Annotated in this window: 53 protein-coding genes (2 of these 53 cut by a window edge); 21 read left to right on the forward strand and 32 right to left on the reverse strand. The window is 73.4% G+C overall.

Annotated features, from left to right (window positions below):
• Nucleotides 1-834 carry the 3' portion of a type III PLP-dependent enzyme gene (locus ADK86_RS00510; protein WP_053694701.1) on the forward strand. The gene continues 447 nt to the left of window position 1, outside the view, so only the last 834 of its 1,281 coding nucleotides appear in the window; its start codon lies off the left edge, out of view; its stop codon occupies nt 832-834.
• Nucleotides 835-839: 5 nt separating this feature from the next.
• Here the strand turns inward: ADK86_RS00510 and ADK86_RS00515 are convergent, their stop codons facing one another.
• The 5 genes from ADK86_RS00515 to ADK86_RS00535 all read right to left on the reverse strand — a co-directional run bounded on the left by ADK86_RS00515 (nt 840) and on the right by ADK86_RS00535 (nt 4,048).
• Nucleotides 840-1,214 carry a hypothetical protein gene (locus ADK86_RS00515; RefSeq protein ID WP_053694702.1) on the reverse strand — a complete coding sequence of 125 codons (375 nt, stop codon included), beginning with the start codon at nt 1,212-1,214 and terminating at the stop codon, nt 840-842.
• A gap of 55 nt (nt 1,215-1,269) precedes the next feature.
• Entirely contained in the window at nt 1,270-1,662 is a 393-nt protein-coding gene (locus tag ADK86_RS00520; RefSeq protein WP_003986006.1) for a roadblock/LC7 domain-containing protein, read from the reverse strand.
• A gap of 76 nt (nt 1,663-1,738) precedes the next feature.
• A complete protein-coding gene (locus ADK86_RS00525; protein WP_234345615.1) occupies nt 1,739-2,536 on the reverse strand; it encodes a transcriptional regulator in 798 nt (265 codons plus the stop codon).
• Complete coding sequence (locus tag ADK86_RS00530; protein WP_053694703.1) at nt 2,533-2,922, reverse strand: hypothetical protein; 390 nt, start codon at nt 2,920-2,922, stop codon at nt 2,533-2,535. Before ADK86_RS00530 ends, ADK86_RS00525 begins: the two co-directional genes overlap by 4 nt.
• A 202-nt stretch (nt 2,923-3,124) precedes the next feature.
• Nucleotides 3,125-4,048, reverse strand: a complete 924-nt coding sequence (locus ADK86_RS00535) for a GNAT family N-acetyltransferase (RefSeq protein WP_053694768.1) — start codon at nt 4,046-4,048, stop codon at nt 3,125-3,127.
• A 221-nt stretch (nt 4,049-4,269) separates the two neighbouring features.
• Here ADK86_RS00535 and ADK86_RS00540 point away from each other — a divergent pair, with 221 nt between their 5' ends.
• The 3 genes from ADK86_RS00540 to ddaH are packed head-to-tail and all read left to right on the forward strand — an operon-like array spanning nt 4,270 to nt 5,866.
• Complete coding sequence (locus ADK86_RS00540; protein WP_053694704.1) at nt 4,270-4,668, forward strand: GntR family transcriptional regulator; 399 nt, start codon at nt 4,270-4,272, stop codon at nt 4,666-4,668.
• Nucleotides 4,665-5,093: a VOC family protein gene (locus ADK86_RS00545; protein ID WP_053694705.1), complete on the forward strand. Its 429-nt coding sequence runs from the start codon at nt 4,665-4,667 to the stop codon at nt 5,091-5,093. Before ADK86_RS00540 ends, ADK86_RS00545 begins: the two co-directional genes overlap by 4 nt.
• A complete protein-coding gene (ddaH, locus tag ADK86_RS00550) occupies nt 5,090-5,866 on the forward strand; it encodes a dimethylargininase (RefSeq protein WP_053694706.1) in 777 nt (258 codons plus the stop codon). The genes ADK86_RS00545 and ddaH overlap by 4 nt, the downstream gene beginning before the upstream one ends.
• Nucleotides 5,867-5,881: 15 nt before the next feature.
• Here ddaH and ADK86_RS00555 read toward each other — a convergent pair whose 3' ends face one another.
• The gene (locus ADK86_RS00555) at nt 5,882-6,994 is read right to left on the reverse strand and encodes a DUF5925 domain-containing protein (RefSeq protein ID WP_033021464.1); all 1,113 of its coding nucleotides are present in this window, start codon (nt 6,992-6,994) and stop codon (nt 5,882-5,884) included.
• A 325-nt stretch (nt 6,995-7,319) separates the two neighbouring features.
• Between ADK86_RS00555 and ADK86_RS00560 the strand changes: the two genes are divergently transcribed.
• On the forward strand, nt 7,320-8,600 hold the full coding sequence (locus ADK86_RS00560; RefSeq protein ID WP_420718816.1) for a GH39 family glycosyl hydrolase: 1,281 nt from the start codon (nt 7,320-7,322) through the stop codon (nt 8,598-8,600).
• Between the two features lie 33 nt (nt 8,601-8,633).
• Here the strand turns inward: ADK86_RS00560 and ADK86_RS00565 are convergent, their stop codons facing one another.
• The 6 genes from ADK86_RS00565 to ADK86_RS42895 all read right to left on the reverse strand — a co-directional run bounded on the left by ADK86_RS00565 (nt 8,634) and on the right by ADK86_RS42895 (nt 17,255).
• On the reverse strand, nt 8,634-12,506 hold the full coding sequence (locus ADK86_RS00565) for a lipopolysaccharide biosynthesis protein (RefSeq protein WP_053694707.1): 3,873 nt from the start codon (nt 12,504-12,506) through the stop codon (nt 8,634-8,636).
• Nucleotides 12,499-13,311, reverse strand: coding sequence for a polysaccharide deacetylase family protein (locus ADK86_RS00570; RefSeq protein ID WP_053694708.1), 813 nt, complete (start codon nt 13,309-13,311; stop codon nt 12,499-12,501). The genes ADK86_RS00565 and ADK86_RS00570 overlap by 8 nt, the downstream gene beginning before the upstream one ends.
• Nucleotides 13,308-14,465, reverse strand: a complete 1,158-nt coding sequence (locus ADK86_RS00575) for a glycosyltransferase family 2 protein (RefSeq protein WP_078951658.1) — start codon at nt 14,463-14,465, stop codon at nt 13,308-13,310. The genes ADK86_RS00570 and ADK86_RS00575 overlap by 4 nt, the downstream gene beginning before the upstream one ends.
• The gene (locus ADK86_RS00580) at nt 14,462-15,277 is read right to left on the reverse strand and encodes a glycosyltransferase family 2 protein (protein ID WP_053694709.1); all 816 of its coding nucleotides are present in this window, start codon (nt 15,275-15,277) and stop codon (nt 14,462-14,464) included. Before ADK86_RS00580 ends, ADK86_RS00575 begins: the two co-directional genes overlap by 4 nt.
• Nucleotides 15,278-15,664: 387 nt before the next feature.
• On the reverse strand, nt 15,665-16,759 hold the full coding sequence (locus ADK86_RS00585; RefSeq protein ID WP_053694710.1) for a GNAT family N-acetyltransferase: 1,095 nt from the start codon (nt 16,757-16,759) through the stop codon (nt 15,665-15,667).
• Nucleotide 16,760: 1 nt separating this feature from the next.
• Nucleotides 16,761-17,255 carry a hypothetical protein gene (locus tag ADK86_RS42895; RefSeq protein WP_234345616.1) on the reverse strand — a complete coding sequence of 165 codons (495 nt, stop codon included), beginning with the start codon at nt 17,253-17,255 and terminating at the stop codon, nt 16,761-16,763.
• Between the two features lie 447 nt (nt 17,256-17,702).
• On the opposite strand from ADK86_RS42895, the gene ADK86_RS00595 reads away from it, so the two are divergent.
• Entirely contained in the window at nt 17,703-18,509 is an 807-nt protein-coding gene (locus tag ADK86_RS00595; protein ID WP_053694711.1) for an SGNH/GDSL hydrolase family protein, read from the forward strand.
• 8 nt (nt 18,510-18,517) lie between these two features.
• Here the strand turns inward: ADK86_RS00595 and ADK86_RS00600 are convergent, their stop codons facing one another.
• From ADK86_RS00600 to ADK86_RS00615, 4 genes are read right to left on the reverse strand one after another with little or no spacing between them, the layout of a single operon-like run.
• On the reverse strand, nt 18,518-20,053 hold the full coding sequence (locus tag ADK86_RS00600; protein WP_053694712.1) for a serine/threonine-protein kinase: 1,536 nt from the start codon (nt 20,051-20,053) through the stop codon (nt 18,518-18,520).
• Nucleotides 20,054-20,097: 44 nt separating this feature from the next.
• Nucleotides 20,098-21,636 (reverse strand): nickel transporter, encoded by a 1,539-nt coding sequence (locus tag ADK86_RS00605; protein ID WP_078951659.1) that lies wholly within the window; start codon nt 21,634-21,636, stop codon nt 20,098-20,100.
• A complete protein-coding gene (locus ADK86_RS00610) occupies nt 21,633-22,985 on the reverse strand; it encodes a tetratricopeptide repeat protein (RefSeq protein ID WP_063788902.1) in 1,353 nt (450 codons plus the stop codon). Before ADK86_RS00610 ends, ADK86_RS00605 begins: the two co-directional genes overlap by 4 nt.
• Nucleotides 22,985-24,580, reverse strand: coding sequence for a DUF4331 domain-containing protein (locus ADK86_RS00615; RefSeq protein ID WP_053694713.1), 1,596 nt, complete (start codon nt 24,578-24,580; stop codon nt 22,985-22,987). Before ADK86_RS00615 ends, ADK86_RS00610 begins: the two co-directional genes overlap by 1 nt.
• A gap of 217 nt (nt 24,581-24,797) precedes the next feature.
• Here ADK86_RS00615 and sigK point away from each other — a divergent pair, with 217 nt between their 5' ends.
• The 3 genes from sigK (at nt 24,798) to ADK86_RS00630 (ending at nt 26,602) form a co-directional block, all read left to right on the forward strand.
• Nucleotides 24,798-25,364 carry an ECF RNA polymerase sigma factor SigK gene (gene sigK, locus ADK86_RS00620; RefSeq protein ID WP_030370961.1) on the forward strand — a complete coding sequence of 189 codons (567 nt, stop codon included), beginning with the start codon at nt 24,798-24,800 and terminating at the stop codon, nt 25,362-25,364.
• Complete coding sequence (locus tag ADK86_RS00625) at nt 25,361-26,203, forward strand: anti-sigma factor (RefSeq protein WP_053694714.1); 843 nt, start codon at nt 25,361-25,363, stop codon at nt 26,201-26,203. The genes sigK and ADK86_RS00625 overlap by 4 nt, the downstream gene beginning before the upstream one ends.
• A 135-nt stretch (nt 26,204-26,338) precedes the next feature.
• Nucleotides 26,339-26,602: a hypothetical protein gene (locus ADK86_RS00630; RefSeq protein ID WP_030370963.1), complete on the forward strand. Its 264-nt coding sequence runs from the start codon at nt 26,339-26,341 to the stop codon at nt 26,600-26,602.
• Between the two features lie 24 nt (nt 26,603-26,626).
• On the opposite strand, the gene ADK86_RS00635 is transcribed toward ADK86_RS00630, so the two are convergent.
• The gene (locus ADK86_RS00635; protein ID WP_053694715.1) at nt 26,627-27,856 is read right to left on the reverse strand and encodes a CaiB/BaiF CoA transferase family protein; all 1,230 of its coding nucleotides are present in this window, start codon (nt 27,854-27,856) and stop codon (nt 26,627-26,629) included.
• 73 nt (nt 27,857-27,929) lie between these two features.
• On the reverse strand, nt 27,930-29,204 hold the full coding sequence (locus ADK86_RS00640) for a type ISP restriction/modification enzyme (RefSeq protein WP_420718815.1): 1,275 nt from the start codon (nt 29,202-29,204) through the stop codon (nt 27,930-27,932).
• 168 nt (nt 29,205-29,372) lie between these two features.
• Between ADK86_RS00640 and ADK86_RS00645 the strand changes: the two genes are divergently transcribed.
• Nucleotides 29,373-30,734, forward strand: coding sequence for an MFS transporter (locus tag ADK86_RS00645; RefSeq protein ID WP_053694716.1), 1,362 nt, complete (start codon nt 29,373-29,375; stop codon nt 30,732-30,734).
• A 77-nt stretch (nt 30,735-30,811) separates the two neighbouring features.
• Nucleotides 30,812-31,684, forward strand: coding sequence for a poly-gamma-glutamate hydrolase family protein (locus ADK86_RS00650; RefSeq protein WP_053694717.1), 873 nt, complete (start codon nt 30,812-30,814; stop codon nt 31,682-31,684).
• Between the two features lie 33 nt (nt 31,685-31,717).
• On the opposite strand, the gene ADK86_RS00655 is transcribed toward ADK86_RS00650, so the two are convergent.
• The gene (locus ADK86_RS00655) at nt 31,718-32,467 is read right to left on the reverse strand and encodes a GntR family transcriptional regulator (protein ID WP_030591065.1); all 750 of its coding nucleotides are present in this window, start codon (nt 32,465-32,467) and stop codon (nt 31,718-31,720) included.
• A gap of 78 nt (nt 32,468-32,545) precedes the next feature.
• Nucleotides 32,546-33,871, reverse strand: coding sequence for a homogentisate 1,2-dioxygenase (hmgA, locus tag ADK86_RS00660; RefSeq protein WP_053694718.1), 1,326 nt, complete (start codon nt 33,869-33,871; stop codon nt 32,546-32,548).
• Between the two features lie 256 nt (nt 33,872-34,127).
• Between hmgA and ADK86_RS00665 the strand changes: the two genes are divergently transcribed.
• From ADK86_RS00665 to ADK86_RS00680, 4 genes are all read left to right on the forward strand, one after another.
• On the forward strand, nt 34,128-35,624 hold the full coding sequence (locus ADK86_RS00665) for a CitMHS family transporter (RefSeq protein WP_053694719.1): 1,497 nt from the start codon (nt 34,128-34,130) through the stop codon (nt 35,622-35,624).
• 3 nt (nt 35,625-35,627) lie between these two features.
• The gene (locus ADK86_RS00670) at nt 35,628-36,950 is read left to right on the forward strand and encodes an MFS transporter (RefSeq protein ID WP_053694720.1); all 1,323 of its coding nucleotides are present in this window, start codon (nt 35,628-35,630) and stop codon (nt 36,948-36,950) included.
• Nucleotides 36,951-36,981: 31 nt separating this feature from the next.
• On the forward strand, nt 36,982-37,752 hold the full coding sequence (locus ADK86_RS00675) for a class I SAM-dependent methyltransferase (protein WP_053694721.1): 771 nt from the start codon (nt 36,982-36,984) through the stop codon (nt 37,750-37,752).
• Between the two features lie 137 nt (nt 37,753-37,889).
• On the forward strand, nt 37,890-38,801 hold the full coding sequence (locus tag ADK86_RS00680) for an NAD(P)-dependent oxidoreductase (protein WP_053694722.1): 912 nt from the start codon (nt 37,890-37,892) through the stop codon (nt 38,799-38,801).
• Between the two features lies 1 nt (nt 38,802).
• On the opposite strand, the gene ADK86_RS00685 is transcribed toward ADK86_RS00680, so the two are convergent.
• On the reverse strand, nt 38,803-39,357 hold the full coding sequence (locus ADK86_RS00685) for a hypothetical protein (RefSeq protein ID WP_053694723.1): 555 nt from the start codon (nt 39,355-39,357) through the stop codon (nt 38,803-38,805).
• A gap of 192 nt (nt 39,358-39,549) precedes the next feature.
• On the opposite strand from ADK86_RS00685, the gene ADK86_RS00690 reads away from it, so the two are divergent.
• On the forward strand, nt 39,550-40,968 hold the full coding sequence (locus ADK86_RS00690) for an aldehyde dehydrogenase family protein (protein WP_053694774.1): 1,419 nt from the start codon (nt 39,550-39,552) through the stop codon (nt 40,966-40,968).
• Between the two features lie 73 nt (nt 40,969-41,041).
• A complete protein-coding gene (locus tag ADK86_RS00695; RefSeq protein ID WP_053694724.1) occupies nt 41,042-42,124 on the forward strand; it encodes a Zn-dependent alcohol dehydrogenase in 1,083 nt (360 codons plus the stop codon).
• 466 nt (nt 42,125-42,590) lie between these two features.
• Here the strand turns inward: ADK86_RS00695 and ADK86_RS00705 are convergent, their stop codons facing one another.
• From ADK86_RS00705 to ADK86_RS00730, 6 genes are all read right to left on the reverse strand, one after another.
• Nucleotides 42,591-43,313, reverse strand: a complete 723-nt coding sequence (locus ADK86_RS00705; RefSeq protein ID WP_053694726.1) for a hypothetical protein — start codon at nt 43,311-43,313, stop codon at nt 42,591-42,593.
• Nucleotides 43,313-44,620: a putative T7SS-secreted protein gene (locus tag ADK86_RS00710; RefSeq protein ID WP_053694727.1), complete on the reverse strand. Its 1,308-nt coding sequence runs from the start codon at nt 44,618-44,620 to the stop codon at nt 43,313-43,315. Before ADK86_RS00710 ends, ADK86_RS00705 begins: the two co-directional genes overlap by 1 nt.
• Entirely contained in the window at nt 44,617-44,916 is a 300-nt protein-coding gene (locus ADK86_RS00715) for a hypothetical protein (protein WP_003985108.1), read from the reverse strand. Before ADK86_RS00715 ends, ADK86_RS00710 begins: the two co-directional genes overlap by 4 nt.
• Nucleotides 44,917-44,924: 8 nt before the next feature.
• A complete protein-coding gene (locus ADK86_RS00720) occupies nt 44,925-45,875 on the reverse strand; it encodes a hypothetical protein (RefSeq protein ID WP_159393738.1) in 951 nt (316 codons plus the stop codon).
• A gap of 27 nt (nt 45,876-45,902) precedes the next feature.
• Complete coding sequence (locus tag ADK86_RS00725) at nt 45,903-46,880, reverse strand: urea transporter (RefSeq protein WP_199834322.1); 978 nt, start codon at nt 46,878-46,880, stop codon at nt 45,903-45,905.
• An 84-nt stretch (nt 46,881-46,964) separates the two neighbouring features.
• Nucleotides 46,965-47,615, reverse strand: a complete 651-nt coding sequence (locus ADK86_RS00730; protein WP_053694729.1) for a TetR/AcrR family transcriptional regulator — start codon at nt 47,613-47,615, stop codon at nt 46,965-46,967.
• A gap of 106 nt (nt 47,616-47,721) precedes the next feature.
• Between ADK86_RS00730 and ADK86_RS00735 the strand changes: the two genes are divergently transcribed.
• From ADK86_RS00735 to soxR, 4 genes are all read left to right on the forward strand, one after another.
• On the forward strand, nt 47,722-48,873 hold the full coding sequence (locus tag ADK86_RS00735; RefSeq protein ID WP_053694730.1) for an acyl-CoA dehydrogenase family protein: 1,152 nt from the start codon (nt 47,722-47,724) through the stop codon (nt 48,871-48,873).
• 129 nt (nt 48,874-49,002) lie between these two features.
• The gene (locus ADK86_RS00740; protein ID WP_030370981.1) at nt 49,003-49,632 is read left to right on the forward strand and encodes a TetR/AcrR family transcriptional regulator; all 630 of its coding nucleotides are present in this window, start codon (nt 49,003-49,005) and stop codon (nt 49,630-49,632) included.
• 111 nt (nt 49,633-49,743) lie between these two features.
• On the forward strand, nt 49,744-50,205 hold the full coding sequence (locus ADK86_RS00745) for a MaoC family dehydratase (RefSeq protein WP_030591095.1): 462 nt from the start codon (nt 49,744-49,746) through the stop codon (nt 50,203-50,205).
• An 85-nt stretch (nt 50,206-50,290) separates the two neighbouring features.
• Nucleotides 50,291-50,821 (forward strand): redox-sensitive transcriptional activator SoxR, encoded by a 531-nt coding sequence (gene soxR / locus ADK86_RS00750; RefSeq protein ID WP_053694731.1) that lies wholly within the window; start codon nt 50,291-50,293, stop codon nt 50,819-50,821.
• Between the two features lie 4 nt (nt 50,822-50,825).
• On the opposite strand, the gene ADK86_RS00755 is transcribed toward soxR, so the two are convergent.
• The 5 genes from ADK86_RS00755 to ADK86_RS00770 all read right to left on the reverse strand — a co-directional run.
• On the reverse strand, nt 50,826-52,268 hold the full coding sequence (locus ADK86_RS00755) for an amidase (protein WP_053694732.1): 1,443 nt from the start codon (nt 52,266-52,268) through the stop codon (nt 50,826-50,828).
• Nucleotides 52,269-52,332: 64 nt separating this feature from the next.
• Complete coding sequence (locus ADK86_RS45570) at nt 52,333-52,446, reverse strand: MFS transporter small subunit (protein WP_003982118.1); 114 nt, start codon at nt 52,444-52,446, stop codon at nt 52,333-52,335.
• Nucleotides 52,443-53,864, reverse strand: coding sequence for an OFA family MFS transporter (locus ADK86_RS00760; RefSeq protein ID WP_053694733.1), 1,422 nt, complete (start codon nt 53,862-53,864; stop codon nt 52,443-52,445). The genes ADK86_RS45570 and ADK86_RS00760 overlap by 4 nt, the downstream gene beginning before the upstream one ends.
• 106 nt (nt 53,865-53,970) lie before the next feature.
• Nucleotides 53,971-54,588: a hypothetical protein gene (locus tag ADK86_RS00765; RefSeq protein ID WP_053694734.1), complete on the reverse strand. Its 618-nt coding sequence runs from the start codon at nt 54,586-54,588 to the stop codon at nt 53,971-53,973.
• Between the two features lie 353 nt (nt 54,589-54,941).
• A protein-coding gene (locus tag ADK86_RS00770; RefSeq protein WP_053694776.1) for a hypothetical protein crosses the window boundary here: on the reverse strand, nt 54,942-55,622 show its 3' portion. Its footprint extends 636 nt past the window's final position; only the last 681 of its 1,317 coding nucleotides appear in the window; its start codon lies beyond the right edge, outside the window — the gene reads right to left on this strand; its stop codon occupies nt 54,942-54,944.

The following is a 55,622-nucleotide window of genomic DNA, read 5'->3' on the forward strand; positions in this document are numbered from 1 at the left end:
AACCTGCCGCTGGGCGCCGGGGCCACGGCCGGCGCGGCCCTTGCGATGGGCGGCCGGGCTACGCCGTTCGGCCTCGATCCCGCGCGCGCCGAGCACTGCCTGCCGCTGCTCTGCAACGGCCCGCTGCGGCTGCGCGGCATCCACGCCCACCTGGCCAGCGGCCTCGACGCGCCCGCCCAACTGGCCATCGCCGCGCGGATCACCGACTGGGCCCGGCACTTCGCCGCCCGGCACGGCCACTCCCTGTGCGAGATCGGCCTCGGCGGCGGCATGGCGGTCGACTACGGACGCCCGGAAATCCGCTTCGACTGGGCGGAGTACGGCACCGGGCTCGCCGGACTGGCCGACCGCTACCCCGAGTTCACGCTGCGCATCGAGCCGGGCCGGGCGCTGACCGCGTACTGCGGCTGGTACGTGACCGAGGTGCTGGACGTGAAGCACAGCCACGGCGAGGCGTTCGCCGTCCTGCGCGGCGGCACCCACCACCTGCGCACCCCGGCGGCCAAGGGCCACGACCACCCCTTCGTCGTGCTCCCCGTCGAGGAGTGGACCCGCCCCTGGCCCCGTCCGGGCGCCCACCACCAGGAGGTCACGCTCGCGGGCCAGCTGTGCACCCCGAAGGACGTGCTGGCCCGCCGGGCACCCGTCGCCCACCTGCGCGCGGGCGACCGGGTGGCCTTCGCCCTGGCCGGCGCGTACGCGTGGAACATCTCGCACCACGACTTCCTGATGCACCCGCCGCCGGGCTTCCACTACGTGGGCGGCCCGGAGGCGGCGGCCGTGCCCGCGGGCATGCGGAACGGCGCCGCGCTCCGTGCGCGGCGCCGCTCCTGACCGGGTCAGATGTCCAGTTCGGCTTCGATGCGCCGGAGCTGGTGCCGGGCCATGGCGAGGTTGGACCGGTCCTTGTCGAGCGCCAGGTAGAGGAACAGGCCGCTGCTGTTGCGGGACTTCAGCAGCCGGATGAGGTGGTACTGCGTGCCGAGGGTGATCAGGATGTCCTCGATCTCGTCCTTGAGGCCGAGCATGTCCATGGTGCGGACCTTGGCGCGCACCACGTCGGTGTTGCCGGCGGTGGCGACGGACAGGTCGAGGTCCTTGCCGCCGCCCAGCGTGCCGAGCGCCATGCCGCTGCCGTAGTCGACCAGGGCCGCGCCCAGGGAGCCCTCGATGCCGGTCATCGCTTCTTTGAGTGCTGTCTCGGTGTTGATCATGGGAGTCGCGCTTGCCTTTCGTCCTTGCGGGGAGCGGGGGGTGGTCCGGTTCATGTCAGGGGTTCTCCTGTTGTTCCGGCGCGCCGTCGAGCAGCGCGCTGATGCGGGTGCTGGACCGGCGCGCTTCCAGGCGCACCCGGCCGACGTTGGCCTGCGGCGCCGTCACCAGGGCCAGCGAGGCCGAGCGGCCCGCGGTGTAGGCACCCACCCAGCCGTGGTCCGCCCGGACCAGGAGTTCGTGGGCGGTGCCGTGCCCGGCCGCGGCGGCCAGGCGCAGGGCGGCCCGCAGCGCCTCCGCGGTGCGGGGCCCCAGGTGCTGCGGGTGCTCGCCGGATACGTCTCTGGCCAGCACCCGGCCGTCGTCGCTCACGATCAGTGCCCCGGTGACCTGGGTGACACAGGCCCGCAGCCGCTCCAGTTCACTGGTGAGTTCGGCCTCTGTCGCCATGACGTGTTTCCTTCCGAACAGGCGACGCGATACACGCTTCACGGCGGTGCTCCGCCGGCGACGGAGCGGGGTGACTTCACAGACGGGCCTCCAGTGCGTCACGGACGCGCCGCAGCAGGGCGACATCGGGCGGCTCCGGAGGGCCCGCGGCCCGTGGCGCGCCGCCCGGGAAGCCGCCGGGCGGCGGATGCGACAGGCGGGGGACGAGCAGGCCGGCGACGGCGAGGCGCCGCACCTCCAGGAGTACGTGGAAGGCGGGCCGGCCCAGTTCCCGGGCGATGGCGCCCGGAGTGCGCGTCCCGTCGGCAAGCTCCAGCACGGCTTCCAGGCGTGCCGGAACCCGCAGGCCCGCGGCGGGACGGCGCACGACGGGCGCGTCGGCGATGTCCGGTCCCGGCCACCGGGTGTCCAGCAGCTGCCTGCGCCGCCGCGTCTCCCGCAGTACCCGCTCCGCCGCGACGGAGCGCGGATGGCCGCCGCCCTCCCGTACGAAGCCGTGCTGGAAGCGCGTCGGGCGGTGGTGCGGGGCCAGTACGAAGAACGCCGCGTCGAAGAGAGCGGTCAGCCACCACACCTCGGCCTGGCCCACGGACAGGAAACCCTCCTTGACCAGGCGGCCGGGCACGTGGTCGGGGACCCCCGCCCGTTCGAGCGCCTCGTCCCACACGGCCTGCGGCACCCGTCCGCCCGCGGTGAGCAGGACCTCCAGCCCGGGGGCCGCCGGACTTTCGGCGTGTACGACCCGCCCGCCCACCAGGTAGAGCGTGCCGGGCCCGCACTGGAGGGCGCCGGTGGCCTGCTCGGCGGCCAGGCGCGACAGCATCGAGGGGCGCGGTGGCAGGGCCGGCGGCGCCATGGACGGTGCGGTGCTCATGCCAACGCCAGCTGTCCTGCCACACCCTCCATACGGAGGCGGGCCAGCGCGAGGTTGCCGGACGTCCGGTCCAGCCACAGGTGCAGGAGCACGCTCGGCTCCGCGGCGGGGTCCACGAAGCGCACCAGGTGGTACCCGCTGCGGGTGGTGACGATCAGGTCCTCGACCGGCGGGGCGGGCACCGGGACCGGCCCCTCGGCGAACATCGAGGCGCCTGTCACCAGCCGGGCCAGTTCGGCCGCTTCGGCGGCCGTCGCCTCCGGCCCGCCCAGTGCCTGCTCACCGGCCGACTCCAGTGCGAAACCGCACGTCCAGTCCACCAGCGCGGCGCCCCGTGCGCCGGGCACGTTCATGGCCTCCAGCAGGCTCACATCGATACCGGGCACCCGAACTCCCTCTACTGACACGCTGGTCGGCGCTCCCCGCTTTTCTGGTGACGAGGAGGCTACGCAGCCGGGCCGTGCCCACCGGGTGAACTGGCGCATTCCCTCGGAACTTGTCCCGCGTCAACAGGAGTACGCCCGGACTTGTTCGGTTCCTGACAGGTTCAGGACCCGGAGGACGCCGTTCCCCGCCGGCGCCCGGCCCCTACGCGCCTGTCAGCTCCCTGACGCTGTGCCACTCCACGCGGAAAGGGCGGTAGCCGAACGCCGTGTTGATGGCGAGCATCGGCCCGTTCTCCGCGTCATTGCCCGTGAACGCCTCCGTACAGCCCGCGTCGCGGGCCCGGTGCAGGGAAGCGGTCTTGGCGAGCTTGGCCAGGCCCCGGCCCCGGTGGGGGCGGCGGGTGCCGGTCATCGCCGAGCCGTAACGGCCCCGGCCGTCCGTACCGGCCAGGCAGAACGACGCGACCTCGCCGCCGACCGTCACCACCGTCGTCAGATCCAGATCGATGTCCGGGTGCTCCCAGGTGTGCACGATCCAGTCCTCGTACGTCATCGCGTCCACCGTCAGATCGTCCGGCTCGTCCACCATCACCTCGGCGTCCGCCTCGTACAGCGGCCGGGGATCGGCGCCGAAGTCGGCGGCGGTGCGCAGCTCCGTCCCGGGCGGCAGGCTCGCGGGCAGCGGCGGCAGGGCGGCGCGGACGAGATCGAGGCGGAGGTAACGGGCCGTGCGCAGGGGCCGGTAGCCGCGGCGTCCGGCGAAGGACATCGAGCGGGGGTCGTCCTGGGGATAGGCGTGGAGGTGGGTGGCGCCGAGCCCGGCCAGGTGTTCCTCCGCCACGGCGAGCAGGGCGCTGCCCGCGCCGCGCTCCCGGTACCCGGGGTCGACCAGCGGCATGACGACACCCTGCCCCGGCGTGCTGCTGTCGTGCCGGACCGAGGACTTCACCACGCCGACGACACGGCCGCCCGTTTCGGCGACCCACACCCGCAGTTGCTTGGCGGCCGGTGCCGCGGCGACACCCCAGGCGACCGACTGCGGAGTGGAGACCTCGTACGGCAGCACCCGGTGCCGGAGGTCGCAGACGTCCCGGGCATCGGCGGGACGGAACGGACGCACGGTGATGGTCACCAGCGGGACGGTACGCCGGCCGGGCGCGCGACGCCCGCGAATATCGCCCGGGCCGGGCCGCCTCCGGCCGGGCCGATCCCCCCGGCGCTGCCGGGCGGCCCTCGGTGCCGCGGCACGACATGGGCTGACCTGCGGACACGGCGGGCACCGCTGACGCACAATGGGGGCGACCCACCCCCTGCGTCCCATGCAACCCCCGTACCAGGAGCGCCACCGTGGCCGTCCAGCAAGCGCCGCCCCTGCGGCTGACCATCGACCCGGACGCGGCGGAGGCGCCGTTCGAACAGGTCCGGTCCCAGATCGCCGGGCAGGCCCGCGAGGGCGGGCTGCCGGTCGGCCGCAAACTGCCCACCGTACGCGGCCTCGCCGAACAGCTCGGGCTGGCCGCCAACACCGTCGCCAAGGCGTACCGCGCCCTGGAGACGGACGGAGTGATCGAGACGCGGGGACGCAACGGCACCTTCATCGCCGCGGCCGGCGAGGCGGCCGACAAGGAGGCGGCCGCTGCCGCCGCCTCCTACGCCCGGCGCGCCCGCCGCCTCGGCCTGGACCACGCCGCCGCCCGCGCGGCCGTCCTGGAAGCCCTGCGCGCCACCTACGGAGAGGACGTATGACCGCACTCGCCCGCGTCCAGTGCACCGCCCTGGACTGTCCCGACCCCCTGCTCCTCGCCCGCTTCTACGCGGAACTGCTCGGCGGCGAGATCAACCGCCCCGACTCCCGCTGGACCGCCGACGGCGACTGGGTCACCCTGCACACCGCCACCGGCACGCTCCTGGCCTTCCAGCGCGTCCCCGACCACCGCCCGCCCCGCTGGCCGGACCCGGCGTACCCCCAGCAGTCCCACCTCGACTTCGGCGTGGACGACCTGGAGGCCGCACACCAGCGGGTGCTGGAGGCGGGCGGCACCCTGCTGGACACCTCCCACGACGCCAAGCCCCGCGGCTTCCGGGTCTACGCGGACCCCGCGGGCCACCCGTTCTGCCTCGTCAGGGAACTCCCCGAAGACCGGCAGCACTACCCCGAGGGCACGGCGTGACCAGCAAGGAGGCGCTCATACGCCGCCCCGGGCCGCGCCTCGCGGAAGGGCTGACGACGCACATCGAGCGGCGGCCGGTGGACCCGGACCGCGCGTTGGCCCAGTGGGAGGAGTACGTCGGCGCGCTGCGGGCGCACGGCTGGCGGACCACGGAGGTGGCACCCGCGGACGACTGCCCCGACGCGGTGTTCGTCGAGGACACCATGGTCGTCTTCCGCAACGTCGCGCTGATGTCCCGGCCCGGGGCCGGGTCCCGCCGCCCGGAAGTGGCCGCCGCCGAGGAGGCGGCGGCCGCGCTCGGCTGTTCGCTGGGCCGCATCCGCGCGCCCGGCACGCTCGACGGCGGTGACGTCCTGAAGATGGGCGACACGGTGTACGTCGGGCGCGGCGGCCGCACCAACGCGGAGGGGGTGCGCCAACTCCGGGCCGCGTTCGAACCGTTGGGCGCCCGGGTGACGGCCGTACCGGTCGAAAAGGTGCTGCACCTGAAGTCCGCGGTCACCGCCCTGCCCGACGGCACCGTCATCGGCTATCCGCCCCTGGTCGACGACCCCGCCCTCTTCCCCCGCTTCCGCGCGGTGCCGGAGGAGGCCGGGGCCCATGTCGTCCTGCTCGGCGGCGGACGGCTGCTGATGAGCGCGAGCGCGCCCCGCAGCGCCGAACTGTTCGCCGGTCTCGGCTATGAACCGGTGGTGGTGGACATCGGGGAGTTCGAGAAGCTGGAAGGCTGCGTGACGTGCCTTTCGGTACGGCTGCGGGAGCTGTATGCGTAAGCCGCAGCCGTACGCCTACAGATACAGCCCCGCATCCGCCCCCGCGTCCTGCGCCGGTACCGACGCGGGGCCGATGCCGCGGCGCAGCGCGTACAGCTCGGCGAGGGTCGCGCCGTCGCGGCCGACGCCGTCCTCCCTGCCGAGCCAGCGCACCGCCTCCTGGCGGCTGAGCGGGCCCACCTCGATACGGGCCAGGCAGCGGCCGGGGCGGACCACGGCCGGGTGCATCCGCTCCAGGTCCTCGTTGGTCGTCACGCCGACGAGGACGTTGCGGCCCTGGCCCAGCAGCCCGTCCGTCAGGTTCAGCAGCCGGGACAGCGCCTGCCCCGCCGTGTGCCGGGCCTCGCCGCGGATCAGCTCGTCGCAGTCCTCCAGCAGGAGCAGCCGCCAGCGGCCCTTGCCCGCCGCGTCGTCCTCGCCGATGGCGATGTCCATCAGGTAGCCGATGTCGTTGAAGAGGCGCTCCGGGTCCAGCACGCAGTCGACCTGGCACCAGTCGCGCCAGGAGCGGGCGAGGGTGCGCAGCGCAGAGGTCTTGCCCGTACCGGGCGGGCCGTGCAGCAACAGCAGCCGCCCGGCGATCTCCTCCGGCGCCACCCCCATCAGCCGGTCCAGCGCCTCGGCCACCGGGGCGGTGTAGTTGGGGCGGATCTCCTCCCACGTACCGGCGGAGATCTGGCGGGTCGTACGGTACGGGCCGCGCCGCGGGGAGAGGTACCAGAACCCCATCGACACATCCTCCGGCTGCGGCTCCGGCTCGTCCTCCGCGCCGTCGGCCGACTGGCCGAGCACCTTCACGGCCAGCTCGTCGGAGGTGGCCGTCACGGTCACGTCCGCGCCGCGGTTCCACCGCGACACCAGCAGCGTGAAGCCGTCGCCCTCGGCGAGGGTCGCGCTGCGGTCCTCGTCGCGCGCGGAGCGCAGCACCTTGGCGCCGGGCGGCAGCAGCGTCAGACCGGCCTTGACCCGGTCCACCGAGCGGCTGCGCGCGTACGGCTGCTCGCCGCTGGCGAACCGCCCCAGGAACAGGGCGTCGACGACATCGGACGGCGAATCGCTGTCGTCCATGGTCAAGCGGATCGGGAGGGACTCCTCGGCGGCGGACGGTCGGACGTGGTCGGCACACATGCCCACCATGATCCGGCACCGCGGGCCACGGCGTACATGGATTTTCCCTTGTCGCCCTGGACTTTCACCGCGACCGGACGGCCCGGTGAACGGTCCTCAACACTTAGTGCGAAACCGGCCGAACGGCCCCCGAAGCTGGCTAGGCTGGCCCGTCGTGGGACGTTATGGGGAACGTCACGGTGGGGAACGGCACGGCGGCACGGACACCGGGGGGCGCCCGCGCCCGCCGGATGTGCCGGCGGCCGCGGGATCCGGGCCGGGCCGCAGGCTGCGCAACCGGCCCCGGGCCACCGCACTGCTCGCGATCGGCGTGGCGGCGCTGGCCATGGCCCTGGCGATGTGCGGCTTCCCGCCGGAGAGCGGGAGCAGCGGCGCGGGTTCCGGCGCCTCGCCCGCCGCCCAGGTGGGCTGGGGGTTCACGCACACCGAGTACAGCGCGGACCGCGGCAACGACGCCGCCACGCACAGCGCGTCCGAGCTGCTGTCCGCCGAGCCGATGCCGCAGAACCAGCACATCATGGGCTGGGGCGCGCAGAACCCCGAACCGAGCCCGGGAAAGTACGACTTCAAGGAGCTGGACAGCCGCGTCGACCTGATCCGCCGGACCGGCGGCACGCCGGTCCTCACGCTGTGCTGCGCCCCGGACTGGATGAAGGGCGGCAAGGCCGGCGAGACGGACTGGGGCGCGCTGGAGAAGGCGCCGGACCCGGAGCACTACGCGGACTTCGCCCAGCTGGTCGGCACCATCGCCCGCCGCTATCCGGACATCCGCCACTTCATCGTCTGGAACGAGCTCAAGGGCTTCTACGACGAGGCCCGCAACCGCTGGGACTACGAGGGCTACACCCGCCTGTACAACCTCGTCTACAAGGAACTGAAGAAGATCGACAAGAACAACCAGGTGGGCGGTCCGTACGCGGTCATGGACAGCCACCCGCCCGACGACGACGCGCAGGCGTCCGACGTCAAGGGCCTCTGGGGCAGCCTCGACCAGCGCACCGTCGACGCCGTCGAGTACTGGAACGCGCACAAGGCGGGCGCGGACTTCGTCGTCGTGGACGGCTCCAGCTACACCAAGGACGGCCGGTACGTCCCCGACGCGTTCGCCGCCACCCGTAAATTCGCCGACATCGGGCGCTGGCTGCGCGCGACGACCGGGCTGCCGCTGTGGTGGGCGGAGTGGTACGTCGAGGTCGCGGACGAGAACGACGACCGCAACGGCTGGAGCGAGCCGCGCCGTACCGCCGCCCAGGCGAGCGCGCTGATCTCCATGACCGAGGGCGGCGCCACCAGCGGCTTCTACTGGAACCCGGAGAACGAGGGCGCCGGCTGCCCCGGCTGCCTGTGGCGCAGCACCCAGCTGCGGGGCGGCGGCGGTGAACTGCCCATGATGGACCTGCTGTCCCGGTTCTCCCGCGCCTTTCCGCCCGGCACGTCCTTCGTGCCGGTGGACGTGGCCGCGGGCGACCGGGCCAACCTCCGCGTCCTGGCCGACCGCCGGACCCTCATGGTGGTCAACACCCTCGATCGGCCCGTCCGCACGACGGTGGACGGCCGGAGCCTGACCCTCAAGCCGTACGAGATCCGCTGGGAGAAGCGGTCCTGAGAACCGGGCGCCCGGCCGTCGCCGGGCGCCCGCTCACGACATCGTCACGAACCGCTGCACGAGGGCCACCAGGAAGACGAACAGCAGCGGCAGCGCGAACCAGAACGAACTCTGCAGCCAGCGGAGCTTGCGCACGCTCGGCGGCAGGGCCACCCGCACCACCTCGCGCGCCGCGAGCAGCACGATCAGGGCTCCGGCCGCGAGCGCGCCGACGACCGACCACGTCGTCCAGGTGATGCGCGGCCCGACCGGCCCTGGGTCCGGCTCGTCCACCGGCCCCGGCGGCTGCTGCCGCAGCTCGTACAGCGCCGCGTCCTTGTTGCTCAGGACGCGGCGCAGCTCGGGGCGCTGGTCCAGGGCCGTACGCAGCCGCTGCTCCCAGCCGGCGGAGTAGCCCGCGCCCAGGCGCAGCGATTCCGCCTGGGCGCGGTTGAGCATGAAGTACGAGCGCGGTCCGGCGTCGCGCAGCGCGTTGACGAGCGAGTCGGTCAGGACCGGATCGCGCGGGGCCTGTACGGGCTTGTACTGCACCCGTTCCATGTCCTTCGCGCCCCACGGTATGTCCGGTGTCACGTCGTTGACCGTGTCGTTGGTCGGCCACAGCAGCCGCGCCGTGGGCCGGTCGTGCGCGTAGACGTAGTCCATCGCGGCCACCTCGCCCGGCCGGACGCGCTCGAACGGCTCGTTGCCCCAGCGGGCCACCAGGAACCCGGTGATCAGCACCACGCCCGTCAGCAGGGCGGCGAACGGGCCCAGGCCGCGGCGGGCGCCCGCGGCGCGCGGGAAGAGCGCGAGCGCGCCGAGGACGCAGGCGCCGGGCAGCGCGAACATGAACACCCGCAGCGCCATCTCGCCGCCGTAGGACTGCATGCCGAAGGCGAGGAACGGGACGAAGGTCAGCACCAGCAGCGAGCGTTCGGAGAAGCCCGCGGCGCGCCGCCGCAGCACGCCCCAGCAGGCCAGCGCCAGCACCCCGCCGGCCAGCGCCACCCGTGCGTACAGCACCAGTTTGTGGACGCTGTCGCCGTCGCCGATCCGGCCGGCGACCGATGACGAGACGTTTCCGCCGATGCCGCCCAGCCCGCCGAACAGCTCGTCGAAGTGGCCCGACCAGTACGGCTCGGCGAGGTACCCGACCCACACCACGACCACCACGCCGAACAGCAGCGGCAGCCCGTACAGGGACGTACGCCGGACCAGGACCAGGAACGTCAGCACGCCCAGCATCACGAACGGCGTGAGCTGGTGGCCCGCGACGGACGCCAGGAACAGCAGGCCCAGCACGGCCAGCAGCGCCACCCGCTGCCCCCGCCCGGCAGGCAGGACCTCCGCCTCGCCGGGCCAGCGCCTGCCGCGCAGCACCCGCGGGTCGCGGAACCACACCAGCAGGATCGCGGCGAAGACCAGATAGAGCAGATACGTGAAGCCCTGCGGCGAGAAGTAGTCCTGGCCGACCCAGCCGCACAGCGCGAACAGCCACACCGCGCTCCACTTCGCGCGCCAGCCCGCCCGTACGGACCTCACCAGCAGGCACACCGGGGCCAGATACAGCAGCTGGATGGTCAGCGGCCACCAGCGCAGCACCTCGGTGAAGTCCGTGACACCGCACGCCTCGGCGACGAACTGGGCCGCCGCGAAGAAGCCCGGCCAGCTCCAGCGCGCGTCCAGGTCGGGCACCGCGGAGCCGGTCCGGTCGATGTGGTCCAGGAAGCCCAGATGCTGCCAGGCGGTGGCGAAGCGCGGTTCGGCCTCCAGGACGGCGGGCAGCGCGTGCAGGGCCACCACGGTCAGGACCAGGACGGCCGCCAGCAGGACGCGCCGCGGCCGGGACAGCCACAGCGCCGACGCGAAGGCCAGCACCAGCAGGACGGCGCCCAGCAGCGTCGCCGCGGGCAGCACGCTGATCAGGCCGAGCCCGCCCATCCGGTCCAGGTCGGCGTCGCCCATGCCGCGCAGCGGCAGCCAGAAGAGCGCGAGCGCGGCGACCAGCAGCGCCCAGATGCCGATGTCGGGGCGCCCGCCCAGCCGGGCGGCGAGCCGCGGTCCGAAGGGGAGGGCCGCCGCGATCCGTGGCCCGGACGGGACGGCTGCCGCGATCCGGGCCTTGAGGGGGACGGAGGGGGCGCCGGCGGTGTCCGGGGCCGGGCCGGAGCGGTCCGGCGGGGACCCGTCCGTCCGCGGTTCCGCGACCCGCTCCGTCACCGGCTCGGCCCGGAACACCTTCGCGGAGACCGGCGGCACCGTCTGCTCCGCGGCCCCGTCGCCGTCCCCCTGCGCCCAGGACGGCGCGGGCCGTACGTCCGGCCTGCGCTCCATGTGGTCGAAGTCCACGTGCAGCCCGAGCGGCATCGTGTCCACGTCGCGCAGCGCCCGCTGCGCCCAGCCGGGCCGGTGCGGCACCGCGCCGTCCCCCTCGCCCGCCGCCTCCTGCGCGCGGTCCGGCTCCGGCGGCAGGACGGCGGCGGGTGCCCGCGCATCCCCGAGGTCGCCGTTGACGGCCAGGTCCGCCAGGTCGCCGTCCGGCGCGAGCCCGTCGGCGGGCGCGCGCGTCAGCGGCGCGGCGGGGCGGCCCTTGAGGACGCGGTACAGCTTGACGGAGGCGATGGAGACGATCACCGCCAGGCTGGAGATCTCCGCGACCCCCGCGCCGGTCAGCCCCATCCGCGGCAGCAGCAGCATCGTCAGGCCCAGGACCAGGACACACAGCAGGCCCTGCATGTACGCCAGTCCGGACGTCCGGCTCTGCGCCCGCAGCACCGCGAAGTAGACCTCCATCACGACACGCAGCGCGGCGCCCACCGCGAACCAGCGCAGCAGCGGCGTGGCGGCGTCCGCGTACCCCTTGCCGAAGACGGCGAGGATGTACGGCGCGCAGACGAACAGGAAGAGACAGACCGGGATCATGATCCGGGCCATCCGGCGCAGCGCGGCCCGGGTGTTGTCGGCCAGCCGCGCCGGGTCGTGCGAGCCCTCGACGGTCAGCGAGGCGCCCATGTTGATCGCGAGCAGGTTGACCGTGCCGCCGATCGTGGTGGTGATGTAGAAGTACGCGTTGTCGGCCGAGCTGACCTGCGAGGCGACCAGCACCGGCACCAGGTAGACGACGGCCAGCGAGAACAGCGAGCCCGTGTAGTCCCCGGCCAGGAAGCGGCCCATCTCGCGCAGCGACGGCGGCCGGGCGCCGCGTTCGGTGGCCCGGATGTGCCGGGGCACCAGCCGCCGGAACACCAGCCACCCCAGCGGCAGCACGGACACCGCGATGGCCGCGACCCACGAGACGAACACGCCCGCCGTCGGGATCGCCGCGGCGAACGCCACCAGCAGCACCAGCTTGACCGTCGAGAAGACGAAGTTGCCGACCGGCACCCACATCGCGCTGCGCAGCCCGGTCAGCACCCCGTCCTGGAGGGTCAGCAGCGACCAGGCGACGACGGCGACGATGAACCCGATCCCGTGGACGGGCCCGTGCAGGAAGCCGTACGACGGCCCCCAGAAGTCCAGGGTCAGCAGGAAGACCGCCGCGGCCAGCGCGACGATCAGCGAACTGCCCAGGTAGGTACGGCGGACCAGCCGCCCTGTGGTGCGCCCCGCGATGGGGATGTAACGGGCCAGCGCCCCGGTCAGCGTCAGCGAGGTCAGCCCCGCCAGCAGCTTCATCGCGGCGATGGCCGCCGAGCCCTGGCCGACCGCGGACTCCGTGTAGTACCGGGCCGCGACCAGCCAGAACCCCAGACCGAGCAGCCCGGAGATGCCGGTGTTCAGCATCAGCGCATAGGCGTTGCGGAACAGCGGGCTGCCCCCGCCGCCCTTCCCGCCGGCGCCCCGGCCGCCGAACAGGCGTCGCCGCCCGCCCCCGGCCGGGCTCCGGTCCGCACGCTCCTCGGTCCGGGTGGTCGTGTCAGACACGGCTTCCGCGCACCTTCCCCACTGCCTCGACTGCCTGACGGGTCCTGCGGACCACGGCGTATCCCTTGGTGAGCGCCCGGTCCCGGGCGAAGAACCGCCCGATGCCCCGGCCCGCCACCAGCCGTGCGAACTCCTCCGTACCGGTACTGCGCCGCACCGTCATCCGCGCCAGCGCGTACGGCCCCTGGCGCGGCGCGGCGAGCGCGTTGCCCACCGCCAGCGCCTGCCGGAAGCCCGCCCCGCGCACCGCCCGCCGCACCCGGCGGCTGGAATAGCCGTACGGGTAGGCGAACGACACCGGCGGCGCGCCCAGTTCGTCGGCGACGATCTGCTTGCAGCGTGTGATCTCGAACCACAGGCGGTCGTCCGAGAGCTGGTCCAGCTGCGGGTGGGTGTGACTGTGCCCGCCGATCTCCACCCCGGCGGCGGCCAGTTGGCGGGCCTGGTCCCAGTCGAGCATGGTGTCCAGGCCGCCTCCGGTGTCGTACGGGCCGCGCAGCCAGCCCGTCGAGACGAAGAGGGTGGCCGCGAAGCCGTGCTTGGCCAGGGCGGGCAGGGCGTGCCGGTGCACGCCCTCGTAACCGTCGTCGAAGGTGATCAGCACCGGACGTGCGGGCAGCGGACCGCCGCGCCGCCAGGCCGCCGCCAGATCGGCGGTGGTCAGCGGCGTGAATCCGCTGTCGTCCAGTACCGCCATCTGCTCGGCGAACGCCTCCGGGGTCACGGACAGGTCCAGGGTGGCCCGCGCGGGCGCGTGCGCGACCGCGTGGTACATCAGGATCGGTACGACGCGCGGCTCGGTCATGCCACCGCCCCCTCACTCCCCGAGGACGAAGACTCGCCGCGGGCCGGGGGAGTTGCGGGGGCGGGCACCTTGGCCGGTTCGGGCGGTCCGGCCGGTTCCCGGCCAGTACCGCCCGTCCCGTCCGTACCGCCCGCCCCGCCCCGCACGGGCACCACCACGAAGCCGCTGCCCACCGTCCGCCGGTCGCGGCGCGCCCGCAGACTGCCGAGCGCGTACCCGAACGCGGCGGACGACACGCCCGCCACGATCGCGCCCGCCCGCCCGGCACCGCCCGGCCGCCGCAGCAGCGCGTCGCGCACGCCGCGCGCCACCCCCGCCGGCAGCACCCGGGTGGTGTACCGCCGCTCCGCCGACAGCCCGTCCCGCGTGCCCACGCTGCGCGTCACCAGCGCCTTGGACAGGCCCTCCGCGTACGTACGGGACCGGAAGTACGCGAAGCGCTCGCGGTCCCCCGGCACCCGGTGGTGGATCACCGACCGGTCGTCGACCAGCAGCACCGCGTCCGGCACCGCGCGCGCCAGCCGGATGCACAGCTCCGTCTCCTCGCAGCCCAGCGGCCGCTTCCCGGCGTCCCGGCCGATGCCGGTGGCGAACCCGCCGGCGATCTCGAACGCCTCCCGCCGGAAGGAGGCGTTGCCGCCCAGGACGTTGCGCACGCGGACCGTGTGCGGCCCGCCGGGGCCGTCGTCCCCGGGGAACAGCCCCCGGTACGCGCAGCCCACCACCCAGTCGAACTCCTCCGGGAACCAGGGCGGCCGGCGCCCCGAGGCCCACACCGGCTCGGTCCGGCCGCCGACCGCCAGCACCCGCGGATCGGCGTAGCCCTCGGCGAAGTGCAGCAGCCAGCCGCGCTCGGCCACCGCGTCGTCGTCCAGGAAGGCGATCACCTCCCCGGTGGACTCCGCGATGCCGGTGTTGCGCCCGGCGGACAGGCCGCGCGGCCCGGCGTTGGCCAGGACGCGCACCGGACCGCTGCGGCCCGCTGACGCGAAATGAGCGCTCAGCCGCTCCTGCAGCACCGGATTGTGGTCGACCACGAGCAGCGTCTCGTGAGCCGGCAGGGACTGGTCGTGCACCGAGGCCGCCGCGGCGAGAATGTCGCCCCAGCGGTCCTCGGTGTACGCGCAGATCACCACGGAGACGCGGACGCTCAAGACGCCTCTCCCGTGATCACGGCCGGGCGGGCGGGGCGCTTGTGGCGGGTGCTGCGCTCGCGCAGTATCACCTTCAGCACCCGGAACCCGTCCCGCACGGCGCGCAGATTGCTCACGCCGTGGATGCGGTTGTACTCGTGGCTGGGGATCTCCTGGACCTTCAGACCGGCCTTGACCACGCGGATGTTCATCAGCGTCTCGACCTCGAACCCGTTGCAGTCCAGGGCGATCTGGTCCAGGCAGTGCCGCCAGAAGGCGTTGTATCCGTAGCACAGATCCGTGTAACGGGCGCCGAACTTGGCGTTGACCACGGTGGTCAGCACCCGGTTGCCGAGCTTGCGCACCGGTGTCATGTCGTCGGTGCCGCCGCCGTTGGCGAACCGCGAGCCCTTGGCGAAGTCCGCGCCCCCCACCAGCGCGGAGACATAGCTGACGATCTCGGCGCCGTCCGCCGAGCCGTCCGCGTCGACCATCACGATGATGTCGCCCGTGCAGGCCGCGAACCCGCTGATCAGGGCATCTCCCTTGCCCTTGCCGCGCTGTTCGACGACCTTGACGTCCGGCCGCAGTTCGCGGGCCACCGCCACCGTGTCGTCGGTGGAATTCCCGTCCACCAGGACTACTTCATGTATCCACTCCGGAAGTGTCTTGAAGACGTACGGCAGATTCTCCGCCTCGTTCATCGCGGGTATCACGACGCTGACCGGCGGAGCTATGGCCAGGTGCGAGGAAACGGGACGGTATTGCCCCTCGGCGCTCACCGGCGGCAACGGCTTCTGATCCGTTTCCGCGGAGCGGAGGAATGAACTCATGAGTGTGTTTCCCTCTCGTCCGGTGGGCCGCCCACCCCCGGGCGGCCCGGATGGGTATCCGGTTCGAAAGGGGGGTTCACACCCCGCTCAGGACGGCATGGATCTTTTCGCCGGGAGAACAGGGTGAGCTGGCATGCGTGTTTCCGGCCGCGCGGCTCGTGTTCCGATGATCGACGCGGTTCTCGTCATGTGAAGATCGGACACGGCACCCCCCTACCGCGCCCCGCCCCGGGCCCTGTCGCGGCGCTTGAGCCCTCCCCTTGAGCCGCCTTGCATGACGGGCCGGTGCGGGTGGTGTACGACGGTATTGATGACTGGGACTCTATGGCAATACCTCGACCTCGCATCCCGTTTTGCGTCATTGGCGTATATGGAGCGGTGTCTTCCTCAACGTCCCGACCGGATTCGGCCCATCCGTTTGAGAAGTCGATCAGCCGGCTCGAACAATTCCGGCCGGGCCAGCACCGTGTTGCGCAATGCCCGTACCGGTGCCCGGTGTGCCCTATGGGCCAGCGCGACCGGATGACGCCGGGACACCCACCCCTCGGACACCGAGAGTTCCCGGGTCTTCAGGGAGTTCTTGTATTCCTTTTCACCCCGCCCCAGGTCGAGATAGGCCAGCCCGTCGGCGGCCGCCCCCTCGGCCATGCGCAGATGCAGCACCAGGCCGGGGGAGAACTTCGCGTACGCCGTGTCGTACGCGGGGAACCAGCAGCCGAGCACCCGCTCGGAGCGCAGGCCGAAGTGCGCGGCGATCGGCCGATCGCCCGCGTAGAGCACCGACAGCAGCCCGGCGAAGGTCGGCGTACGGGTGTGGAAGAGCTGCTCCACCAGCTGGAGGATCCACGGGTGGGCGAAGCGGTCGCTGCGGCCCGTACGGCGGTACTGTGCCGACTTCCAGTCGATCAGCCGGCGCAGCGCGGCCGGGTCCCGCTCGTCGTGGACGTAGCGCACCGGACCCACGTCCCGGCCGAGCTTGCGCTCCTTGGCCAGCGTCGTGCGGGTGAACTTCGGCGCCTGGCCGCGCAGCCGCTCCAGATACGCCTCGTACCCCTGGTCCACGTCGATGACGGGGGAGGGGTGGCTGCGCAGCGGCGCGGTCTCGAAGGGCTTCTGGCCCTCCACCAGGTGGTCGAACTCCAGCACCGACAGGCCGCAGGCGTGCAGCAGCTCACGGGAGTCCCACTGGAAGCCGGGGCGGTGCACCAGCCCCTGGGCGTCCGAGACCCCCAGCCCGACCGCCCGCCCGACGCCCAGCGGCGAGCGCTGGAAGGGCAGGAAGGCGGCCGGTTCCCCGTCCTCCCGGATCACCGCGATCCGCACCCCGCGCCGGCAGCGGCCGACGGCGAGCGCGAACTCGGGTGCGAGAAAAGGATTCGCCAGCTGGGGTGTGCCCAGCAGGTGCGCCTGGGACTGCACGGTGCTCCACGCCGTCCGTTCGGTGCCGCTGAGCTCACCCGGGCGGTACACGCTGATGTCCACGTCAGTTCGTCCGACTTCCCCGTCCACGGGCGCCGGATCGCCGGCGCCGTACGCTGACCGCTAGAAATACGCCGCCGCTGAGCACGGCGACGGCCACCACCCCGCCCCGCGCCGACCACAGGTGCAGGGCGAGCATCGCCTGCGCGACGAGCAGGTCCAGGGCGACCGCCCCGGCGCCCGCGACGACGGTCCGGCTGAGCGGGTCCAGCCGGCCCAGGGCGGCGGCGAGCGCCGCGGCGGGCGCCAGCACCAGGAAGAAGAGGGTGCACGGGGCGCGCACCGGCGAGGCGATGTCGGCGAGCGCCAGGAAGGCGCCCACGCCGCCGACCGCCACCGCCGCACCGGCCAGTACGGGTGCCGAGTCCGCGCGCCACCGCCCGGCCGTGCCGGTATCCGGGCCGCCCGGCCCGCCGTCCCCGGGGCCGCCGGGCACCGGCCCGTCGCGGTCCGGTCTGCCGCCGTCCGGCGCGTTGCCGTTGATGGTCTTGGTCTGCATTGGCAGCTTTGCCCCCCATAAGCGCCTGATGCCGGGCTTCAATGTCGCGCAGCGGGCGCGGGCCCGTCAAGACGCGAAGAAGGCGTGAACGGGCCATGTCCAACGCGTGATCGGGGCGCGGAACCACCGGTTCACGACGGCGTCGTGGACGGCCCGAAAACGACCTTCGGGTGCTTGCCGGACGCTCCGGACGGCGCTTTGGACATCACGGGCGCCGCTGTCCCCGGCGAGGGTCGCTTTTCGCCCGGCGGGCCCTGGCTCGATCACTGCGGTCGGCAATCCAGGGCGGTGGTACGGCACCTGGTGACCCGTCATGTCATCGTCACGGCAATGTCATGACACCGCCATCGGGGTCACCCGTGATCGCGAGAACGGGTGACAAGGCTTCCCGTGACGGAAGGGTCCTGCTACATCAGAAATGGCAGAGATCCTGCTCAGGGAGGTTCCATGAGACTGTCCCGACGCGCGGCCACGGCGTCCGCGCTCCTCCTCACCCCGGCGCTCGCGCTCTTCGGTGCGGGCGCCGCCGTGTCCGCGCCGCGCATCCAGGCCACGGACTACGTGGCCCTCGGCGACTCCTACTCCTCGGGGGTCGGCGCGGGCAGCTACGACAGCAGCAGCGGCTCCTGCAAGCGCAGCACCAGGTCGTATCCGGCCCTGTGGGCCGCCTCGCACACCGGCACGCGGTTCAACTTCACCGCCTGTTCGGGCGCCCGCACGGGAGACGTGCTGGCCAAGCAGCTGACCCCGGTCAACTCCGGCACTGACCTGGTCAGCATCACCATCGGCGGCAACGACGCGGGCTTCGCCGACACCATGACCACCTGCAACCTCCAGGGCGAGAGCGCGTGCCTGGCCCGGATCGCCAAGGCACGCGCCTACATCCAGCAGACGCTGCCCGCCCAGCTGGACCAGGTCTACGACGCCATCGACAGCCGGGCCCCCGCAGCCCAGGTCGTCGTCCTGGGCTACCCGCGCTTCTACAAGCTGGGCGGCAGCTGCGCCGTCGGCCTCTCGGAGAAGTCCCGCGCGGCCATCAACGCCGCCGCCGACGACATCAACGCCGTCACCGCCAAGCGCGCCGCCGACCACGGCTTCGCTTTCGGGGACGTCAACACGACCTTCGCCGGGCACGAGCTGTGCTCCGGCGCCCCCTGGCTGCACAGCGTCACCCTTCCCGTGGAGAACTCCTACCACCCCACGGCCAACGGACAGTCCAAGGGCTACCTGCCCGTCCTGAACTCCGCCGCCTGACCTCGCGGCTACCCCGCTCCTGACGAAGTCCCGCCCTCGGGCGGGGCTTCGCCGTAGGTGCGCGTGCCGCCGTCGCCCGTCGCGCCGGTGGCCCCGTCGTACGTGCCGCCGCCCCCGGACGCGGTCGGTTCGGTCGTCGGGGCGGACGTGGTCGGCGCGGTGGTCGTGGGCCACGACGTCGTCGGATGATGGCCGGTCGAGCGGGGCGGAGTGGTCTGCGGGTACGTACGGTGGGGAGGCGTACTGCCGGGGTACGTACGGCCGGGAGCCGTACCGCCCGGCGAGGCAGTCGCGGACGCCGAGCTGCCGGGCGACGTCCGCCCCGGCGTGCCGCCGCCCCCGCCACCGCCTCCGCCGTCGCCGGAGCCGCCTCCGGAACCACCGCCGCCCGAGGTGCTGCCCGGCGTGGGCCCCGGGGAGCCGTCGTCCGCCAGCAGCGCGTACGCCACGCCGCCCGCCGCCAGCACCGCGATCAGCGCGCCGGCCAGCAGCAGCCGGACCGACCGCCGCCGCTTCCGCTCGGCCTCGGCCGTGGTGTCCGCGGCCGGTATCCCCGCGGTCGTCTCCGGGCCCGGCATCGGCGTCGCGGGACCGTACGCCGGAAGGGCCTGGTCGGCGGCGGCCGTCGGCGCGTGGCCGGGCGGCGGCACCACCACCGTGGGTGTGGCACCGCCGCCCGCCGCGACCGCGTCCAGCATCCGCTGCACCTCGGCCCCGTCCAGCCGCTCCCGCGGGTCCTTGCGCAGCAGCCCTTCCAGTACGGGGGTGAGCGGGCCCGCGTGGCGGGGCGGCGGCAGCTGCTCGTCGACCACCGCGCGCAGCGTGGTCAGCGGTGTGTCCTGGCGGAACGGCGAATGGCCCTCCACGGCCGCGTACAGCGTCACGCCCAGCGACCACAGGTCCGACTCCGGGCCCGCCTGCTGCCCCAGCGCCCGCTCCGGTGCCAGGAACTCGGGCGAGCCGACCAGTTCGCCCGTCAGCGTCAGGGCGGAGGAGCCCGCCACCCGCGCGATGCCGAAGTCGGTCAACACCACCCGGCCGTCGTTGCCCAGCAGGACGTTGCCCGGCTTCACGTCGCGGTGCAGCACACCGGCGGTGTGCGCGACCCGCAGTGCGGCCAGCACCTGGGAGCCGATGCCCGCGGCCCTGGCCGGCGTCAGCGGCCCGTCCGCGGCCAGCACCTCGGCCAGCGACAGGCCGCGCACCAGCTCCATGACGATCCACGGGCGGCCGTCCTCGGTCACCACGTCGTAGACGGTCACCACGTTGCGGTGCGCGATACGGGCCGCCGCCCGGCCCTCCCGTTCCAGGCGCGCGTACAGCAGACGCTGTTCGCCCTCGGTCAGTTCGCGGGGCGCCCGGACCTCCTTGACGGCGACCTCGCGGGCCAGCAGCTCGTCCCGGGCCCGCCACACCACGCCCATCCCGCCCCGGCCCAGCTCGGCGCCCAGCCGGTAGCGCCCCGCCAGCAGCCGTCCGCCGTCTCCGCCCTCCGCGCCGTCCGGCAGAGCGCCGGTTCCGTCGCCGCCAGGATCCCCGCTCATGGACGAGCCCCCCTCGCAGTAGAGCGATGCGGTGGAAACGTACCTCAACCCAGCGTGGTTGCCGCCCCCTTGAGCAGCAATCCGCAGCCGAGCAGGAGGACGACGGCGGCGGTGCCGACGGGCGCCAGCCGGTGCGCGGCCGACAGTATCCGCGCACCCGCCCCGCGCCCCTTGACCAGTTGCTCCCCGAGCCGCAGGGTCAGCCGGACCGCGAGCAGCCCGGCCGCGGCCAGCGTCCCGGCCAGCCCCGCGCCGTACGCGACGACCAGCAGGAACCCGAACCACGCCTGGCCGAGCGCGGCGGCGCCGACCAGCACCACCACGGCGGAGGGACTGGGCACCAGCCCGCCGGCGAACCCGAGCAGGACGATGCCGCGCAGGCCGGGGCGGGTGGGGTGGTGATGGTGGTGTCCGTGTCCGTGTCCGTGTTCGTGGTCATGGCCGTGCGGGTGACTGTGACCATGGCTGTGCCCATGCCCATGCCCATGCCCATGTCCGTGCCCGTTCCGGCGCATCCGCAGCGCCCGCCGCAGCAGCACCGCTCCCGCTCCCGCCACCAGTGCCCCGCTGGCCACGCCGAGCCAGGCCACCACCGAGGGCGCGGCGGCCGAACCCGCCGCGATCAGCGCCCCCAGCGCGAAGACGCCCAGGGTGTGCGTCACGGTCACCGACAGGCCCAGGGCCAGTACGTCCCGCCGCGAACTCCGGCCGCCCGCCGCCGCTGCCGCGGCCATCAAGGTCTTGCCGTGGCCCGGCGCGAGGGCGTGCAGCGCGCCGAGCAGCAGCGCGGTGGCGAGTGCGAGCGCCGCGAAGGCGGGGGTCAGGTCGTGCCGGGCGACGAGCCCGGTCAGGGCCTGCGTCCAGCGGTCCGCGCCGCGGGGCAGGACGGACTCGGCGGACGGGCGTTCGGCCGCCTCGGAGAGCGCGGGACCGCCCGGTACGGCGCGTACGGCCGCAGAGCGCCGGGCGGGCGGCGAGGCCAGTACGTCCCGGGGGTAGGTGGTCAGGCGTCGGGACACCGATTTTGTGGGGGCGTCGGACGCGGTGAGCCGGGTGCGGTCGCCCCGGGCGGTGATCTCCCGCCAGCCGGGCGCGCCGTCGCCCTCCGCCGCGCGGAAGCGGAGGGCGGCCCGCCCGTCCGACGGCAGGCGCGCGGTCATCCGGCACTCCAGGCGCAGGGTCGGCAGTCCGGCCTGGCCGGGCCGGGTGGCCGCGGTGGCGCTCGCGGACCGCAGCCGTTCCCGTCGCCCGTCCACGGTCAGCCCGCTACCGCGCGCGGCCGTGGCGCACCGCTCCCGGGCCCAGGCCGCCAGCTCGGCCCGGTCGGTGGTCCCGTCCCCGCTCCGGTCGATGCGGTCCTTCTGCTGCGCGGCCGGGATCTCGGCGAGGTCTTCGACGTGGTCGACGCGCAGTTCGCCGGGCCGGACGGTCAGGCCGTCGTACTGGCTGACGGTGAAGTTGCCGAGCGGGTGCGCGTGCGCGGCGCCCGCGGGCGCGAGCAGTAGTAGTACGGCGGTGAGTGCGGTGACCAGGAGGGCGACGGTTCGCCTCCGTATCGACAGGACTCCCTTGAAGGTGCTCACCGTCCGGCCTCCAGCGCGCTCAGCGCCGTCCGGGCCGCGGCCGCCCCCGTGGGCGAGAAGCCGCGGTCCAGGCGCAGGGCGGCGGACAGGTCGCGGCGGGCGTCGGCGGTCCGGCCCAGCGCGCGCTCGATCGTGCCGCGGTGATAGAGGAATGCCGCGTCGCGGAAGCCTGGCGCGGCGGCGCGCTCGGCGTAGGGGAGGGCCGCCCGGTCCTGGCCGGTGCGGTGCAGGGCCCAGGCCAGGGCGTCGGCTGTGTGTACGGTCTGGCGGCGGGACCACTCGGCGCGGGCGGCGCGCAGGGCGGCGCGCCGGTCGCCGTGGTCGGCCTCGATCAGTGCGGTGTCGAGGTCCACGGCCACGCCGTTCGCGCGCGCCAGGTCGGCCCAGGTACCGGCCAGGGCGTACTGCCGCCGGGCCGCGGCCCGTTCGCCGCGCGCTTCGTAGACCTCGCCGAGTGCGGCCAGGGGCCCCGGCAGCGGGTAGCGGCGCACGACCTCGCGCAGTTCGCGGGCCGCCGTACCCAGTTCGCCGCGCGCGGCGTAAGTGCGCGCCCGGCCTTCCAGAGCCGGGAGGTGGCCGGGTACGGCACGCAGCGCCAGTGCGTAGTGCCGGAACGCCGTCGCGTACTGCCCCTGGCTGCGCGCCAGTTGGCCCAGCGCTGTGGCGACGTACGCGATGTCGTCGGGCCGGGCAGCGGACTGCAGGGCGACCTCCAGTGCCTTGCGGGCGCCGTCGGCGTCGCCGAGCAGTTCCCGTACGTACGCGAGCCGCGTGAAGGACGGAATGCCGGGGTGCACCGCGTCGGCGTGCCGTGCCGCCGCCAGTGCCTCGGTGTAGCGCCCGAGCTCCACCAGCGCGTCCACGCGGACCGCCAGCGCCCGTTCCCCGTACGGATTGACCGCGAGCGCGGCGTCCGCGTCCCGCAGCGCGGCCCGGAAGTCGTGCCGCGCCGCGGCGAGCGCGGCCCGCGCGGCGAGGCCGGCGTCGTTCTGGCGCGGGCGCAGCGCCAGCGAGCGGGCGACGGCGCGCCCGGCCTGCGGGTAGCGGGTCGGGTCGCCGGTCGTACGGGCCTGCTCGACGTAGGCGGCGCCGAGCCGCGCCCAGCCGCGCCAGTCCCCGGGCTGCTCGCGCAACCGGACCTGGAGGGCACTCACCGTGCCGGACAGGCCGGCCGCGCCGCCGCGGCCCACGGGGATGTCGGACGATGGTGGCGCGGGCACCGGGGCGCGCGCCCGGCCACCGTCTCCGCCCAGGGCGATCCCGCCGGCGGTGACCGCGCACGCGAGGAGTACGGTCACGACGGCGCCGGCGAGCTTGCCGCGTACGCTCCTGGGCAGTCGGGAGAACATCAACGGCCGGCCCTGGAGCGTCGGTTGGACCGGAGCCAGAGCAGGCCCGTGCCGACCAGCACCAGCCCGAAGGCGCCCGCCGAGGCGGAGGCGATCAGCAGGGTGTCGTTGCCGTCACCGGTGGCGCTGTCCTGCGGGCGCAGCCCGGTCCGCAGACCGGTGGACTGGTTCACCGCGCCCTGGCCGCTCCCGCCCGTGCTGTCGCCGCCGCCCTTCTTGGCGACCGGGCCCCGGGAGCCCGAGGTGGGCAGCGCCAGATACGGGAAGGTCTTGCCGAACGGCTGGTCGTTGGCGTCGACCGCGTCGCCCAGGTCGTTCTTCTGCCCGACCAGCTCGCCTTCCACCACCTGGAGGGAGATGTCCACGACGTCGTCGGTGAGCCGCCGGCCGTTCGGGTAGCCCGCGTTGTCGCCGTCCAGGACGCCCAGGCGCTTGGGCTGCGCGGTGGGCGGGACGGCGGTGTTCAGCCGCAGCGCCTCCGCGGGGCGCACGTTCGGCGGCTGGTTGAGCTTGGCCACCCCGGTCAGGAACACCGCGATCAGGTCCTTGCGGGGCAGCGCCGGCGCCTTGATCCCGTAGATCTTCTCGATCAGCCGGGCCAGCTCGGGGTCGGTGACGTACTTGAGGAACTGCGCGTCGTTCCACGGCGCGGACGCGTTGAAGCGGTCCTTGTCCTTGACCGGCACGACCAGCTCGTTGACCAGCGGGTTGCCCAGCCGTGACACCTGGGACCAGCCGCCGGAGGCGTTCTTGCGCTGGGTGGTGGACCAGACGCCGATCACCGGCTGCTGCGCCGACTGCCGCAGCTCCTTCGTCGGCACCTGGAGGGCCACCGACTGCACGTTGTAGCCCTTGAGGGTGTCCCGGCCGACCTCGGAGAGGTCGCCGCCGTACAGCAGGTCGAAGGCGCGCAGGTCCAGGAAGAACGGGTCGTCCGCCTGGCCCGCGAAGGCCGAGCCGCCGCCCGCGACCGGCCGGACCGCCTGGTCGCGCAGCTTCTGGTAGTCCGGCATCGACGCCTTGCCGACGTTCGACGGCGCGGCGGTCAGATCGTTGGCGATCTTCGTGCTGGAGACCACCTTCTGGTCCTTCAGCCGCAGCAGGTCGATGTCGTACGTCTGGTAGTAGTTCAGGTCCTTGTCGTCGAGGGACGTGACCTGGCCGGTGTTGTAGAGGAACGTGTCGCCGCTGCGGTAGTTGTCCTTGAACGTCCACCGGTAGATCAGGTCGCCCTGGCCGTCCCCGTCGCTGTCCACGTGCACGTCGTACTGGGCGTCGGTGGCGAACTTGTAGAAGTTCGGGCCGCCCGCCGGCTCCGCGAAGGGCCACCAGTTCACCGTCAGCGTCGTGGTGTCCGGCTTGTCGGGGCTCTGGAAGGCGTACACGTCCGTGGTGTCGTACTCCGGCTGCCCGGAGATCTGCGGCGCCTCCCGGTGGCTGGACGCCTGCGCCGGGCGGGCGGCGAGCGGGCCGGCGGCGGCGCCGGCGACACCGGCCGCGGCCAGCGAGCCGCACGCCAGCACGGCGACGGTCCGGCGGCTGCCCCTGCCCTTCCTGGTCTTCCGGTTCTCGGTGGGTTCGGTGCTGGCGGTCATCGCGTCGGTCCTTCTCGGGTGTGCCGGGCGGTGCCGGCCGGGTCGGCGGTGCGGAGGCCGCACCGTGCTGTGGCGGCTATTCGTGGCCCCGTTCCGTACGGATGGGTGCCGCGTGCGCGGAAACCGCGCGCCTGCCGGACCGGTCCGCCGCGCGTCTCGCCCCGAACCCACCACGGCGGGACAATGACCGGTCGTCACGGGAACGGGGTGAGGGCGCGTGAAGTCCGAAACGGCCGCGGGGCGCGGTGCCGAGGTGCTGCTGCCGCTCGTCGCGCGCGGCGACCACGGCGCCTTCGAGGAGCTGTACGACCTGGTGTCGGCGCCGGTCTTCGGCATGGCCCGGCGGGTACTGCGGGACAGCGCGCAGGCCGAGGAGGTGACACAGGAGGTGCTGCTGGAGATCTGGCGGCGGGCCCACCGGTACGACCCCGGGCGCGGCAGCGGCCTGTCGTGGATCCTCACCCTCGCCCACCGCAGGGCGGTGGACCGGGTGCGGTCGGCGCGGGCCGCGAGCGAGCGCGAGGAGCGGGCCGCGCGCCGGTCCGTGGTGACCGCCTTCGACGAGGTGGCCGAGCAGGTCGAGGGGGCCTTCGAACGCGAGTGGGTGCGCCGGTGCCTGGAACGGCTCACCGCGTTGCAGCGGCAGTCGGTCACCCTCGCGTACTACGACGGCTACACCCACCGCGAGGTGGCCCGTCGGCTGGCCGTACCGCTCGGCACGGTCAAGTCCCGGCTGCGCGACGGGCTGGCCCGGCTGCGCGACTGCCTGGCGGCCGCCGGATGAGCCGCCGCCCGCCGTCCGCGGCTCTCCGTGACGCGCTGCGCGCCGGACGGCGGGGCGCCCACACCCTGGCCGCCCCGTACGCCCTCGACGCCCTCGGCCCGCGCGAACGCCGCCGCTTCGAACGGCACTTGCGCCGCTGCCCGGACTGCGCGGCGGCGCTCCGCGTCCTGTCCGAGGACGCCACCTGGCTGGCCCGCGCCGCCGCCCGCCCCGCCCCCGCCGGCCTGCGCGCCCGCGTACTGACCGCCGCGCTGGCCACCCCGCAGGAGGCCGTGGTCCCGCGGCCCGCCGAGCCGGTGCCCGCGTCCGAGGACCCGCGTCCCGCCCGCGCGCGGGGCCCGCGGCTGCCCGCCCGGTACGGCACCCGCCTCGCCGGGGCGGTCGCCGCGCTGAGCCTGCTCGTCAGCGCCCTGCTCGCCTTCCAGCTGATCCGTACGGACAGCGAACTGGACCGGCAGCGCGCCGTGACGCAGTCCGTGAACGCGGTGCTGGCCGCGCCGGACGCGCTCGCCGTCTCCGGCCGCCCGATCGGCGGGCGGTCGCTGAGCGCGGTCGAATCGGCCGAGATGGACCAGGCCGTGGTGAACGCCGCCGGATTGCCCCTGCCGCCCGCCGGGCACGCCTACCAGTTGTGGCGCATGCGCGACGGGCTCCGCACGGCCCGCTCGGCCGGCGTGCTGGCGTACGACCCGCGGACCCGCACCGCGGGCCCCGCCGTCGTACGTGATCTTCGGCACGGCGGCACCGGACCCGCGGACCGGCTCGCGGTCACCCTGGAGCCGGCCGGCGGCTCCGCCAGGCCCACGACCTCGGTACTCATCCAACTCGCCCTCGGCTGACAGTGATCCACAAGGGTGCCGTCAACGTCGGTGCGCGGGAGGTGAATCCTGGTGAGGGGGCCGCGCGCGTGCCACGGGAGAGAGATAGGGTTACCCTGCCCGGGGCCGGGTGCCCTCGTACGGGTGGGGAGTGTCATGGAACAGATAACAATGCGCAGCAGGCCACGAGTGCCTGCGATCAGTTGCGGAAGCGGCGCGTCCAGCGCGCGGCTCGACCGCCATCTCGCCGTGCTGGGCGGACCCGCCGTCCCGCAGCGCGAGTCGGAGGGTGCGACGTCGTTGATGCAGGAGCTCACCGCTCGTGACCACGCGCGCACGAGGACGAGCCGCGGCGCCAGGGTGTCGCTGTTCGCCCCGCTGCGCAGGCTGCGCCGGTCGCTGTTCGGCGGTCACAGCTGAACCACGGCCACCGGTCCCGGCCCCTCAGGCGATCACACCGTCCCGGCGCAGCGCTGCGATCCGCTCGCTCGTCAGACCCAGAGCGCTCAGCAGCGCGTCGGTGTGCTCGCCCAGGGCCGGGACATTCCCCGGCCCGGGCCCGGCGCTCCCGGGCAGCGTGATCGGCGGCAGCAGCGCGCGCAGCGGCCCCACCGGTGACCCCACCTCCCGCCAGCGGTCGCGCGCCGCGAGCTGCGGATGCCCGGCCAGCTCCGCCACCCCGTTCAGCCGCGCACAGGCGATCCCCGCCTCCTCCAGCCGTCGTACGGCCTCCTCCACCGCCATCCCGGCCAGTGCCTCACCCACCACTCGGTCCGTCCTGTCCCGGTTGCGGGTACGCGCCACATTCGTCGCGAACGCCGGATCGTCGGCCAGTTCGGGCCGCCCCAGCACCTGCCGCGCCAGCCGCCCCCACTCCCGGTCGTTCTGCACGGACAGCAGCACCGGCTGCCCGTCCGCCGTCGGATAGGCGTTGTACGGCGCGATGACGGCGTGCGCGACACCCGTGCGCGCTGGGGGCGTGCCTCCGTACATCCCGAAGTAGAGCGGGTGCCCCAGCCACTCGGCGAGCGCGTCCAGCATCGTGATCTCCACCGGGCCGCCGCGGCCCGTCGTGCCGCGGCGCAGCAGCGCGGCCAGCACACCGGAGAAGGCGTACATCGCCGCCGCGATGTCCGCCGCCGGTATCCCCGCCTTCGCGGGTGCCTCCGGCGTCCCGGTCAGCGAGACCAGCCCGGCCTCGCACTGGACCAGCATGTCGTAGGCCCGCTTGTGCGCGTACGGGCCGTCGGCGCCGTACCCGGAGATGTCCACGGCGACCAGGCGCGGATGGCGGGCGCACAGCGACGCCGCATCCAGCCCGAGCCGCGCGGCCGCGCCCTGCGCCAGGTTCTGCACGAAGACGTCCGCTCCGGCGATCAGTTGCTCCAGCAGCTCGCGCCCGCGCGGGTCCTTGAGGTCCAGGGCCAGGGACTCCTTGCCGCGGTTGGCCCACACGAAGTGCGAGGCCAGCCCGCGTACGGAGGTGTCGTAGGTACGGGCGAAGTCGCCGCCGTCCGGCCGCTCCACCTTGATCACCCGGGCGCCGAGGTCGGCGAGCTGCCGGGTGGCGAACGGCGCGGCCACGGCCTGCTCGACGCCCACGACGGTGATGCCCTCCAGGGGCGGCGGCTGCGGGGTGCGGTCCGGGGCGGCGTGATCGGTCGTGTGGTCCATGGTCGGAGCACCTACCCGCCGCCGCCCGCCGGGCAACGCGCGGGCCCGCACGGCCGCGTCACAGCCGGGCCGGTCACAGCAGGGCGAACTGCCCCTCCGGGCCCTCCTCGTGGTGATCCAGTACGGAGGCCGGGCGGCGGGCCGCGGCGGGCGGCGGCAGCACGCCCGCCGCGCGCAGCTCGGACACCTCGACGCGCGGGCCGTCCGCCGTGCGCCGGTGCAATGCCTCCTGCGCCGGGCGCACTTCGCCCACCAGCGACAGCACCGTGATCAGCTCCAGCAGTTCGGTGGTCCACTCCTGGGGCCAGGCGGTGGGCCGTACCGCCTCCAGTCCCTCCGGGTCGGCCGCCGGGGCGGCCCGGCGCTCGAACCACGCCTCCAGTACGCGCACCCCGCCCGCCTCGAACTCCCAGGCCGCCGGGGGCACGGGGGAGATCCGCCCGGGGCCGAGGAGCAGCGCTTCCTCGTCCGACAGGTAGTCGATGCCGTCGGGCAGCCCATGAGCAGGAAGCGGGGCGCGTACGTAGGGGCGCCGGCCGCCGGGCATCCGGGGGCGGTCGCCGGCGCGCGCCCCGTACGCCGTCCCGTCACCCCGTGCGCCCCTCGTCTGGAGCCACAGCAGCCGCTCGCCCAGCGCGACGCCGTCCTCCCACACCCCGGCGTCGGCGGTCAGCGGCACGACCGCGCCGGACGGCGTGGGGCGGGCGCTCGCCACGGTCCAGGCGAGCACCTCAGCGGCGCCGACCGGCCGGTCCAGGCGGCGGGCGAGCAGCTCCGTCAGGCCCGGGGTGAGGTTGGGCTCGCTGCCGCCGGGCCGCCGGTAGAGCGGGCGGATGCGGCCGGGCCGCCCGGCGGGCGACCTGCCGTCCGGCAGCAGCGCGGACGCCACCAGCGCCGGGCCGTCCGTCTGCGGCACATGCCCCAGCTCCACCACGAACACCTGCCGCCCGTCCGCGACCCGCCACAGCTCGGGACGGGCCGCGTCGATCAGCCGGTGGTCGGGCAGCAGCCACTGCTGGTCGTACGGGCCGTGCAGCACACGCACCGGGTCGGGGCACGGGCCGCCGCCGTGCGCGAGGCGGCCGGTGGGCGTGGACTGGCCGGGGAGCTGCGGCACGGCGGTGCGCAGCGTACGGGCGCGGCTGGGCCGGAACAGCCGCTCACGCGCCGCGTCGTCACCGGCCTCGTGCAGCGCCGCCCAGCGGGCCCGCAGGGAGGCGGCGTCCGGGGCCATCACCCAGCCGCGGCCGAGCCGCAGCGGCGCCGCGGACCAGGGCATCAGGTCATCGAGCCGGGGCGCCGCCGCGAGCCTGCCGCCGCCGCTCCCCGTGGCCTGTGTCACCGTCACGCGGTCGCCCTCCCTGGACCTTCGGTGCGCTCGGTTGCCTGGGGGCATCGTAACGGCGGCGGCCGGAGGGGGGCTTTTCCGAGTGATCACCGACGGGTACGGTCCTGGCCGTACGACCGTGCCGCCACCGCACGCCCATGCCGCCGCCGTCCGCCGGAAGGAAGCGCCATGACCGCAACGCAGCTCGCCGGGGCGCGGGCGGGGGCCCGGCTGGACCGGCTGCCGCCGTCGCGCTGGCACCGCCGCCTGACCCTGACCGTCGGCGTCGGCGCCTTCTTCGACCTCTACGAGATCTTCCTCGGCGGGGTGCTGGCCGCGGTGCTCGCCGAGCGGTGGCACCTGGACCACACCGCCAAGTCATGGGTGATCGCGGCCGGGTTCCTCGGCATGTTCGTGGGCGCGGGCGTCCTGTCGGTGCTCGCGGACCGGTTCGGACGGCGGCGGATGTTCCTGGTCAATCTGGGCGCGTACTCGCTGTGTTCGCTGCTGGGCGCCTTCGCGCCGAACGCCGAGTGGCTGATCGCGCTGCGCTTCCTGGCCGGGCTCGGCCTCGGCGCCGAGCTGATCCTCGTGGACACCTACCTCGCCGAATTCCTGCCGCGCGCCGTACGCGGCCGGTACATCGCCTGGGCCTACACCTTCGGCTTCCTCGGCGTGCCGGTGGCCGCCTTCGTCGGCGCCCGCCTGGTCGCCACCCGCGAGCTGTTCGGCGTCGAGGGCTGGCGCTGGCTGCTGGTGGCGGGCGCGCTGGGCGCGGCGTTCATCCAGCTCATGCGTGCCCGGCTGCCCGAATCGCCGCGCTGGCTGGCCGTGCACGGGCGGGAGGAGGAGGCGGCGAAGATCGTCACGGACATCGAGGAGCGCGTCGCGCGGGAGACCGGCGAGACGCTGCCCTCGGTCGCGGTGGCGGCGGAGGTGCCGCAGCGCCGCGTCCCGCTGGGCGAGATGTTCCGCGGCGACCACCGGCGCCGCACGCTCATGTGGTGGATCTTCCAGGTCCTGCAGACCGTCGGCTACTACGGGTTCGGGTCGCTGGCGCCGGTCGTGCTGACCGCCAAGGGCCACACCGTCACCGCTTCGCTGAGCTACGCGGCGCTCAGCTTCTGCGGCTATCCGCTCGGTTCGGCGCTGTCCGTACCGCTCATCGACCGTATCGAGCGCAAGACACTGATCATCGCCTCCGCGCTGGGCATGGCGGCGTGCGGCCTGGCCTTCGGCTTCGCCGGCGCGGGCTGGCTGATCGTGGGCGCCGGCTTCGCGCTGACCGTGTGCAGCAACGTCTTCTCCAACGCCTTCCACGTCTACCAGACCGAGATCTTCCCGACCGGCCTGCGCAGCAGCGCCATCGGGATCGCCTACTCACTGTCCCGGCTCACCTCGGTGATACTGCCGTTCGTCGCGCTGACCGTACTGGACGCCCTGGGGCCGGGCGCGGTCTTCACCGGTTCGGCCGCGCTGATGGTGCTGCTGTGTCTGGATGTGGCGCTGCTGGGGCCGCGCACTACGGGGCGCAGTCTGGAGCGGATCTGAGCCGGGCCGCCTCACCAGGGCTTCCGATGGTTCGTACCCGTGTCCGTATCAGCGGCGAAGTGATAAAGATGTGCGACATGTCACCTGTTGTCAATCGTCGTACCGTCCTCACCGCAGCGCTCGGCGCGGCGGCCCTCACCAGCACCCCTCTGGTGACGGGCATCGGAGCCGCCAAGGCCCGTGCCACGTCCAAGGGGGACCTCTACGCCTCCAACACGGCCCTGTACAAGGCGCTCTCAGGACAGGAGGGCATCCAGTACGCGCGCCGGTACAGACGCCACGAGATGTTCGACAACGAGCAGGGCGGGAGATTCCCGTACCACCGCACGACGGTTCTGGCGCTGCACGCCGGCGGCATCGAGAAGGGCACCTCCGAACTGTGCCTGGGCATCGCGGGCTACAAGCCCGACACCCTGGCGCCCCTCTTCCCCGGCGAGCCGCTCTACGACTACTGGATGTTCGAGGGGCTGCGGCTGCCCAGCATGGGGCTGGGCTCCAACAGCGAACTGCACGTCACCGCGAAGCACTGCGACGACCATGTCGCGCTCTCCATGGCGGCCTCCAGCCTCAATGTCCTGAGCCTGCACGGCTGCAAGGCCGAACAGGCCGGTGTGCGCAGCGGCCAGGACCCCAGAGTGGTCGTGGTCGGCGGCCTGAACCCCACCTTCAAGAAGCTGCTGCACCAGGAGCTGGGCGCGCACTACAAGACGGTGGACGGCGACGACTTCCCCGACCTGGCCGGGGCCGACCCCGACAACCCCTGCAACCGCACCATGCTCCGCAAGGGCGGCCAGCTGGAATTGACCACCGAGCTGCGCGCGTCCTTCTTCGACACGGACACGCTGGCCGGGCGCGCCGGCAGCACCAACGGGGAGTTCAAGAAGTTCGCCGGCGCCTGCCGCAAGGCGATCGCCCGTCTGGAAGCCGGCTCCGACCAGGTCATTCTCTGAGCGGAACGCCCCGGGGGCGCGTGACCGCCGGGCTCAGTGCGCGTCCAGCGTCACCGTGAAGGAGAAACGGTCCCCCCGGTAGTGGATACGGGCCACGTCCACCACCCGACCATCCTGGTCGTAGGTGATGCCCGTGTAGTGCAGGATCGGGCTGAGCAGCGGCACCTGGAGCAGGCGGGCGGTCTCCGGGTCCGCCAGCCGCGCCTCGACCGTGTCGGTGATCCGGCTGATGGCCACACCCACCGCGTCCCGCAGCACCTTCGTCATCGGCCAGCGTTCCAGGTCCGCGAGGTCCACGCGGGCGGCGACGTCCGGGTGCAGGAAGTTGACCGCGTGGTTCGTCGGCTCGCCGGTCTTCTCGTCGCTGCGCAGCCTGCGGTACGTGGCGACCTCCGCCAGGCCGGGGAAGTGCTCCGCCAGTTCGGCCGGCACGGCGGCCGTGCCGTGGCCCAGCAGTTCGGTGCTCATCCCGGACTGCTGGGCCACGATCGCGTCCACCGAGCCGAGCAGCCGCACGGGCGACCCGCGCCGCGCGCTCGGCTCGATGAACGTCCCGCGCCTGCGGTGCCGCGTGATCAGCCCCTCCGTCTCCAGCTCCTTGAGCGCCTGGCGCATGGTCAGCACGCTCACGCCGTAGTGGGCGGCGAGCGCGTCCTCGGTCGGCAGGCGCAGCGGGGCGCCGGGGGAGCGGCCGAGTATGGACGCGCGCAGCGACTGCGAGACCTGGTACCACAGCGGCAGCTTGCGGTTCAGGTCCAGCGAGTCGGGGGCGAAGGTGGTCAACGTCGACTCCGTATCAGGGGCCGGGCGGTTTCCGGTCAGGGCCTGTGTCCGGCGGTGTTTTGCCGGACACGCGGGCCCTCAGGGGCGGAAGTGGCGCTCAAGACCTTGCCATACCCGGTCGTAGCCGCTCTGCAGGTGGCCGGCGCCCGCGGCCTGCCCGGTGAGGGTGACCGGCCAGCGGGTCTCGAACATGAACGCCAGCCCGTCGTCGATCTTCTGCGGCTTCAGCTCGGCCGCGCTCGCCCGGTCGAAGGTCTCCCGGTCCGGGCCGTGCGCGGACATCATGTTGTGCAGCGAGCCGCCGCCCGGAACGAAGCCCTCCGCCTTGGCGTCGTAGGCGCCCTCGACCAGGCCCATGTACTCGCTCATCACGTTCCGGTGGAAGTACGGCGGCCGGAAGGTGTCCTCGCCGACCAGCCAGCGCGGCGCGAAGACCACGAAGTCCACACCCGCCAGGCCCGGGGTGTCGGACGGCGAGGTCAGCACGGTGAAGATCGACGGGTCCGGGTGGTCGTAGCTGATCGAGCCGATGACGTTGAAGCGGCGCAGGTCGTAGACGTACGGGACGTGGTTGCCGTGCCACGCCACGACGTCCAGCGGCGAGTGGCCGTAGGTCGCCTTCCAGAGGTTGCCGCAGAACTTGTTGACGACCTCGTAGGGGCCCTCCTCGTCCTCGTACGCGGCGGTCGGCGCGAGGAAGTCCCGCGCGTTGGCCAGCCCGTTGGCGCCGATCGGGCCGAGGTCGGGGAGCTGGAACGGCTGCCCGTAGTTCTCGCAGACATAGCCGCGCGCGGTGGCGTCGAGCAGTTCGACGCGGAAGCGGACGCCGCGCGGGATCAGCGCGACGTGCCCCGGCTCGGCGCGCAGCAGGCCCAGTTCGGTGCGGATCAGCAGGTCGCCGTGCTCGGGCACGATCAGCAGCTCGCCGTCCGCGTCGCTGAACACCCGCCGCTCCATGGAGGCGTTGGCGTGGTAGAGGTGGATGGCCATGCCGGTGCGCTGGGCGGCGTCGCCGTTGCCGCCGAGGGTCCACAGCCCGGCCAGGAAGTCGGTGGGGGCCCCGGGCTCGGGCAGCGGGTTCCAGCGCAGCCGGTTGGGGTCGGGCGCCGTCTCGGTGAAGGGCGCGCCGCGAAGCGCGCCGTTGTCCGTCCGCTCGAACGCCGGGTGCGCGGCGGACGGGCGGATGCGGTAGAGCCACGTACGGCGGTTGCGGGCGCGCGGCTCGGTGAAGGCCGAACCGCTCAGCTGCTCCGCGTACAGCCCCAGGGGGGCGCGCTGGGGGGAGTTGCGGCCGACCGGCAGGGCGCCGGTGACCGCCTCCGAGCTGTGTTCGTTGCCGAAACCCGAGGAGTACGCGAGCCCCTCGGCCGTCTTTCTCGCCCGCTCGCTGCCCGTGCCTGTCATCGCGCGCTCCCGCCGATCGAGGAATCCAGCAATCCTATGGAGGACCTTAGGATTGCGGCCCCGGCCCGTCAACGGAGACTCTCGGCCACGTCCGGCGGGCGTGGCCCGGACGGGAACCGGCCGCACACCGCCGTCGCAGCCTCGTGTTTTGCTCGTATTGCTCGCACGTCAAGACCTTGTTAACGAAAGTTTCGGCCACCTACCGTCGCTTCACCGCCCTCCCGGGCGTGTTCAAGGGCGAACGTGAGGTACCCCCATGCTGACAATCCTCGGATTTGTCATGATCGCCACCTTCCTGGTGCTGATCATGATGAAGAAGATGTCGCCGATGGCAGCGCTCATCCTGATCCCCGCGCTGTTCTGCGTCCTGGTGGGCAAGGGGGCGCACCTCGGCGAGTACGTCCTCAAGGGCGTGGGCGACCTGGCGCCGACCGCCGCGATGCTCATGTTCGCCATCATCTACTTCGGCGTGATGATCGACGTAGGGCTCTTCGACCCGGTCGTCCGGGGCATCCTGCGGTTCTGCAAGGCGGACCCGGTACGGATCGTGGTCGGCACCGCGCTGCTCGCCGCGATCGTCTCGCTGGACGGCGACGGCTCCACCACCTTCATGATCACGGTGTCCGCGCTCTACCCGCTCTACCGCCGCCTGAAGATGAGCCTGGTGGTCATGACGGGCGTCGCCGCCACCGCCAACGGCGTGATGAACACCGTCCCCTGGGGCGGCCCGACCGCCCGCGCCGCCACCGCCCTCAAGCTGGACGCCGGCGACATCTTCGTCCCCATGGTCCCGGCGCTGGCCACCGGCCTGGTCGCGGTCTTCCTGCTCTCGTACGTCCTCGGGCGCCGCGAGCGCAAGCGGCTGGGGCTGCTCACCCTGGACGGGGCCGGAACCGCCACGGAGCGGGCGGTGCCCGAGCCGGCGGCGGGTGAGGCGGTGCTCGCCGGGGCGGGCGGAGGCTTCGGGGCCCGGGTGCGTACGAGCGTGTTCCGTACGGTGTCGATCCGTACGGGCAAGGGCCGCGGCGCGGCGGCGGGCGGCGGAGGCGGCACGGCGCACACCGGGACCGGAACCACCGCCACCCTCACCGAGCCGGACCCCGCCGACGACTTCCAGGGCCTGGACCCGCACCGGCCGACGCTGCGCCCCAAGCTCTACTGGTTCAACGCCGCGCTCACCGTCGCGCTGCTGGTCCTGCTCGTCCTCCAGACGCTGCCCATCCCGGTGCTCTTCCTCCTGGGCGCCGCCCTCGCGCTGACCGTCAACTTCCCGCACATGGCCGACCAGAAGGCCCGGATCGCCGCACACGCCGAGAACGTCCTGAACGTCTCCGGCATGGTCTTCGCCGCCGCCGTCTTCACCGGCGTGCTGACCGGCACCGGCATGGTCGAGCACATGGCCCGCTGGCTGGTCGACGGCATCCCGGACGGACTCGGCCCGCACATGGGCATCGTCACCGGCGTCCTGAGCATCCCGCTCACGTACTTCATGTCCAACGACGGCTTCTACTTCGGCATCGTCCCGATCCTCGCCGAGGCGGGCGCCGCCCACGGCGTGGGCGCCCTGGAGATCGCCCGCGCCTCCCTCGTCGGCCAGGCGCTGCACATGTCCAGCCCGCTGGTCCCCGCCGTCTATGTGCTGGTCGGCATGGCGAAGGTGGAGTTCGGCGACCACACCCGGTTCACCGTGAAGTGGGCGGCGCTGACCTCCCTGGTCGTGCTCGCGGCCGGTCTGCTGTACGGGATCATCTGACCCGTGGGCACCGGGACGCCCGGCCGGGGCTGGCTGCTGCGCCTGGTCCTCACCTTCGCCTGCGCCCAGTCGGCGGTGAGCATGGCCCGGCCCGCCGTCTCCTACCGGGCGCTGGCGCTGGGCGCCGACGAGCGCGCCATCGGTGTGATCACGGCGGTGTACGCGCTATTGCCGCTGCTGGTGGCCGTGCCGCTCGGCCGCCGTACCGACCACGGCCGCTGCGCGCCGCTGCTCGTCCTGGGCGTCGCCCTGATCACCGGCGGCTGCGCGCTGAGCGGCGTGGCGGGCTCGCTGCCGGCAATGGCCGCCTGGAGCGGGGTGATGGGCCTAGGCCACCTGTGCTTCGTCATCGGCGCCCAGTCCATCGTCGCGCGCCGCAGCGCCCCCGACGAACGCGACCGCAACTTCGGCCACTTCACCATCGGCGCCTCGCTCGGCCAGCTCGTCGGCCCGGCCGCCGCCGGGCTGGTGGTCTCCGAACACGACGGCGCGATGGGACCCACCAGCGCCACCGCCCTCCTGGTCGCCGGCGGCCTCGCCGCCTTCTCCTACGCCTCCCTGTGGCGGCTGGAACACCGGCCGGAACACCGTGCGGCGGCGACTTCCGGGGCCGCGCGGCCCGCCCGGGACCGTACGGCAGCGTCGCCCCGTACCTCCGTACGGGCCATCCTGCGCACCCGCGGCGTCCCGGCCGGGATCTTCATGAGCCTGGCGGTGCTCTCCGCGACCGACATCCTCACCGCCTACCTCCCCGTCGTCGGCGAGGACCGGGGCATCGCGCCCGCCACCGTCGGGGCGCTGCTCAGCCTGCGCGCGGCGGCCACCATCGCCTGCCGGCTGGTCATGACGCCGATGATCCGCCTCCTCGGGCGTACCGCCCTGATGGCGGGCAGCTGCGCGCTGGCCGGACTGCTCTGCGCCGGACCGGCGCTGCCCGTACCCGTCTGGGCGCTGGCGCTGATGCTCGCCGTCCTCGGCTTCTGCCTCGGCGTCGGCCAGCCCCTGTCCATGACCACGGTCGTCCAGGCCGCCCCGGAGGCAGCGCGCAGTACGGCGCTGGCGCTGCGCCTGACCGGCAACCGCCTCGGCCAGGTCGCGGCCCCCGCCACGGCGGGCCTGCTGGCCGGACTGGCCGGTACCGCAGCGCCGTTCGCGATGCTGGCCGTCCTGCTGCTGGCCTCGGCGGCGACGGCCGTCCGGCCGGGGCGCGAGGCGCGTCCGGAAAGACCCGGCAACGGCCCCGCGAGCGCCGGGAATCCGCCCGTCGCGTCCCCCGCCGGGCCTCCCGGGCCCGCACCCGACGGCGGAACGCCCGCCACCCGGTGAATTACCGGGCCCGCCGCACTACCGTGACACCATGGCGGACCCGTCCCTCGCCCGGTTCTTCGACCAACTCGCCGCGACCTACGACCTGCTGTACCCGGACTGGCCGGCCGCGGTGGCCCAGCAGGGCCGCGCCCTCGACGCACACGTACGGGACGCGCTCGGCGACCGGCCGCACCGCGTCCTCGACTGCGCCTGCGGCATCGGCACGCAGGCGATCGGCCTCGCGGCGGCCGGGCACGCCGTCACCGGTACGGACCTGAGCCCGGTCGCGGTGGCCCGCGCCGGCGCCGAGGCCGCCGCCCGGGGCCTGTTCCTGCCGGCGGCCGCCGCCGACATGCGCCGGCTGCCCTTCCGCGACGCCCGGTTCGACGCGGTGGTGTGCGCCGACAACTCCCTGGCCCTCCTGACCACGCCCGACGACGTACGGACGGCCCTGGCCGCGATGCGGCGGGTGCTGCGGCCCGGCGGTCAGCTCCTGCTCGGCATGCGTGCGTACGAGGACGCCCGCCGCGAGCGCCGCGAGGTGCTGCCCGCCCGCGTCACCCGCCTGCCGGACGGTGGCCGGGCCGTCACGCTGCAACTGTGGGAATGGCACGAGGACGGCGAGCACTACGACTTCGACCTGATCCAGCTGCTGCCGCGCGGCGACACCTGGGAAGTGCGCAGCCGGCGGACCACCTCGTGGGCCCTGACCCGGGACCAGGTCGGCGGTTTCGTCGAGGCCGCGGGGTTCGAACGCCTCGCGTGGCACGAACCGGCGGACAGCGGCTACTTCCAGCCGTTGCTGACGGCGCGCTGCTGAGCCGCGGACGCCTGCCCGGGAGTGCCCGAAGCGCACCCGAAGCAAACCCGAAGCGTTCCATAAGCGCTGCTCGGCAGGGTGGTGACACCGGACGGGCCCGGCAGCGGGCCGGCCCGCCGAACCGTTGGAGCGCATCCATGACAGCCACCCCCGCCAACCCGCCCACCGACTCCGGCAAGACCCCCGTGACCGTGCTCGGCCTCGGCGCGATGGGCCGGGCGCTGGCCGGCGCCTTCCTCAAGGCCGGACACCCCACCACCGTATGGAACCGCTCGGAGCACAAGGCCGACGAACTGGTCGCCCGCGGCGCCGTACGGGCCGGGAACGTCGCCGAGGCGGTGACCGCCAGCCCGCTGATCGTCGTCTGCGTCGTGGACTATGAAGCCAGCCACCGCATTCTGGAGCCGGTCGGCGCCGACCTGGCCGGGCGGGTGCTGGTCAACCTCACCTCCGACACCCCGGTGCGCTCCCGGCGCGCCGCCGAATGGGCCGCCGGGCACGGCATCGAGTACCTGGACGGGGCGATCATGGTGCCGACGCCGGTCATCGGCACACCGGAGGCGACGGTCCTCTACAGCGGCTCGCGGCGGGCCTTCGACACGTACGAGGAGACGCTGAAGGCGCTGGGCGGCAAGGCGCCCTTCCTCGGCACGGACCACGGCGTCGCGGCGGTCTACGACCTGGCGATGCTCAGCTTCTTCTACTCCGGCATGGCGGGCATCGCGCACGCCTTCACACTGGCCGGGGAGGAGGGCGTCCCGGCCACGGACCTGGCCCCGTTCCTGGACGTGATCACGGGCATCTTCCCGCCGATCGCCAAGGGCATGGCCGACGACCTCGTCGGCGGGCGCCTCGACGGCGCGGGGGAGGGCAACATCGTCATGGAGGCGGCGGGCATCGCGCACATCGTCGAGGCGTCCCGGGACCGCGGCGTCAACACCGATGTGCTCGACGCGCTCAAGGCGTTGATGGACCGCGCGATCGCCGCCGGGCACGGGGAGTCGGAGTTCGTGCGGGTGACGGAGGCGATGCGGGGGGCGTACGCCTGAGTCACGCGACGGCCGGTCGGCGGACGGCGGTCACCGGGATGTCGGCGGAACCGGTGGTGCGGGTGAGGCGGATGTGCCAGCAGCCGGGGGTGGGGAAGCGCAGGCCGCTTCCCCACTCGTCGCCGGGGCGCCGGTAGGAGGAATCGCCGTGCGGTTCGAGCCGCTCGGGGCGCCGGGTGCGGCCGTCCGGGCCGGTGAGGGTGAGGTGCAGCGGCCCCTTGCCGGTGACCCGCCAGACGATCTTGTGTACCTCGCGGGTCGTGAACGTCGCGGGCCCGCTCGCGACCGTACGGTTCCCGTCGATGACCAGGCCCCCCACCCGCAGCCCGCCGGTGCCCACGGCGCGGAGTTCGACCGAGTCGCCCCGGTACGGGTGGAAGGACGCGGCCGGACGGCACCCGCCCGTACCGGTCCCCGCGGGCCGGGACGCCTCGGTGCCCTTCCCCGCCTCCCCGCCGGAGTCGCACCCCGCCGTCACCGACAGGGCGAGTACGCAGGCGAGCGGCGCCGCGTAACGGGCGGCGCGGGCAGTGGCGTACCAGGGCCGGCGCCTCATGCGCTCAGCGTCGCTCCGCAATCGCGCCCGCCACAAGGCGGGTTCGCGCCGCGGTCCACGGGGAAGACCGCGGCGCGGGCGCGCGGGGTGGCCGACGAGGGGGCTGGCGACGGAAAACTACCATCGCTAGTTTGGGGGCGGCGAGTACCTTCGGGGCTCATGGGACCGCAACCGGCGTGGGAGGGCGACGACGTGAAGCAGCACGACGCGATGTACATCGACGGGAGCTGGCGGCCCGCCGCCGGGACGGACACCATCGATGTCGTCAACCCGGCCGACGAGCGGGTCATCGCCACCGTCCCCGCCGGCACCGCCGAGGACGTGGACGCGGCGGTACGGGCCGCCCGCGCCACCCTGCCCGCCTGGTCCCGCACCGCGCCCGCCGAACGCGCCGCCCGGCTGACCGCGCTGCGCGACCAACTCGCCGGCAGCGCCGGGGAGATCGCCGAAACGATCACCGCCGAGCTGGGCTCGCCGCTGGCGTTCAGCAAGGCGGTACAGGCCGCCGTCCCGGTCGCGGTGTGCGGCTCGTACGCCGAACTGGCCGCCACCCATCCCTTCGAGGAGAAGATCGGCACCTCCACCGTCCTGCACGAACCGGTCGGTGTCGTCGGCGCCATCACCCCCTGGAACTACCCGCTCCACCAGATCGTCGCCAAGGTCGCCCCGGCGCTGGCGGCGGGCTGCACGATCGTCCTCAAGCCCGCCGAGAACACCCCGCTGAACGCCCAGCTCTTCGCCGAATGCGTGGACGCGGCGGGCGTGCCGGCCGGCGTGTTCAACCTGGTCACCGGCCTCGGACCGGTCGCGGGACAGGCGCTGGCCGAGCACCCGGACGTGGACCTGGTCTCCTTCACCGGCTCCACCGCCGTCGGCAGGAAGATCGGCGCCATCGCCGGTGCCGCGGTCAAGCGCTGCGCCCTCGAACTCGGCGGCAAGTCCGCCAACGTCGTACTGCCCAGCGCCGACCTGGCCAAGGCGGTGGGCGTCGGCATCGCCAACGTCATGGCCAACTCCGGCCAGACGTGCAGCGCCTGGACCCGCGTACTGGTGCCCGCCGACCGGTACGACGAAGCCGTGGAACTGGCCGCCGCCGCCATCGCCAAGTACGTACCGGGCGACCCGCTGGACGGCGCCAGCCGCCTCGGCCCGGTCGTCAGCGCCACCCAGCGCGACCGCGTCCGCGGCTACATCCAGCGCGGCGTCGAGGAGGGCGCCCGGATCGTCGCGGGCGGCCCGGAAGCCCCCGAGGGGCGCGCCCTGGGCTACTACGTCCGCCCGACGCTCTTCGCCGACGTCACCCCCGACATGACCATCGCGCAGGAGGAGATCTTCGGCCCGGTCGTCGCGGTCCTGCCGTACGAGGACGAGGACGAGGCCGTACGGATCGCCAACGGCACGGTCTACGGCCTGGCGGGCGCGGTCTGGGCCGGCGACGAGGACGAGGCGGTCGCCTTCGCGCGGCGCCTGGACACCGGCCAGGTCGACATCAACGGCGGGCGCTTCAACCCGCTCGCCCCGTTCGGCGGCTACAAGCAGTCCGGCATCGGCCGCGAACTGGGCCCGCACGGCCTGAGCGAATACCTCCAGACCAAGTCGCTCCAACTCTGAGCGCGGCCCCCGCCGTACCGTACCGCCGCGTACCCCTACCCGTACCGCCCACAGACCAGGGAGCCACCTCCGCATGACCCGTGCCGCCGTACTGACCGCCGTGGGCGCCCCTCTGGAGGTCGCCGAGATCGAACTGCCCGGACCCGGGCCGGGCCAGGTGCGCGTCCGGCTCGCGGCGGCCGGTGTCTGCCACTCCGACCTGTCGCTGTCCGACGGAACGCTGCGGCAGCCCGTGCCCGCCGTCCTCGGGCACGAGGGCGCGGGCACCGTCACCGCCGTCGGCGCGGGCGTCAACACGCTCGCGCCGGGCGACCAGGTCGTCCTGAACTGGGCCCCGTCCTGCGGCGACTGCCACTTCTGCGGACTGGGCGAACCCTGGCTGTGCGCCAACTCCGGGGCGGCGGCCGCCACCCCGTACGCCAAGCTGGCCGCCGACGGCACCGACCTCCACCCGGGCCTGGGCACCGCCGTCTTCGCCGAGGAGACGGTCGTCCCCGCCCACGCGGCACTGCCGCTGCCGCCCGGCATCCCGCTCACCGACGCGGCGCTGCTGGGCTGCGCCGTGCTGACCGGGTGGGGCGCCGTGCAGCACAGCGCACGAGTACGGACCGGGGAGTCGGTCGCGGTGTTCGGCGTGGGCGGCGTGGGCCTGGCCACCCTCCAGGCCGCGCGGATCGCGGGCGCGGGCCCGATCGTGGCCGTGGACGTCTCCCCGGCGAAGGAGGAACTGGCCCGCGCGGCGGGCGCCACGGAGTTCCTGGTCGCCTCCGACGACACCGCCAAGCGCATACGCAAACTCACCGGCGGGCACGGCGCGGACGTGGCGATCGAGTGCGTCGGCCGCGCGGAGACGATCCGTACGGCCTGGTCGTCCACCCGGCGCGGCGGACGCACCACGGTCGTCGGCATCGGCGGCCAGGACCAGCAGGTCACCTTCTCCGCCCTGGAACTCTTCTACTTCGGCCGTACGCTCTCCGGCTGCGTCTACGGCAACAGCGACCCCGCCGCCGACCTGCCGCGCATCGCCGAACACGTACGCAGCGGCGCGCTCGACCTGTCCGGCATGGTCACCGAGCACATCGGCCTCGACGGCATCCCCGCCGCGTTCCAGGCGATGCGGGACGGCAGGGGCGGCCGCGCGCTGATCGTCTTCTGAGCCGGACCGGTCATCGCGCCCATGACCTGGGAGGTCCTTGAGCCACCGCCCCGTTGACGGCATCGTCACCTCGCGAAGGAGGCCGCAGCGGACCCGGCCCGCCCCACACCGGCCACCGGCCCGGCCACCCCGAGCCTGCTGCGCAAGGTCCTGCGGTCGACAGCTGGAGCACCGCCGCATTCGGCATGGTCCTCCTCGCAGCCGGCAGCCCACTCAGCACACCCCCTGGGCCTCCCGACCACTGGACCCTCCCCACCGGCATCACCATGCTCACCGGCGCCACAGCCCTGACCCTCCTGGCCCGCCACCCCCGCATCCCCACCGCCCCGACCATCACAGTCATAACGGCCAACGCTCTCTCCTGCATTGCGATGTTGGTGCTCGCGGTTTCCGGCCTGCCGGCTCTTACGGGGGTGGGGAGGGTGTTTGCGGGGTTGGAAGTTGTGGGGTTGCGGGGCTGACCGGGTCAGCCGAAGACGCTGCGGATGTCTTCCCCGTCGCTCGGGTCGCCCGTCGCCACGGATACATCGAGTTCCGGTGAGGGCGCGTCCGTAGGCGGCGTGAACGAGATGCCCCCGGCAACCAGGGTGGCTATCTCCAGAAACTCTCCCTCGTACTCCAGGGCCTCGGTGGTCAGGGTGAGAGCCACTGCCTCCGGAGCCCCGGGGAACGCGATGTCGAAGGTCACGGACCGCACTTCCGTCGCGCCGTCCGCCGCGACGCCGAAACACGCGCCCGGCACCGGCACGACGCGGTCGGAGACCGTGACGGCCGCCGGGCCGCAGGGCAGGGGAACGATGGCCCGGTGCAGTGCGGAGGCCGCGTCGTCCGTTCGCTGGGCCTTGAGGACCTGGCGGGGGTAGAGGTTGGGGTCTCCCGGAGCGCGGTCCACCACGAAGATCTGGCAGAGCCCGGTCAGCAGGCCATCGTCCTCCGTGCGCAGGGCGAAGGAGCTGAAGTGGACCAGTCCGTCCGCCACCATCCTGGCCAGCGCGCTCTCGAAGCTGAGCACACCGGCGACCAACTGGTCCGTCGTCGCCGATGGATGGACCGCGGAGAGCCGGTCGTAGCTCTCCTCCATCCGGGGGTGCGGGTCGGCGGCCAGGTCGACCGGATGGAAGCCGTCGGGCAGCACGTACCACAGGGGAATCGGTTCGGCCGGGGCGGAAGCGCGGGGGTCGGGCCGCATCACAGGGCCTTGGCGACGGAGAAGATCTTCTTGACCGGGTCGACTGCCATGCCCGCACCGACCAGACCGTCGTTGTACTCGGTGCCCTTGGTGGCGGCGTCCGTGGTGGCATCGCTGTGCGACCACCCCATGTCGAGGGTCATGGCGGTGGGGACCGCGAGACCTCCGGTGACGACGGCCTGCGTGATATCAGCGGCCATGACTCCCGCGGCACTGGAGGAGCCGAGCTTCCCGGCCGCCCACTCCACGGGGCCGGCGATGACCCGGTTCGACGGGTCGACGGCTTTGGCGAAGCCCGAGAAGTGCGAGCCGCCGGTCCGCACGGCCTGGGACACGGCGGAAGCGCTCCGGGTCGCGGCGCCCGCACCGCGTGCCGCGCTGAAGGCGGACCTGCCGGACGTGATGGCGGCCTTCGCCCCACGACAGGCCGGGCCGACACCGGGCACGGCACCGAGGAGGTCACCGCCGAGGGTGGCCCACTCGCTGAGGTTCTTCGATGTGGGGGGCCACATGTCCTTGCCGCTCCGGATGTACTGGTTGGCGTGCACCGCCGCCGCGGCGAGGCTGAGCCCGATGGCGACCGGCGCCAGTACGGGGACGAAGATGGCGGCGATCCCGGCCACGGTCGCGGCGATGGTGAGCAGGTCTCCGCCGTGGTCGTCCCACCAGTCCTTCAGACCGGACCAGAGACCGCCGTCGGGTGCGTGGTCACTGGCGCACTTGCGGATCCGGTCGGCGTGTTCCTGGGCTGTCTCACCGTGCCGGCTCTCCAGGTTCTTGGCGTCGTCGATCAGATCCTGGAGTTTCGCGCGGGCGTTGTCCAGGGTGGTGGCCGCGCTGTCCACCTTTCCCTGTGCGGCGTCGAGGCGGTGCTGGGCGCTGCTGAGTTCGGCTTCGGTCCCGAAGTACTGTCCGGCCAGACCGAGGTCGGGGCTCGCCAGCGCGGCCCGGTGTTCCTGCTCGGCCCGTTCGGCCTTCCTTCTGGCGTCCTTGGCGTCTTCCTCGTAGTTGCGGGCCTTCACTTTCATGTCGTGCAGGGAATCGCTCCATTTCGCCAGTTCGCCACCCGCGTCCTTCAAGGAGGCGTGCGCCTTCTTCAGGTAGTCGGGGAGGTCGGCCACTTTTTCGGCGAAGGCCCTGGCCGCGTCGCCGCTCCAGTAGGAGCTTTCCTTGTCCAGGGAATCCAGGAGGTCATGGGTGCTCTGCAGGGTTTCGGCGGCCCGTTTGAGGTTGTCGGCCAGGTTGGTCGCCAGACGCGGGTGACCAGGGGTGGGGTTCCAGCCGAGCCCGCTCCAGTCGTCACTCATTTCTTTCCCCCTGCCTTCTTGAAGCCCTCCTGGATCCCGTCCTCGGTTTCCTCATAAGCCTTGATGATCGCCGGGAGTGCTTCATTCAGTGTTTTGAGGCGCTTCTTCGTCTCTTTCAGCCCGTGCTCCCAGTCGTCGTGGAAGTCCTCACAGGCTTTGTCGAGCGAGCGCTTGCCCAGGTTCTTCGGGCCGGTTTCCAGCATCCGGCGCAGCGCCTCTTCGAGTTGCTTCTCGCTGTCCTCAAGCTTCTTCTTGAGTCTGCGAAGTTCGGAAAGGCTCACAGTGAAATCGGCCATGTCTCCCGCTATCCCTGCCCCGTGTCGGGCCGGTTGTCCGACTCGGCCTCACGCGCCAGAACCGCGTCCCGGTAGGCCGCGATGACCGGCTGGTGACGGGTCCGGCTCTCCCGCGTCGCCTGCTTGCCGCGCCGGATCCAGTGGCCGCCGAGCAGCAGGCCGCCCGCTGCGACGACGTGCCCCAGCACGTACGCCGACCAGTCGCTTCCCGTCGTGAAGCCATGTGGCAGCGTGCCGTCGAGCCAGGCAGCACCCACGGCGACCATGGTGAAGGCGCCGGCCATGAGGGCGAGAGCCGCCCCCATGACGAGCCGGTCCCTCTTGGCACGCAGTTTGTGTACGCCGTCCTCTGCTGCCTTGAGGGTCGCTTCGTCCAGCGGGTCGAAGCCGTCACGTGCGCGCGACCACTCGGCCATCCGGCGTGCCGCGGTGCTCTGCCGCAATTCATCCAGGCGGGGACCGCCCCGGACATCCGCGGATTCCGCGGAGCCCGGCCGGGTGCCCTCCCGGTAGAAAAGCCACAGCCCCTTTGTTCCGTGGGTCTGCCGGGCGAATCCCACCTCGTTCGCGACTCTTTCCGCCTCGGCGGTGGTGAGGGCGGGGAACCGTCCCGGGGTGACACGCACATGTCCTCGCGCGTTCGGAGCCCCCGTACGCAGCTCCTTCTTCAGCTCCGCGACCTGTTCGGCCCGCGGTACTTTCGTACGCTGCCGGCGGGTGTCCCACGCGGCATACAGAGCGAGTACCGCGAACAGACCGGTGACGAGCCAGACCCACCACGGGAATCCGAACCCGACGTCAGCGCCGGGCGGAGCCGCCAGCGGAAGGCGGCATGGGTGGCCACCGCAACTGACCATGCGTTTCTCCCTGACCGACAAACAGAGCACTGCCCATTCGCCGACCAGACTTCCCGGCACACCGATGACGAAGCTACATGATGCGTCACCCGCACCGCTCAAGGGGCTCCATCGGTAGAGCGCATCGAGCTACTGCCGGAGACGCGAAAACCCCGGCACCGCCCCCAAAAACACCAACGTCGTCAGCACAAACGGCCAGGTGAAAACATGCCCCCCGGACGGCGCCGTGAGGGCGGTGATCGCAGGGGTCAGGGCTGTTGCGGTCGCCGCGCCCGCCGTTGCGTATGCGGCGGTGCGGCGGCCCGCCGGGAGGAACACCCCGCACAGTGCCATTGCGACCAGCACCGCGTTGTAGCCTGCCGCGCCGGACGCGATCTGGGTTGTCGGGGCGCCCAGTGTCCATGCCGTGGCGGTGCCGGTCAGGCTGCCCAGGCAGGCCATTGTTCCGGCCGTGCGGCTCGCGGCGAAGATTCCGGCCAGGAAGAGGGCGCCGACGTACCACTGCGGCATGAAGAAGATCTGGGCGATGTTGGCGAGGAGGCCGTGCCACAGGTCGGTGAAGGAAAGGCCGCCGGGCGGCCCGCCGGTTCTGGGCAGTGCCGCCGGGGCCGCGCCCTGGTGCCAGACGCGCGCCAGGCCCGGTGCTGCGAGTGTCAGCGCGCTCGCCACCAGGCAGAAGGGGAGGGTGAGGGTGGGGAGTTGCCAGGTGCTCAGGGCGCGTGCCGCGGCGGTGGTGATGACCGTGACCACCGCGCTGCCTGCCATCGCGAGCAGCAGAGTGGAGAGGTGGCCGGGGCCCAGGAAGACCGCCGAACCGACCGCTACCAGGCACGCGTTGAAGCCTTCCAGGCCCGCTGTGATGCGGTCGCGGTCCACGCCGAGCAGGTGCGCCGTGGCCGTGCCGGTCGCGGTGCCGAGGAGTCCGTACAGGCCGTACGCCCAGCCCGCCGCGCACAGCGCCACGGTGAAGACCGCGCCGGTGACCGCGCTCGGCAGGAAGTCGACCTGGGCCTGGCCGCGCAGGACGTGGACGGCGTGCCGCGTCCAGTGGTGCCGGGCGGTCCGGGGAGTGCTCCGGTTCCGTAATGCGGTGATCTGATCGCGCACGTCGTCCTCCCCATCTCACGGGCGGGGGCACGCCGGTTCGTGCGTGCACCGCGCCGGGGCCACCCGGGCGGATGCACCTTACAGCTACTTCTGCGGCGGGTCCGGGTCCGGGTCCGGGTGCCGCAGCGCCAGCCCGTCGACCAGCGCCAGCAGGCCCGTCTCGAACGCCCCCTCGTCGACCCGCTGCTGGTGCTCCGCCAGCAGGTGCGCCTGGCCGAGGTGCGGGTAGTCGGCCGGGTCGTACGCGCTCGGGTCGGCCACGAAGCCGCGGGCGAAGGAGCCCAGCGCGGAGCCCGCGACGAAGTAGCGGACCATGGCGCAGATGCGGGTCGCCTGGGCGGGCGGCCAGCCGGCCTCGACCATGCCGCCGAAGGCCGCGTCGGCCATCTTCAGGCCGGCCGGGCGGCGGCCGGGGCCCTGGGCGAGGAAGGGCACGATGTTCGGGTGCGCGGCGAGGGCCGCGCGGTAGGAGCGGGCCCAGGCCAGCAGCCCGGTCCGCCAGTCGGCGCCTGCCGCGAGGGCCGATACGTCCACCTCGGAGATCACCGTGTCGGCGACCGCGTCCAGGATCTCGTCCTTGGTCGTGAAGTGGTTGTACAGGGAGGGCCCGCTGACGCCCAGCTCGGCGGCGAGGCGCCGGGTGGACAGTGCCGTCAGGCCCTCCGCGTCGATGAGCGCGAGCGCGGTGGTGACGATGCGCTCCCGGCTCAGGAGGGGCTTGCGGGGTCGGGCCATGCCGCACATAGTAGAGGCTGCCGCCCGAAAACTAGCAGTGATAGTTAATGGGGCGGACGGCTGTCCCGGGCGGCCCGGCTGCCGTCCTCCGCCGCGAGGGGCCTTCATGAACCTGGAGCTGAGCGAGGAGCAGGCTGCCGTCCGGCAGCTGGCCAAGGACTTCGTCGACCGCGAGATCGTGCCGCACGCCGCCACCTGGGACCGCGCCGAGCGCGTCGACCGGGCCGTGGTGAAGAAGCTGGGCGAGCTGGGCTTCCTCGGCCTGACCGTCCCCGAGGAGTACGGCGGCTCCGGCGGCGACCACCTTGCCTACGCGCTGGTGACCGAGGAGCTGGGCCGCGGCGACTCCGCCGTGCGCGGCATCGTCTCCGTATCGCTGGGCCTGGTCGCCAAGACCGTCGCGGCCTGGGGCGACGAGGACCACAAGCGGCGCTGGCTGCCCCCGCTCACCTCCGGAGAGGCCATCGGCTGCTTCGGTCTCACCGAGCCCGGCACCGGCTCGGACGCGGGCAGCCTGGCGACCCGTGCCGTACGGGACGGCGACGCGTACGTGATCAACGGCAGCAAGATGTTCATCACCAACGGCACCTGGGCCGACGTGGTGCTGCTCTTCGCGCGCACCGGCGACGCGCCGGGGCCCAAGGGCGTCAGCGCCTTCCTCGTCCCCGCGGACACGCCCGGCCTGGAGCGCCGGGAGATCCACGGCAAGCTGGGGCTGCGCGGCCAGGCCACCGCCGAGCTGGTGTTCCAGGACGTACGGGTGCCCGCCGGCGCGATGCTGGCCCCGGAGGGGAAGGGGTTCTCCGTCGCGATGTCGGCGCTGGCCAAGGGCCGGATGTCGGTCGCGGCGGGCTGTGTGGGCATCGCGCAGGCCGCACTGGACGCCGCCGTCGGGTACGCCACCGAGCGCGAGCAGTTCGGCCGGACCATCGCCCACCACCAGCTCGTACAGGAGCTGATCACCGACATCGCCGTGGACGTGGACGCCGCGCGCCTGCTGACCTGGCGGGTCGCCGACCTGATCGACCGCGGCGAGCCGTTCGCCACCGAGGCGTCCAAGGCGAAGCTGTTCGCCTCGGAGGCGGCGGTGCGCGCCGCGAACAACGCGCTCCAGGTCTTCGGCGGCTACGGCTACATCGATGAGTACCCGGTCGGCAAGCTGCTGCGGGACGCCCGGGTGATGACGCTGTACGAGGGCACCAGCCAGATCCAGAAGCTGGTCATCGGGCGGGCGCTGACCGGGGTGTCGGCGTTCTGAGGCGGCCGTGCCCGGGCTTCCCGGGGGCGGCGTGCCGCACCACTCGGCCCTAAGCGCTTGCTCATCGGCGCGGTAAGGTGTTCGGTCCGTCGCGGAGAGCCCGCGGCGGACCGAGGATCGGGGTGCGCGATGGTCACGGAGGCGGAGCGGACGGACGGCTCGGGGGAGGACTGGGCCGACGTGTCCCCGGAGGCGGCCCGCCGCCTGGTCCGTGCCGCCGTCCAGGCGTTCGCCGAGCGCGGCTACCACGCCACCACCACCCGCGACATCGCGGGCCGGGCCGGCATGAGCCCCGCCGCGCTCTACATCCACTACAAGACCAAGGAAGAGCTGCTCTACCGGATCAGCGGCGTCGGCCACGAGAAGGCCCTGCGGATCATGGAGGAGGCGGCCGCCGCCGAGGGCGGCCCCACCGAACGGCTCGCCGCCGCCGTCCGCACCTTCGCGCGCTGGCACGCGCGGCACCACACCACCGCCCGGGTCATCCAGTACGAGCTCCAGGCGCTCAGCGAGGAGCACTACACCGAGATCGCCGACCTGCGGCGCCGCACCGACCGCTCGCTGCGCGGCATCCTCCAGGACGGCGCGGACGCGGGGGAGTTCACCGTCGGCGACGTGCCGGGCACCACCCTCGCGGTGCTGTCGCTGTGCGTGGACGTGGCCCGTTGGTTCTCCGCCGAGGGCGCCCGTACGCCCGAGGAGGTGGGCGATCTGTACGCCGACCTCGTCCTGCGCATGGTGGGCGCGGCCCGTCCTTGAGCGGGCCCGGGGCGGGCATTGACAGGTCCGGGGGCCGCTGAGCATGCTGAGCGAGCGCTTAGCCAAGGACGGCACGGTCCGCGTCCGCGCGACCTGAGGAGGCATACGGACATGGCACAGCCCCGGGTGTTCGGCTCGCTCGACGAGCTGCGGAACGCGGTCGGCGAGGACCTCGGCACCAGCGACTGGCTGGAGATCGACCAGAAGCGGATCGACCTGTTCGCGGACGCCACCGGCGACCACCAGTGGATCCACGTCGACCCGGAGCGGGCCGCGGCCGGACCGTTCGGCGCCACGATCGCGCACGGCTACCTGACGCTGTCGCTGCTGCCCGCGCTCGTACCGCAGCTGCTGCGCGTCGACAACGTCAAGATGGGCATCAACTACGGCGTCAACAAGGTCCGCTTCCCCGCTCCCGTCCCGGTCGGCTCCCGGCTGCGGGCCACCGCCCGGATCGCGGACGTGACCGAGGTGCCCGGCGGTGTGCAGCTCGCGACGGCGGTGACGGTCGAGCGCGAGGGCGGCGACAAGCCGGTGTGCGTGGCCGAGACGCTCAGCCGCTTCCTCCTGTGACGGGCCGTTGCCCCTAGGCGCACCGGGGGCCGGGCCCGGCCCCTCCCCGCGGCTCACCGCACGCGCCCACGGATAGGGTTGTTCCGTGCCTCAGCTTCCTTTCAAGGTCCACGAGCTCACGGTCGGCCAGCTCTCCGCGCGGAGCGGCGCGGCGGTGTCCGCGCTGCACTTCTACGAGTCCAAGGGACTGATCAGCAGCACCCGTACGGCCGGCAACCAGCGCCGCTACACCCGCGACGCGCTGCGCCGGGTCGCCTTCGTGCGCGCCGCCCAGCGGGTCGGCATCCCGCTCGCGGTGATCCGCGACGCGCTCGCCGAGCTGCCCGACGAGCGCACCCCCAACCGGGAGGACTGGGCCCGGCTCTCCGAGGTCTGGCGCGGCGAGCTGGACGAGCGGATCAGCCAGCTCGTCGAGCTGCGCGACCGGCTGACCGACTGCATCGGCTGCGGCTGCCTCTCCCTTCAGAAGTGCGCGCTGTCCAACCCGTACGACGAACTCGGCGAGCAGGGGCCGGGCGCGCGGCGGCTGCGCGTGGACCGGGGTGGCGGACCGCCCCGGACGGGTGCCACCGGCAACGGCGCCACGACGCCGGACGAATGCAGCACGAACTGCTGAGGGCTCACCAGACCTCCGGCTTGCGGTGCGCCCACGGCCGGGCCCGCTCCAGCTGCGCCGAGAGCGCGATCAGCGTCGCGTCCTCCCCGTACCGCCCGCCCAGCATGACGCCGATCGGCAGACCGGCCGCGTTCCAGTGCAGCGGCACGCTCACCGCGGGCTGGCCGGTGGCGTTGTAGAGCGGCGTGTACGGGGTGAAGGCACCGACGGCGGCGAACTCGGCCTGCGGGTCCGCGTCGTTGCGCAGCCCGCCCACGCGCGGCGGCGGCGTCGCGACCGTCGGCGTCAGCACCACGTCGAACCCGCCCTCGCGCGGCATCACCCCGTCGGCGATCAGCTGCCCCAGCATCCGGAACGCGTACAGCGCGCGGGCGTACTCGACCCCGGGGATCTGCGCGCCACGTCCGCGCAGATAGCGGGTCAGCGGCAGCAGCTCCGCCTCGTGCTCCGGCGGCACCGGGCGGTTGGCGGCGATCACCGACCAGACCAGGGTGAAGGCCAGGCGGTAGCTGTCGTCGGTGGGCAGGGACAGCTCGTCCACCTCGTGCCCGAGGTCCGCGAGGAGCGCGGCCGTCTCCGCGACGGCGGCCCGGCAGTCCGGGTGCACCTCCACGCCGGGGAACGGCACGTCGATCAGGAAGCCGACGCGCAGCCGCCCCGGGTCGCGCCGGGCGTGGGCCGCGTACGTCTCGCCGGGCGGCAGCGCGGGCGCCGCGTACGGGTCGCCGGGCATCGGGCCGGCCATCGCGTCCAGCAGCGCGGCGGCGTCCGCGACCGTACGGGCGAGCGGGCCCGCCGTGGCCAGGCCGGAGACGTCGTGGAGCAGCGGGCCGGGGCTGATCAGGCCGCGGCTCGGCTTGATGCCGTACAGGCCGCAGAGCGAGGCGGGAATACGGATCGAGCCGCCGCCGTCGCTGCCGTGCGCCACGGGGGCCAGCCCGCCGGCCACCGCCGAGGCGGCCCCGCCGCTCGAACCGCCCGCCATCCGCTCCAGGTCCCAGGGGGTGCGGGCGGGCGGCGCGAGGAGGTTCTCCGTGTAGCAGGGCAGGCCGAATTCCGGGGTGTTGGTCTTGCCGAGCAGGATCGTGCCTGCCCGGCGCAGCTTGGTGACGACATGGTCGTCCCGCTCCGGCACATAATCGGCGAACGCCCGTGAGCCCATCGTGCAGCGCACCCCGGCGACCTGCGTCAGGTCCTTGACCGGCACCGGGACCCCGTGCAGCGGCGGCAGTTCCCGGCCCTCGCGCCGCGCCGCGGCGGCCTCGTCCTCCGCGGCGGCCGCCTGTTTGCGGGCGATGTCGGGGGTACGGGTGAGGAAAGCGCCGAGCGTGCTGTCCAGGTCCTCGGCGCGGGCGAGGTAGTGCTCGGTGATCTCGACGGGGGACAGTTCGCCGGTCCGTACCCCGGCGGCCTGCTCCAGAGCGGTCAGATCGTGCAGTTCGGCCATGCGGGTCCGCCTTCGGGTGCGCTGTGGGGGCCGGTCCGGGCGGGCCGGGACCGGCGGTGCTGTGTCAGCCCGTGAAGAGTTGTCTCAGCTTCAGGGCCAGTTCGTAAAGGCCGTACCCGAACGGGAGGCCGACCCACAGCCAGGCCACGACGAGCAGGGCGGTGCGGCGCGCGGTCACGAGGCGGCTCCCTTCGGGGCGGTGGGGGCGGCGGTCCGTGCCCCGTAAGGCGGTGGCTCGTGGTGCCGCGGGTGGACGGGCCGCACCAGCTCGTTGGCGGCGAACCCGACGACGAGCAGGCCGATCATGACGAAGAAGGAGGTCGTGTACAGCTCGGGGCCGGTGTGCCCGGCGGACCTGCGGGCGTCGGCGATGGCGTTGACGATCAGCGGCCCGAGGACGCCGGCGGTGGACCACGCGGTGAGCAGCCGGCCGTGGATCGCGCCCACCTGGTGCGTGCCGAACAGGTCCGTCAAGTAGGCGGGCACGGTGGCGAACCCGCCCCCGTAGAACGAGAGCAGCACCGCGGCGCACCCGATGAACAGCGGCTTGGACGCGTCGCCCGCCAGCGCGATCAGCAGATACATCAGCGCGCCCGCGCCCAGGTAGAGGCGGTAGACGTTCTTCCGTCCGGCCAGGTCGGAGGTGGCCGACCAGACGATCCGGCCGAGCATGTTGGCCAGCGACAGCAGGCCGACGAAGCCCGCGGCGGCCGACGCGCTCACCGGCGCGGAACTGTGCGCGAAGAAGTCGGCGACCATCGGCGCCGCCTTCTCCAGGATGCCGATACCCGCCGTGACGTTCGTGCACAGCACCACCCACAGACACCAGAACTGCGGGGTGCGCAGGGCGTTACGGGCGGAGACCTGCGCGGTGACCGGCGGGCGGGGCGCGGCCGTACGGCGTGGGGCGGAGCCGCCCGCGCCAAGGGCTTCCGCATCGGGGACCTCCGCGCCCGGGAGTTCCGCGTCGCTCGGCGGCACCCGTACGAGCAGCACCCCGAGCGTCATGAAGACCGCGTACGCCAGCCCCATCACCAGGAACGTCCGGGCGATCCCGGCCGGACCGGTGCCCAGGACGCCCAGCAGCCAGGCCGACCACGGCGAGGCGATCAGGGCGCCGCCGCCGAAGCCCATGATGGCGATGCCGGTGGCCGTGCCGGGGCGGTCCGGGAACCACTTGATGAGCGTGGACACGGGCGAGATGTAGCCGATGCCCAGGCCGACGCCGCCGATCACCCCGTACCCGAGGACGACGAGCCAGTACTGCCGGGTGGCCGCGCCGAGCGCCGCCACCAGGAAGCCCGAGGAGAAGCAGACCGCCGAGACGGCCATCGCCCAGCGGGGGCCGTTGCGTTCGACGAGGGTGCCGCCGAACGCGGCGGACAGCCCCAGCATGACGATGGCCAGCTGGAAGGGGAGCGCGGACGCCGTTCCGGACAGGCCCAGCGCGGATTCCAGGGGCGGTTTGAACACGCTCCACGCGTACGCCTGCCCGATGGCGAGGTGGATCGACAGGGCCGCGGGCGGCACGAGCCAACGGCTCCAGCCCGGCGGCGCGACGACGGTACGGGAACGGGAACGGCCGGACGCACGCATGAGGCGGAACGTACAGCGTTCACCCACCTCCGGGAAGTACGCCCACGCCGCGTCCGCACCGCGCCCGCGCCCCGCGAACGCGCCGGCACCGCGCCCCGGCCGCCCCTCAGGCCGCCACGAACAGCCGCCGCTCGCGGGACGACTGCCGCGCCTGCGCCAGCGTCTCCCTGGTCAGCACCGACAGCGGCGCCACGATCCCGCACTCCTGGCACACCGGTCCCGCCATCGGAAAGCGTTCGAGATCCGTGCGCCAGACGAACCGCCGCGTGTCGCAGACCGGGCAGTCCGCCCGCGGCGTGCCCGCCTCCATCGCCCGGATCATGCTGCGCAGCACCGCGGGCAGCGGCGCCGCGGGATGCCGGTGGGGCGCTTCGCACGGCACGATGTCACAGCCGCCCCACGTACGCCGGTGCCAGTCGTCGAGCGCGCTGGGCTGCCGGATGCCGTCGTGCTTCTCGCGGCGCCTGCGGGCCGCGAACTCCTGCTCGTACCCGAGCCAGACGGCGCGGGCCTCCTCCAGTTCCTCCAGTGCGGCCACCAGCCGCGCCGGGTCGGGTTCGCGGTCCTCGGTCGCGATGCCCGCCCTGGTGCACAGATGGTGCCAGGTCGCCCGGTGCCCGTACGGGGCGAAGCGTTCGAGGCACTTGCGCAGCGCCGTACGCCGCTGGGTGGCGACGAGACGGGGGTTGCGCACCTGTTCTGCGAGAGCTCTGAAACCGGCCAATTCATCCCACCTCCGTGGGGAGGACCCGACTGGACAGAGAATGGACGTAGCGGACCGCCCACCGGATCCATCGAACTGTCTTGCGGGTGTGTGGTGGCGGCACTCGCGCCGCACCGGTCGCGCCCCTCGCTCCCGGTGTCCCCCGCGGCGCCCGGCGCGCCTCGTGTGCATCATCCACCGTACATCTGTGGGGATTTGAGAAAGTTAAGGTTGCCCACCTTCCGACTGCGGCGCGATGTCGGCGCCCTCGCCGCAAGGGGCGCCGGTGACTCCTGGTACCCATACGCGGGGCGATCGATCCATGAGAAGGGCTACTTGGCGCTTTCCCGCCCCGTACGAGAGTTCGCGCCGCTCTATTCCCTCGTGACCCGCCCGGCCCCCAGCACCACCCGCGCCAGCTCCCCATGGCAGATGTCACTGTGCGCACCGGCGGGCGGCGGGCCGTCCCGGACCACGGACGACGCGTCGATGTTCACACAGCCCGACCCCGGGACCGCGGCGCCCAGCCGCACGCTCCGGGTCCCGTCCACCGCCTGGATACCGTCATGGCCGATCGCACCCCAGCGGTCGAACAGCCCCAGGAAGCTCGCCGAGTCGCCGGAGAGCTTGGAGGCCAGCGGGTAGAGCATGCTCAGCGCCGAGTCGTGCCGCGAGAAGCAGGACACCATCGGACCGTCCACCCGCTGCTGCACCCCTTGCAGCGCACCGCCGTGGTCCGGGTCGTGCGGCAGCCGGGCGGCGAAGGCGTAGTGCGAGAAGGCGCCCTGCAACAGGGTCACGGATTTCACCGCGGTGACGCCGGCGGGCATGCCGCGCAGCGCGTACGACACCAGCCGAGCGCCGAAGCTGTGCCCGAGCAGGTGGATGCGCACGCCCGGCGCGCTCTTGACCAGCGCGCCGAGTACCGGGCCCAGCCCCAGCTGGCCCACCACGCCCGACCGCCGCTTCATCCCGTAATAGCCCGACTGCCGCAGGAACTCCTTCGCCCCGTTCCACAGCCGCTTCAGACCGTCCCCGAACAGCTCCTGCTGCCC

Source organism: Streptomyces sp. NRRL F-5755 (assembly GCF_001279365.1).
Taxonomy (GTDB): Bacteria; Actinomycetota; Actinomycetes; order Streptomycetales; family Streptomycetaceae; genus Streptomyces; species Streptomyces rimosus.

What these genes read in the sequence shown, in the direction of transcription:
- ADK86_RS00515 (WP_053694702.1), bottom strand. Translation starts at nt 1,214, where the DNA reads ATGATCAACACCGAGACAGCACTCAAAGAAGCGATGACCGGCATCGAG.
- ADK86_RS00520 (WP_003986006.1), bottom strand. Translation starts at nt 1,662, where the DNA reads ATGGCGACAGAGGCCGAACTCACCAGTGAACTGGAGCGGCTGCGGGCC.
- ADK86_RS00525 (WP_234345615.1), bottom strand. Translation starts at nt 2,536, where the DNA reads ATGAGCACCGCACCGTCCATGGCGCCGCCGGCCCTGCCACCGCGCCCC.
- ADK86_RS00545 (WP_053694705.1), top strand. Translation starts at nt 4,665, where the DNA reads ATGACCGCACTCGCCCGCGTCCAGTGCACCGCCCTGGACTGTCCCGAC.
- ADK86_RS00555 (WP_033021464.1), bottom strand. Translation starts at nt 6,994, where the DNA reads ATGTGTGCCGACCACGTCCGACCGTCCGCCGCCGAGGAGTCCCTCCCG.
- ADK86_RS00560 (WP_420718816.1), top strand. Translation starts at nt 7,320, where the DNA reads ATGGCCCTGGCGATGTGCGGCTTCCCGCCGGAGAGCGGGAGCAGCGGC.
- ADK86_RS00570 (WP_053694708.1), bottom strand. Translation starts at nt 13,311, where the DNA reads ATGACCGAGCCGCGCGTCGTACCGATCCTGATGTACCACGCGGTCGCG.
- ADK86_RS00580 (WP_053694709.1), bottom strand. Translation starts at nt 15,277, where the DNA reads ATGAGTTCATTCCTCCGCTCCGCGGAAACGGATCAGAAGCCGTTGCCG.
- ADK86_RS42895 (WP_234345616.1), bottom strand. Translation starts at nt 17,255, where the DNA reads ATGCAGACCAAGACCATCAACGGCAACGCGCCGGACGGCGGCAGACCG.
- ADK86_RS00595 (WP_053694711.1), top strand. Translation starts at nt 17,703, where the DNA reads ATGAGACTGTCCCGACGCGCGGCCACGGCGTCCGCGCTCCTCCTCACC.
- ADK86_RS00600 (WP_053694712.1), bottom strand. Translation starts at nt 20,053, where the DNA reads ATGAGCGGGGATCCTGGCGGCGACGGAACCGGCGCTCTGCCGGACGGC.
- ADK86_RS00610 (WP_063788902.1), bottom strand. Translation starts at nt 22,985, where the DNA reads ATGTTCTCCCGACTGCCCAGGAGCGTACGCGGCAAGCTCGCCGGCGCC.
- ADK86_RS00615 (WP_053694713.1), bottom strand. Translation starts at nt 24,580, where the DNA reads ATGACCGCCAGCACCGAACCCACCGAGAACCGGAAGACCAGGAAGGGC.
- ADK86_RS00625 (WP_053694714.1), top strand. Translation starts at nt 25,361, where the DNA reads ATGAGCCGCCGCCCGCCGTCCGCGGCTCTCCGTGACGCGCTGCGCGCC.
- ADK86_RS00630 (WP_030370963.1), top strand. Translation starts at nt 26,339, where the DNA reads ATGGAACAGATAACAATGCGCAGCAGGCCACGAGTGCCTGCGATCAGT.
- ADK86_RS00635 (WP_053694715.1), bottom strand. Translation starts at nt 27,856, where the DNA reads ATGGACCACACGACCGATCACGCCGCCCCGGACCGCACCCCGCAGCCG.
- ADK86_RS00645 (WP_053694716.1), top strand. Translation starts at nt 29,373, where the DNA reads ATGACCGCAACGCAGCTCGCCGGGGCGCGGGCGGGGGCCCGGCTGGAC.
- ADK86_RS00650 (WP_053694717.1), top strand. Translation starts at nt 30,812, where the DNA reads ATGTCACCTGTTGTCAATCGTCGTACCGTCCTCACCGCAGCGCTCGGC.
- hmgA (WP_053694718.1), bottom strand. Translation starts at nt 33,871, where the DNA reads ATGACAGGCACGGGCAGCGAGCGGGCGAGAAAGACGGCCGAGGGGCTC.
- ADK86_RS00665 (WP_053694719.1), top strand. Translation starts at nt 34,128, where the DNA reads ATGCTGACAATCCTCGGATTTGTCATGATCGCCACCTTCCTGGTGCTG.
- ADK86_RS00675 (WP_053694721.1), top strand. Translation starts at nt 36,982, where the DNA reads ATGGCGGACCCGTCCCTCGCCCGGTTCTTCGACCAACTCGCCGCGACC.
- ADK86_RS00680 (WP_053694722.1), top strand. Translation starts at nt 37,890, where the DNA reads ATGACAGCCACCCCCGCCAACCCGCCCACCGACTCCGGCAAGACCCCC.
- ADK86_RS00685 (WP_053694723.1), bottom strand. Translation starts at nt 39,357, where the DNA reads ATGAGGCGCCGGCCCTGGTACGCCACTGCCCGCGCCGCCCGTTACGCG.
- ADK86_RS00695 (WP_053694724.1), top strand. Translation starts at nt 41,042, where the DNA reads ATGACCCGTGCCGCCGTACTGACCGCCGTGGGCGCCCCTCTGGAGGTC.
- ADK86_RS00705 (WP_053694726.1), bottom strand. Translation starts at nt 43,313, where the DNA reads ATGCGGCCCGACCCCCGCGCTTCCGCCCCGGCCGAACCGATTCCCCTG.
- ADK86_RS00710 (WP_053694727.1), bottom strand. Translation starts at nt 44,620, where the DNA reads ATGAGTGACGACTGGAGCGGGCTCGGCTGGAACCCCACCCCTGGTCAC.
- ADK86_RS00715 (WP_003985108.1), bottom strand. Translation starts at nt 44,916, where the DNA reads ATGGCCGATTTCACTGTGAGCCTTTCCGAACTTCGCAGACTCAAGAAG.
- ADK86_RS00730 (WP_053694729.1), bottom strand. Translation starts at nt 47,615, where the DNA reads ATGGCCCGACCCCGCAAGCCCCTCCTGAGCCGGGAGCGCATCGTCACC.
- ADK86_RS00735 (WP_053694730.1), top strand. Translation starts at nt 47,722, where the DNA reads ATGAACCTGGAGCTGAGCGAGGAGCAGGCTGCCGTCCGGCAGCTGGCC.
- ADK86_RS00740 (WP_030370981.1), top strand. Translation starts at nt 49,003, where the DNA reads ATGGTCACGGAGGCGGAGCGGACGGACGGCTCGGGGGAGGACTGGGCC.
- ADK86_RS00745 (WP_030591095.1), top strand. Translation starts at nt 49,744, where the DNA reads ATGGCACAGCCCCGGGTGTTCGGCTCGCTCGACGAGCTGCGGAACGCG.
- ADK86_RS00755 (WP_053694732.1), bottom strand. Translation starts at nt 52,268, where the DNA reads ATGGCCGAACTGCACGATCTGACCGCTCTGGAGCAGGCCGCCGGGGTA.
- ADK86_RS00760 (WP_053694733.1), bottom strand. Translation starts at nt 53,864, where the DNA reads ATGCGTGCGTCCGGCCGTTCCCGTTCCCGTACCGTCGTCGCGCCGCCG.